52 protein-coding genes and 3 pseudogenes (1 of these 55 only partly in view) are annotated in these 56751 nt (G+C 60.4%); 33 read left to right on the forward strand and 22 right to left on the reverse strand.

Going from position 1 to position 56751, the window contains the following annotated elements; translation table 11 throughout:
* Window positions 1-281: 281 nt before the first annotated feature.
* Window positions 282-440 (forward strand): hypothetical protein, encoded by a 159-nt coding sequence (locus AC1Q80_RS14205; protein WP_492360806.1) that lies wholly within the window; start codon window positions 282-284, stop codon window positions 438-440.
* Window positions 441-810: 370 nt separating this feature from the next.
* Here AC1Q80_RS14205 and AC1Q80_RS14210 read toward each other — a convergent pair whose 3' ends face one another.
* Window positions 811-1737 carry a LysR family transcriptional regulator gene (locus AC1Q80_RS14210; protein WP_492360807.1) on the reverse strand — a complete coding sequence of 309 codons (927 nt, stop codon included), beginning with the start codon at window positions 1735-1737 and terminating at the stop codon, window positions 811-813.
* A gap of 161 nt (window positions 1738-1898) precedes the next feature.
* Between AC1Q80_RS14210 and AC1Q80_RS14215 the strand changes: the two genes are divergently transcribed.
* From AC1Q80_RS14215 to AC1Q80_RS14250, 8 genes are all read left to right on the forward strand, one after another.
* Window positions 1899-2594 carry an ABC transporter permease gene (locus tag AC1Q80_RS14215; protein WP_173422933.1) on the forward strand — a complete coding sequence of 232 codons (696 nt, stop codon included), beginning with the start codon at window positions 1899-1901 and terminating at the stop codon, window positions 2592-2594.
* Window positions 2591-3310 carry an ABC transporter permease gene (locus AC1Q80_RS14220; protein WP_492360808.1) on the forward strand — a complete coding sequence of 240 codons (720 nt, stop codon included), beginning with the start codon at window positions 2591-2593 and terminating at the stop codon, window positions 3308-3310. The genes AC1Q80_RS14215 and AC1Q80_RS14220 overlap by 4 nt, the downstream gene beginning before the upstream one ends.
* Window positions 3307-4089 (forward strand): ABC transporter ATP-binding protein, encoded by a 783-nt coding sequence (locus tag AC1Q80_RS14225; protein WP_492360809.1) that lies wholly within the window; start codon window positions 3307-3309, stop codon window positions 4087-4089. The genes AC1Q80_RS14220 and AC1Q80_RS14225 overlap by 4 nt, the downstream gene beginning before the upstream one ends.
* A 34-nt stretch (window positions 4090-4123) precedes the next feature.
* Window positions 4124-4951, forward strand: a complete 828-nt coding sequence (locus tag AC1Q80_RS14230) for a lysine/arginine/ornithine ABC transporter substrate-binding protein (RefSeq protein WP_492360810.1) — start codon at window positions 4124-4126, stop codon at window positions 4949-4951.
* Between the two features lie 64 nt (window positions 4952-5015).
* A complete protein-coding gene (locus AC1Q80_RS14235; RefSeq protein WP_492360811.1) occupies window positions 5016-6137 on the forward strand; it encodes an NAD(P)/FAD-dependent oxidoreductase in 1122 nt (373 codons plus the stop codon).
* A complete protein-coding gene (locus AC1Q80_RS14240) occupies window positions 6121-6420 on the forward strand; it encodes a (2Fe-2S)-binding protein (protein ID WP_492360812.1) in 300 nt (99 codons plus the stop codon). Before AC1Q80_RS14235 ends, AC1Q80_RS14240 begins: the two co-directional genes overlap by 17 nt.
* A gap of 2 nt (window positions 6421-6422) precedes the next feature.
* Window positions 6423-7901 (forward strand): FAD/NAD(P)-dependent oxidoreductase, encoded by a 1479-nt coding sequence (locus tag AC1Q80_RS14245; RefSeq protein ID WP_492360813.1) that lies wholly within the window; start codon window positions 6423-6425, stop codon window positions 7899-7901.
* 21 nt (window positions 7902-7922) lie between these two features.
* Complete coding sequence (locus AC1Q80_RS14250) at window positions 7923-8267, forward strand: RidA family protein (RefSeq protein ID WP_492360814.1); 345 nt, start codon at window positions 7923-7925, stop codon at window positions 8265-8267.
* A 57-nt stretch (window positions 8268-8324) separates the two neighbouring features.
* Here AC1Q80_RS14250 and AC1Q80_RS14255 read toward each other — a convergent pair whose 3' ends face one another.
* The gene (locus AC1Q80_RS14255; protein ID WP_492360815.1) at window positions 8325-9236 is read right to left on the reverse strand and encodes a LysR substrate-binding domain-containing protein; all 912 of its coding nucleotides are present in this window, start codon (window positions 9234-9236) and stop codon (window positions 8325-8327) included.
* 152 nt (window positions 9237-9388) lie between these two features.
* On the opposite strand from AC1Q80_RS14255, the gene AC1Q80_RS14260 reads away from it, so the two are divergent.
* The 4 genes from AC1Q80_RS14260 (at window position 9389) to AC1Q80_RS14275 (ending at window position 13835) form a co-directional block, all read left to right on the forward strand.
* On the forward strand, window positions 9389-10993 hold the full coding sequence (locus AC1Q80_RS14260; protein WP_492360816.1) for an ABC transporter substrate-binding protein: 1605 nt from the start codon (window positions 9389-9391) through the stop codon (window positions 10991-10993).
* A gap of 42 nt (window positions 10994-11035) precedes the next feature.
* Window positions 11036-12136: an NAD(P)/FAD-dependent oxidoreductase gene (locus AC1Q80_RS14265; protein WP_492360817.1), complete on the forward strand. Its 1101-nt coding sequence runs from the start codon at window positions 11036-11038 to the stop codon at window positions 12134-12136.
* A gap of 46 nt (window positions 12137-12182) precedes the next feature.
* Window positions 12183-12533: a RidA family protein gene (locus AC1Q80_RS14270; protein ID WP_492360818.1), complete on the forward strand. Its 351-nt coding sequence runs from the start codon at window positions 12183-12185 to the stop codon at window positions 12531-12533.
* A gap of 624 nt (window positions 12534-13157) precedes the next feature.
* Entirely contained in the window at window positions 13158-13835 is a 678-nt protein-coding gene (locus AC1Q80_RS14275; RefSeq protein ID WP_492360819.1) for an aquaporin, read from the forward strand.
* On the opposite strand, the gene AC1Q80_RS14280 is transcribed toward AC1Q80_RS14275, so the two are convergent.
* Window positions 13832-14392 carry a hypothetical protein gene (locus tag AC1Q80_RS14280; RefSeq protein ID WP_492360820.1) on the reverse strand — a complete coding sequence of 187 codons (561 nt, stop codon included), beginning with the start codon at window positions 14390-14392 and terminating at the stop codon, window positions 13832-13834. The two genes, AC1Q80_RS14275 and AC1Q80_RS14280, sit on opposite strands and share 4 nt — an antisense overlap.
* 250 nt (window positions 14393-14642) lie before the next feature.
* A complete protein-coding gene (locus tag AC1Q80_RS14285) occupies window positions 14643-15572 on the reverse strand; it encodes a LysR family transcriptional regulator (protein WP_492360821.1) in 930 nt (309 codons plus the stop codon).
* 167 nt (window positions 15573-15739) lie between these two features.
* On the opposite strand from AC1Q80_RS14285, the gene lysA reads away from it, so the two are divergent.
* The 11 genes and pseudogenes from lysA to AC1Q80_RS14340 all read left to right on the forward strand — a co-directional run bounded on the left by lysA (window position 15740) and on the right by AC1Q80_RS14340 (window position 26944).
* Complete coding sequence (lysA, locus tag AC1Q80_RS14290; RefSeq protein ID WP_492360822.1) at window positions 15740-17077, forward strand: diaminopimelate decarboxylase; 1338 nt, start codon at window positions 15740-15742, stop codon at window positions 17075-17077.
* 97 nt (window positions 17078-17174) lie between these two features.
* The gene (locus AC1Q80_RS14295) at window positions 17175-18761 is read left to right on the forward strand and encodes an ABC transporter substrate-binding protein (RefSeq protein ID WP_492360823.1); all 1587 of its coding nucleotides are present in this window, start codon (window positions 17175-17177) and stop codon (window positions 18759-18761) included.
* Between the two features lie 116 nt (window positions 18762-18877).
* Window positions 18878-19816 carry an ABC transporter permease gene (locus AC1Q80_RS14300; RefSeq protein WP_077500401.1) on the forward strand — a complete coding sequence of 313 codons (939 nt, stop codon included), beginning with the start codon at window positions 18878-18880 and terminating at the stop codon, window positions 19814-19816.
* Window positions 19813-20703, forward strand: coding sequence for an ABC transporter permease (locus tag AC1Q80_RS14305; protein WP_492360824.1), 891 nt, complete (start codon window positions 19813-19815; stop codon window positions 20701-20703). Before AC1Q80_RS14300 ends, AC1Q80_RS14305 begins: the two co-directional genes overlap by 4 nt.
* Window positions 20704-20712: 9 nt before the next feature.
* Window positions 20713-21711, forward strand: coding sequence for an ABC transporter ATP-binding protein (locus tag AC1Q80_RS14310; RefSeq protein ID WP_492360825.1), 999 nt, complete (start codon window positions 20713-20715; stop codon window positions 21709-21711).
* Window positions 21708-22682 carry an ABC transporter ATP-binding protein gene (locus tag AC1Q80_RS14315; protein WP_492360826.1) on the forward strand — a complete coding sequence of 325 codons (975 nt, stop codon included), beginning with the start codon at window positions 21708-21710 and terminating at the stop codon, window positions 22680-22682. The genes AC1Q80_RS14310 and AC1Q80_RS14315 overlap by 4 nt, the downstream gene beginning before the upstream one ends.
* Before the next feature lie 34 nt (window positions 22683-22716).
* On the forward strand, window positions 22717-23235 hold the full coding sequence (locus tag AC1Q80_RS14320; RefSeq protein ID WP_492360827.1) for a L,D-transpeptidase family protein: 519 nt from the start codon (window positions 22717-22719) through the stop codon (window positions 23233-23235).
* Window positions 23236-23341: 106 nt separating this feature from the next.
* Window positions 23342-24916 (forward strand): D-aminopeptidase, encoded by a 1575-nt coding sequence (locus tag AC1Q80_RS14325; RefSeq protein WP_492360828.1) that lies wholly within the window; start codon window positions 23342-23344, stop codon window positions 24914-24916.
* A 130-nt stretch (window positions 24917-25046) separates the two neighbouring features.
* Window positions 25047-25205, forward strand: a complete 159-nt coding sequence (locus AC1Q80_RS14330) for a hypothetical protein (RefSeq protein WP_245298385.1) — start codon at window positions 25047-25049, stop codon at window positions 25203-25205.
* A gap of 6 nt (window positions 25206-25211) precedes the next feature.
* Window positions 25212-25525 (forward strand): annotated as a pseudogene (locus tag AC1Q80_RS14335) (DUF808 family protein); the annotation flags it as partial.
* Window positions 25526-25915: 390 nt separating this feature from the next.
* Window positions 25916-26944 carry an Lnb N-terminal periplasmic domain-containing protein gene (locus tag AC1Q80_RS14340; RefSeq protein WP_492360829.1) on the forward strand — a complete coding sequence of 343 codons (1029 nt, stop codon included), beginning with the start codon at window positions 25916-25918 and terminating at the stop codon, window positions 26942-26944.
* Between the two features lie 334 nt (window positions 26945-27278).
* Here AC1Q80_RS14340 and kduD read toward each other — a convergent pair whose 3' ends face one another.
* The 7 genes from kduD to AC1Q80_RS14375 form a co-directional block, all read right to left on the reverse strand.
* Window positions 27279-28043, reverse strand: coding sequence for a 2-dehydro-3-deoxy-D-gluconate 5-dehydrogenase KduD (gene kduD / locus AC1Q80_RS14345; protein WP_492360830.1), 765 nt, complete (start codon window positions 28041-28043; stop codon window positions 27279-27281).
* Window positions 28040-28876 (reverse strand): 5-dehydro-4-deoxy-D-glucuronate isomerase, encoded by an 837-nt coding sequence (kduI, locus tag AC1Q80_RS14350; RefSeq protein WP_492360831.1) that lies wholly within the window; start codon window positions 28874-28876, stop codon window positions 28040-28042. The genes kduD and kduI overlap by 4 nt, the downstream gene beginning before the upstream one ends.
* Before the next feature lie 38 nt (window positions 28877-28914).
* Window positions 28915-30780, reverse strand: coding sequence for a DUF2264 domain-containing protein (locus AC1Q80_RS14355; protein WP_492360832.1), 1866 nt, complete (start codon window positions 30778-30780; stop codon window positions 28915-28917).
* 78 nt (window positions 30781-30858) lie between these two features.
* Window positions 30859-32142, reverse strand: coding sequence for an ABC transporter substrate-binding protein (locus tag AC1Q80_RS14360; protein ID WP_492360833.1), 1284 nt, complete (start codon window positions 32140-32142; stop codon window positions 30859-30861).
* A gap of 42 nt (window positions 32143-32184) precedes the next feature.
* Complete coding sequence (locus tag AC1Q80_RS14365) at window positions 32185-33267, reverse strand: ABC transporter ATP-binding protein (RefSeq protein WP_492360834.1); 1083 nt, start codon at window positions 33265-33267, stop codon at window positions 32185-32187.
* Between the two features lie 32 nt (window positions 33268-33299).
* The gene (locus AC1Q80_RS14370; protein ID WP_492360835.1) at window positions 33300-34193 is read right to left on the reverse strand and encodes a carbohydrate ABC transporter permease; all 894 of its coding nucleotides are present in this window, start codon (window positions 34191-34193) and stop codon (window positions 33300-33302) included.
* The gene (locus tag AC1Q80_RS14375; RefSeq protein WP_492360836.1) at window positions 34186-35112 is read right to left on the reverse strand and encodes a carbohydrate ABC transporter permease; all 927 of its coding nucleotides are present in this window, start codon (window positions 35110-35112) and stop codon (window positions 34186-34188) included. Before AC1Q80_RS14375 ends, AC1Q80_RS14370 begins: the two co-directional genes overlap by 8 nt.
* Window positions 35113-35255: 143 nt before the next feature.
* Here AC1Q80_RS14375 and AC1Q80_RS14380 point away from each other — a divergent pair, with 143 nt between their 5' ends.
* The 6 genes from AC1Q80_RS14380 to AC1Q80_RS14405 all read left to right on the forward strand — a co-directional run bounded on the left by AC1Q80_RS14380 (window position 35256) and on the right by AC1Q80_RS14405 (window position 41406).
* Window positions 35256-36446 carry a hypothetical protein gene (locus AC1Q80_RS14380; protein ID WP_492360837.1) on the forward strand — a complete coding sequence of 397 codons (1191 nt, stop codon included), beginning with the start codon at window positions 35256-35258 and terminating at the stop codon, window positions 36444-36446.
* Between the two features lie 67 nt (window positions 36447-36513).
* Window positions 36514-37578 (forward strand): LacI family DNA-binding transcriptional regulator, encoded by a 1065-nt coding sequence (locus AC1Q80_RS14385; protein WP_492360838.1) that lies wholly within the window; start codon window positions 36514-36516, stop codon window positions 37576-37578.
* Between the two features lie 379 nt (window positions 37579-37957).
* Entirely contained in the window at window positions 37958-39238 is a 1281-nt protein-coding gene (locus AC1Q80_RS14390; protein WP_492360839.1) for an adenylate/guanylate cyclase domain-containing protein, read from the forward strand.
* A gap of 368 nt (window positions 39239-39606) precedes the next feature.
* Window positions 39607-39849 (forward strand): type II toxin-antitoxin system Phd/YefM family antitoxin, encoded by a 243-nt coding sequence (locus tag AC1Q80_RS14395; RefSeq protein WP_090300147.1) that lies wholly within the window; start codon window positions 39607-39609, stop codon window positions 39847-39849.
* A complete protein-coding gene (locus tag AC1Q80_RS14400; protein WP_492360840.1) occupies window positions 39846-40265 on the forward strand; it encodes a type II toxin-antitoxin system VapC family toxin in 420 nt (139 codons plus the stop codon). The genes AC1Q80_RS14395 and AC1Q80_RS14400 overlap by 4 nt, the downstream gene beginning before the upstream one ends.
* Window positions 40255-41406: a site-specific integrase gene (locus AC1Q80_RS14405; RefSeq protein WP_492360841.1), complete on the forward strand. Its 1152-nt coding sequence runs from the start codon at window positions 40255-40257 to the stop codon at window positions 41404-41406. Before AC1Q80_RS14400 ends, AC1Q80_RS14405 begins: the two co-directional genes overlap by 11 nt.
* Before the next feature lie 162 nt (window positions 41407-41568).
* Here the strand turns inward: AC1Q80_RS14405 and serA are convergent, their stop codons facing one another.
* Both serA and repC read right to left on the reverse strand, forming a co-directional pair.
* On the reverse strand, window positions 41569-42807 hold the full coding sequence (gene serA / locus AC1Q80_RS14410) for a phosphoglycerate dehydrogenase (RefSeq protein WP_492360842.1): 1239 nt from the start codon (window positions 42805-42807) through the stop codon (window positions 41569-41571).
* Between the two features lie 151 nt (window positions 42808-42958).
* Window positions 42959-43246: pseudogene (repC, locus tag AC1Q80_RS14415) on the reverse strand (replication initiation protein RepC); the annotation flags it as partial.
* Between the two features lie 213 nt (window positions 43247-43459).
* Here repC and AC1Q80_RS14420 point away from each other — a divergent pair.
* On the forward strand, window positions 43460-43897 hold the full coding sequence (locus AC1Q80_RS14420; RefSeq protein WP_492360843.1) for a hypothetical protein: 438 nt from the start codon (window positions 43460-43462) through the stop codon (window positions 43895-43897).
* 551 nt (window positions 43898-44448) lie between these two features.
* Here the strand turns inward: AC1Q80_RS14420 and AC1Q80_RS14425 are convergent.
* Window positions 44449-44565, reverse strand: a pseudogene (locus AC1Q80_RS14425) (LysR family transcriptional regulator); the annotation flags it as partial.
* 631 nt (window positions 44566-45196) lie between these two features.
* Between AC1Q80_RS14425 and AC1Q80_RS14430 the strand changes: the two are divergent.
* Both AC1Q80_RS14430 and AC1Q80_RS14435 read left to right on the forward strand, forming a co-directional pair.
* Complete coding sequence (locus AC1Q80_RS14430; RefSeq protein WP_173422095.1) at window positions 45197-46351, forward strand: efflux RND transporter periplasmic adaptor subunit; 1155 nt, start codon at window positions 45197-45199, stop codon at window positions 46349-46351.
* Window positions 46348-49488, forward strand: coding sequence for an efflux RND transporter permease subunit (locus AC1Q80_RS14435; protein WP_492360844.1), 3141 nt, complete (start codon window positions 46348-46350; stop codon window positions 49486-49488). The genes AC1Q80_RS14430 and AC1Q80_RS14435 overlap by 4 nt, the downstream gene beginning before the upstream one ends.
* Before the next feature lie 119 nt (window positions 49489-49607).
* Here AC1Q80_RS14435 and AC1Q80_RS14440 read toward each other — a convergent pair whose 3' ends face one another.
* The 8 genes from AC1Q80_RS14440 to AC1Q80_RS14475 all read right to left on the reverse strand — a co-directional run.
* On the reverse strand, window positions 49608-50072 hold the full coding sequence (locus AC1Q80_RS14440; RefSeq protein WP_173422097.1) for a BA14K family protein: 465 nt from the start codon (window positions 50070-50072) through the stop codon (window positions 49608-49610).
* Window positions 50073-51003: 931 nt separating this feature from the next.
* Complete coding sequence (locus AC1Q80_RS14445) at window positions 51004-51747, reverse strand: amino acid ABC transporter ATP-binding protein (RefSeq protein ID WP_492360845.1); 744 nt, start codon at window positions 51745-51747, stop codon at window positions 51004-51006.
* Window positions 51744-52718 carry an amino acid ABC transporter permease gene (locus AC1Q80_RS14450; protein ID WP_492360846.1) on the reverse strand — a complete coding sequence of 325 codons (975 nt, stop codon included), beginning with the start codon at window positions 52716-52718 and terminating at the stop codon, window positions 51744-51746. Before AC1Q80_RS14450 ends, AC1Q80_RS14445 begins: the two co-directional genes overlap by 4 nt.
* 59 nt (window positions 52719-52777) lie before the next feature.
* A complete protein-coding gene (locus AC1Q80_RS14455) occupies window positions 52778-53611 on the reverse strand; it encodes a transporter substrate-binding domain-containing protein (RefSeq protein WP_492360847.1) in 834 nt (277 codons plus the stop codon).
* 142 nt (window positions 53612-53753) lie between these two features.
* The gene (locus tag AC1Q80_RS14460) at window positions 53754-54143 is read right to left on the reverse strand and encodes a carboxymuconolactone decarboxylase family protein (protein ID WP_492360848.1); all 390 of its coding nucleotides are present in this window, start codon (window positions 54141-54143) and stop codon (window positions 53754-53756) included.
* A complete protein-coding gene (locus AC1Q80_RS14465) occupies window positions 54136-54945 on the reverse strand; it encodes an alpha/beta fold hydrolase (protein WP_492361067.1) in 810 nt (269 codons plus the stop codon). The genes AC1Q80_RS14460 and AC1Q80_RS14465 overlap by 8 nt, the downstream gene beginning before the upstream one ends.
* Before the next feature lie 2 nt (window positions 54946-54947).
* Window positions 54948-56024, reverse strand: a complete 1077-nt coding sequence (locus AC1Q80_RS14470; RefSeq protein WP_492360849.1) for an LLM class flavin-dependent oxidoreductase — start codon at window positions 56022-56024, stop codon at window positions 54948-54950.
* 34 nt (window positions 56025-56058) lie between these two features.
* Window positions 56059-56751, reverse strand: the 3' end of a protein-coding gene (locus tag AC1Q80_RS14475) for an aldehyde dehydrogenase (protein ID WP_492360850.1). It continues 822 nt past the right edge of the window; 693 of the gene's 1515 nt are visible here — the last part of the coding sequence; its start codon lies beyond the right edge, outside the window; its stop codon occupies window positions 56059-56061.

Below are 56751 nucleotides of genomic sequence, written 5' to 3' on the forward strand. Positions count from 1 at the left end.
TAAGTGAGAGAGCATTGTTCCTCCGACGATCTCCTGGAGCTTCCGAAACACACCTCCGGCCCACCCGTGACAGGGCGACGCACGGTGCTGCCGTTAGCATTTAGGATTTCGGCGGCTTTGTTTCATCGAAAATCCTGAAAGCTCTCTTCGGCATTCAGTGCGTGATTTTTGCGCCTGATCCAGCATAGGATCGATCTTGGTTGAGTAGTTCGTCGCGGCCCTAGGAGAATGGGAGCCTCGCGTCCAACCTCATCTCATAAGCATTGGGAGGATGCCAGAACATGCCTACGACTGTACCGACGCGCAAAAGCGAATACCGGATGACGCTTCTCGAACAAGTGCTTGTTTTGCTCGGTCAAGGGAGCATCTGGTACACTTGCTACGCCTATCCCTACGACCCGCGGGAACTCAACGCATCTGTCGAAACCGGGCTTGCCTGAACGGAAGAGATGGCCCGTGGTCCGGCGGCAAAAGTCAGACCCTATAAGCGGGTCGATCGAGCGACCGACGCTCCGAGGCGGTGCCCAGAAGCGTCGGTTGTGACCACAGCCAGCGGGGCCGTCGTCGGCATCGAGGCGTTGTCCGCACCTAAGAAGTCGTTTCGTAGTAGAACGTGCTGCGACGTAACGTTTTCTACGCCAGTCTCAGACCTGAGCTACCCGCGGATCGTTCGGTCGAATAGCAATTCCAAGACCGCATCGTTGTCGCACTCCAGGTGTTGAAAGCGAAGGCCTTCAGCGACTTGTCCTGATGATCGGAGCAGTGGCATCACACCCGACCCAACCCGCATGGTCCGTTCCCGTCGACACGTTATGCGATCACAGTGGCCCCGATAGTCGTTGTCGAAGTCGAATCTCCCGCAAGCAGCGCTTCATGGTAGCTCCAGAACTCGCTCACAAACCGTTCGGCAAGCACGCTGTCGGAACCTTGGCTGCGCCGGATCGCGAGGAAGCCTGCATCGACGAAGATGGCGAAAGGCCTGACGACAACGCCGCGCCCACGGAATTCGGTCGCGGACGATGGGTCGATAATCGCAATGCCCGCCCCTTCGGAGACCAGCGTCAGCGCGGTATGGGAAAGGCGCGTTTCCAACGTCGATGACCGAGGAATGCCGGCCAGCGCCACTTCCACGCGCATGGCAAACAGCGTGCCAGGCTCCAGTGTGATCATGCGCTCATTGGCGAGATCGGCCGGCATGATGTCTTCCCGGTCGGCAAGCCTGTGACCAGTGGGAACCGCGACGACCGCAGGTATCGGACGGGTCTCGATCAGAAACCCGGGACGGTCGAGCGGACCATCGGCAAAACCAAGGTCCACCTGCCCCGATGCGACCGCCTCGATCACCAGAGACGACGGAATACCGTTCAGCGACGCATGAACGTTTGGACGGTCGCGCAGGAACCACGCAAGAAAACGCGGCATGATCCCGTTTGCCAGTGCTGGCATGGCGGCAATGCGGAGCATCCCGGCATTCTGCCTGCTGATCTCTTCGGCAAACGCCTTGATGCGCGATAGGCCGACATAGGCCCGCTCCACCTCCTGGAGCAACGTCAGGGCCTCCCGAGTGGGCGTTAGCTGGTTTCCCCTGCGGTCAAACAGCTTCAGCTTCGTATCGATTTCAAAGTCACGGATCAGCCGGCTCACCGCCGGTTGAGTGATGGACATCAGCTCCGCCGCCGCCGTCATTTTTCCGGTCAACATGACGGTACGGAACGCTTCCACCTGACGCAGGTTCATGGATCACCATAATATTTGGTTATGCTCGCGGCCAGATTACGAATTTGACGGTATTGAAGCAAGCTGTCAAACCCACTGGAAACAAACCGTGGCGTCTGGCTCGAACCGGCGCCGCACAAGGGAACAAACTGGTGGGTGCTTTGAGCGCGTATCTCGATCTGATGGGGTTCGCCGAGGGAGCCTGGGGCATGGATATGCTCAAGGCGACAGGCGTTACCCTTTGCGTTGCCCTCAGCGGCTTTGCCGCCGGGGCGGTTTTTGGCTGTCTCTCCGCGGCGGCGTCGTTCTCGTCGCTGCGTGCTCTGAGGGCGTTAGCCGATGGTTACACCACCATCCTGCGCGGTATTCCCGACCTGCTCGTCATCTATCTCTTCTATTTCGGCAGCAGCGCGGTTTTAAGCCGACTCGGTGCTCTGTTCGGCTCCGAGGGCTTCATCAGCGCGCCCGTCTTCCTGACCGGCGCTCTGGCGATCGGGGTGGTTTCAGGCGCCTATCAGGCTGAGGTCTATCGCGGTGCGGTGCTCGCGCTCTCCAAGGGCGAAATTGAAGCGGCAAGAGCCTATGGCATGCCGAACCACCTTCTGTTTCGCCGCATCATCCTGCCCCAAGCGACGCGGTTCGCAATCCCAGGTGTCGGCAATGTCTGGCAACTGGTGCTGAAGGAATCAGCGCTCATCTCGGTGGTAGGGCTGATCGAACTGATGCGACAGGCCCAGATCGGCGCGGGCTCGACCCGCAAACCCTTCACGTTCTTCCTGACGGCTGCGGTGCTTTACCTGCTGATCAGCTTCGTGTCGGGCGTCCTGTTCCGGATTGCAGAGAAGCGCGCCATGCGCGGGATCAGGCGGGCACTATGATCGATCTTCCCTTCATCTACGACGCCTTCGTGCAGCTTTGCAGCGGCATCCCGCTGACGCTGCAACTGATGGCGGTGTCCGTCGCATCCGGCGCCGTTCTGGCAATTGCTCTTGCAGCGATGAGACTGTCGTCCTGGCCACCGCTCGACCTCCTGGCGCGGATTTACATCTTCATCTTTCGCGGCACGCCGCTTCTGGTGCAGCTCTATCTCATCTACTACGGCCTCAGCCAGTTTCCCGAACTGCGCAAGACCTTCCTATGGCCGTTCCTGCGGGAGGCCTATTGGTGCGCAGCGCTCGCGCTCGCGCTCAACACAGCAGCCTACAGTGCCGAAATCATCCGCGGCGGCGTGCTCTCAGTGCCTGCCGGGCAGATCGAAGCCGCGCGTGCCTATGGGATGAGTGGCCTTACTCTCATTCGCCGCATCATCGCGCCACAGGCGCTGCGGCAGATGCTGCCTGGCTACTCCAACGAAGTGATCCTGATGGTGAAATCGACGGCGCTGGCCTCGACCATAACCATGATGGAAGTCACAGGGCTGGCGGCAAAACTCATCTCGGCGACCTACCGCCCCGTGGAGATCTTCATCGCCGCCGGCGCGATTTATCTGCTGCTCAATTTCATCGTCAGCCGGCTGTTCAAGCTGTTCGAGTACCGGCTCTCAGCCGCGCAGCGCCAACCCATCTACCGACGAGCCGCAGGAGAAAATGCATGATGAACGCAGCCCTCGCACCGGCCGTGAAGATCACCGGGCTCGAGAAGAGCTACGGTGCCTACAAGGTGCTGCACTCCATCTCGTTCAGTGCCAACAAGGGTGAAGTCGTCTCGATCCTCGGGGCCTCGGGATCCGGCAAGTCCACGCTGCTTCGCTGCATCAACATGCTGGAAGTGCCGGATGCGGGCGAAATCTCCATTCACGGTGAGAGCTACAGGCTTACGCAGCGTTCGGGCTTTGCCCCGCGCGCCGCCGATCCGAAGCAACTGCTGCGGCTTCGTTCCCAGGCGACGATGGTGTTCCAGTCCTTCAATCTCTGGTCACACCGGACGATCCTGGAAAATCTGATCGAAGCGCCGGTCCATGTGCAAAAGCGCAACCGCGCCGAATGTGTCGCGGAGGCTGAAGCCCTCCTCGAGCGGGTGGGCATTGCCGACAAGCGCAACTTCTATCCGGCGCATCTTTCCGGCGGCCAGCAGCAACGTGCCGCGATTGCCCGGGCACTCGCCATGCGGCCCAAGATCATGCTGTTCGATGAGCCGACTTCGGCGCTCGATCCGGAGCTGGTCGCCGAAGTGCTGAAGGTCATGCGCGATCTCGCAGCCGAGGGCCGCACCATGCTCGTCGTTACCCATGAGATGGACTTTGCCCGCGACGTCTCGAGCCGCGTTCTGTTCCTGCACAAGGGGCTGATCGAAGAGGACGGCCGCCCGGAACAGGTCTTCTCGAACCCGAAGAGCGAGCGCTTCCGCCAGTTTATTTCCAAGCACAACGCCTGAAACTAACTTTGAAAAAACGAAGAGAGGAGAACGCATGAAACTGAAGATTATCTTGTCTGCCATCGGCCTGCTGGCAACAGCCCATGTCGCGCAAGCGGAGGACGTGATCCGCATTGCCACGGAAGGCGCTTATGCGCCGTGGAACTTTTCCGGCCCCAACAACGTGCTGGAAGGCTTCGAAATCGACCTGGCAAACGACCTGTGCGAGCGCATGAAAGCCAAGTGCGAAATCGTCGCCCAGAACTGGGACGGCATCATCCCTTCACTGACCGCGGGCAAATACGACGCCATCATGGCGGCCATGAGCATCACGCCAAAGCGTGAGGAAGTAATGGCCTTCTCCGCCCCCTACGCCGCAGCGATCAATTCCTTTGCGGCAATGGAAGACAGCGATCTTGCCAACCTGCCGGAAACCGGCAAGCCGCTCTCGGTCGATTCTGAAGCCGCCAAACCGGTGCTGGAAGAGATCGCCAAGAAAATCCAGGGCAAGGCTGTCGGCGTACAGGGCTCCACCACGGCTTCCGCGTTCATGGAACAGTACTTTCAAGGTGGCGCCGACGTTCGCGAATACAAGACCACCGAAGAGCACAACTTCGATCTGGCGAGCGCCCGCCTCGACGCAGTCGTGGCCAATGCGACCGTTCTCGCAGCAGCACTCGAGAAGGACGACATGAAGGGTGCGAAACTCACCGGCCCGCTCTTCTCGGGCAAGGTGTTCGGCATGATCGGCGTCGGCCTCCGCAAGGAGGACACCGCACTGAAGGCGCGTTTCGATGACGTCATCAAGGCTGCCGTCGCCGACGGCACGGTGAAGAAGCTCTCCGAGAAGTGGTTCAAGGTGGACGTGAGCCCGCAGGAATAAACCTCGACAACCGGCCCGTCCGAGTTTCGGGCGGGCCACGCCACCGGCACACGGACCGAAAAGCATGCGCAGACTACCAGATCAAGACATCGTCATCATTGGAGCAGGCCTTGTGGGCGCCGCCCTCGCCTGGGGCCTTGCGCGCGCGGGTGAGCGGCCGCTGCTTCTGGACGGAGACGATCTGTCGCTGCGCGCATCTCGCGCCAACTTTGCGTTGATCTGGGTTCAGGGCAAGGGGCTCGGCGCTCCCCATTATGCACGCTGGACAATGCGCTCGGCCCGCCTTTGGCCGGAATTCGCGGCCGCATTAAAAGAGACTTCCGGCGTCGATGTTGCCCTGAAGCAAAATGGGGGCTTCACCTTTGCGCTGAGCGAAGCCGAGCTGGAACGCACGCATGAAGACGTCGTGACTGTTGCACGAGAACTTGGCGATGATGCCACCGAACATACCCTGCTCGACCACGCAGAGACGGCGAAACTGGTGCCGGCGATCGGTCGGGATGTCGTCGGCTCCGTCTATTCTCCAATGGATGGCGACGTGAACTCGCTCCGCCTGCTCCGGGCGCTTCATACCGGCATGATAAATCTAGGCGCTGCTTACGAGCCGCATTGTGAGATCGACGAAATCACCCCCCGAACGGGCGGGTTCCAATTGAAGGGCTCCTGGGGCGAGGTTTTCGCCAAACGCATCGTCCTGACGGCTGGCGTCGGCAACAGCCGGCTTGCCGCGATGGTTGGCATTCACGCGCCCTCCGTGCGCAGTAAGGGGCAGATCCTCGTCACCGAAAAATGCCGTCCATTTTTCCCCTACACCTCGGCCACGCTCAGGCAAGCCGACGAAGGCGGCGTGATGATCGGCGACAGCCAGGAAACCCACACGGACTCGATTGCGACCAACCAGGACATCAGCGCGGTTCTGGCCGATCGCGCCATCCGGACATTTCCCTGCCTGAGTGGCGTCAACGTCCTTCGCACCTGGACCGGCTTCCGCGTCAAGACGCCCGACGGTTTTCCCATTTACGAGCAGTCGACCGCCCATCCCGGCGCCTATGTGGCGATGTGCCATTCCGGCGTGACGCTTGCCGCAATCCATGCGCTCGTCGTCGCTGGTGAGATCGCCACCCAGCAGGCCGTACTTGCCGGCAACACATTCCCCGGCAGGAGATTTCATGTTTCGCAGAATTGATAAAGCAGCAGATACCGTCGCCATCACGTTCGACGGTATCCCGATGCGCGTCGACACCGAACAGACGGTGGCCGCAGCACTCCTTAGCCAAGGCATCAGCACGTTGCGCAGGAGCGTCGTCGGTGATCGCCCACGTGCGCCCTATTGCCTGATGGGTGTCTGCTTCGAATGCCTGGTCACCATCGACGGCATTCAAAACCGGCAGGCTTGCATGATCGTCGTGCGTGACGGGATGGCGATCTCATCGCAAAGCGGTGCCCGCTCTCTGGACGAAGGGTGCTGACGATGGCGCTCCGGAAAATCGACGATCTTCACCTTCTCGACCGCGAATACGATCTCGCGATCATCGGTGCAGGGCCGGCGGGGATGGCCGCAGCGGCGGAGGCGGCCGCCGCTGGCGCGCGAACGATCCTCCTTGATGAAAACCCTGCCCCCGGCGGCCAGATCTACCGGTCGATCGAAAGGAATTCGCCAGCAAGGCGCGCCTTCCTCGGCAACGACTACTGGAAGGGAAAGGGCGTCCTTAAGTCGTTTCTTCAGTGCGACGCCGCCTACCTATCCCAAGCACTTGTCTGGAGTGTCGAGCAAGGCGAGACCGATGGAAAGGCATCTGTCGAACTGCGCGTTTCGGCCGGTGGCAAAAGCAGCATCGTCCATGCGCGGCGGGTCGTCTTCGCCACCGGCGCGATGGAACGGCCGATGCCCGTAAGGGGGTGGACGCTTCCGGGCGTCATGACGATTGGTGCGGCCCAAATCGCACTCAAATCTTCAGGGCTGGTGCCCGACGGCCGCGTTGTTTTGGCAGGCAGCGGCCCCCTGCTTTATCTCTTTGCCGACCAATTGCTGCAGGCCGGTGGCAACCTTGTCGCGGTACTCGACACTACGCCGCGTTCGAACTGGACGAAGGCGCTGCCTTTCCTGCCCCCGTTTCTGGTTTCGCCCTATCTGCTGAAAGGCCTGGCGCTGTTGGCCAAGGTTCGGAGCTCGGCACCGGTTTTCACCGGCGTCGGGACGATCGAGATCATCGGTCAGGACCGGGCCACCTCAATCCGCTTCCAGGCCAAGGGCCGGGCGGAGGAAATCGACATCGACAGCGCCTTCCTGCATCAGGGCGTCGTCCCGAACAACAGCCTTGCCAACGCGACCGGGTGTCTTCTTGCCTGGAACGACCGTCAGAAGTGTTTTCAGCCAGAACTTGACACATGCGGTCGATCCTCGCTGCCGGCGATCTACGTCGCCGGTGACGGCGGCGGCATAGGCGGCGCGCTTGTTGCGGGGATAGACGGGCGGATAGCGGCGCTGGCCGCCTGTCTCGATCTCTTCCCGGAGAAGGCGCGCCGGATCGGACCGCTGCTTGCGAAGCACGAAAAGCGGCGCAGGGCCTTGTCGCGCGGGCGCACCTTCATCGACACGCTCTATCAGCCCGCCGTGGCGTTTCGCGCGCCGACCGATCTGGAGACGATCGCATGCCGCTGCGAAGAAGTGACGGTCGGTGCCATCCGTGATGCCGCCGCGCGCAACGTGGTCGGCCCCAACCAGCTCAAGACGATGCTGCGTTGTGGCATGGGGCCGTGCCAGGGGCGCATGTGCACGGCGACCATCACCGAAATTCTGGCTGACGTGCAACAGCGGTCCCCCGCCGATATCGGCACCTACAGGCTTCGCACACCGATAAAGCCCGTCCCCTTGCGCGAGTTCGCCTCGCTCCCCCTCACGCCGGATGCCGTTCAGGCCGTTACCGGTGACGACTCCGACAGAAGCTGACCCCTCAACAAAGGAAACAAAATGGCAGAACGTCATCTCCGCACACCCATCATGCACCGCGTCGTTGAACACAACGGCATCGTCTATGTCGGCGGCACGACCTGCGACGACGAAAGCCTCGACATGGCCGGCCAGACCCGGGAAATCCTGGCGAAGATCGATCGCTATCTGGCAGAAGTTGGCACCGACAAGACGAGGCTCCTGACGGCCACGATCTTCGTGACCGACCTCGCCAAGAAGCCGGACATGGATGCCGTTTGGAAGGCCTGGGTTGGCCCGGAAGAGCTGCCGACCCGCGCGACCGTGGGCGTTGCCGATCTCGGTGGTGACACGCTGATCGAAGTGGTCGTCTCGGCCTACATGTAGCCGTCGCTGACCGGATCATGCGAGACGACCCAGTCTCGCATGATCCGGCGCAGTCATTCAGGCGCTCGGTCGGGACTGAAGCTTGTCGAACGGGGCGACCGCCTGTCGCAGAAAATCTATGAGCTTGCTGGCTGCGAGCGATCGTGGATGGTTCCTCGGTGTAAGCAGCCACAGATCGATCGTCGTTTCCGGAACGATACTGCGCCGCACGAGAACGTCGCTGCCAAAATCGAGCCCGACGAACGAAGGCACGATGGAAACGCCGACGCCATTGGCAACGAAACAACAGGCCGTCTCCGAGAGCGGAACCTCGATCCGGTTTCTCTTCTGCACGCCCTTGATCTGGAAGGCGCGGTCAATCGTCATCAGCGAGCAATCGTCACGCGCCAGCGAAACGAAGGGATCGCCGCCGAGATCTTCGAGATCGATAACGGATTTTTCCGCCAGCGGATGGTGGGCGGGAAGAACGCAGACCATTTCGAAACGCATAAGACGCTCGGCATCGACGTTGGGATGCTCGAACGGCAGCACGCTGAGGCCGATATCCACCTGTTGTGCCGCGACGAGATCGATAATGCGCGGCGAAGGCAGGCTTCGCATCGTGAAGTGAATATCGGGCTGTTCGGCAAGCAGGGGCGAAAGCGCTTGGGCGAGAAAACGCGTGGTCAGCGCCGGCGGGGCGACAAGCGTGATCTCTCCCCATTCCTGATTGCGGACGGCGTCGGCGAGCCGTGCCACGCGCGCGGTCCCCGAGAACATCTTAGCGACCTCGACCGCAAGCATGCGACCTTCGAGTGTTGGCGTGAGCCGGCCGCCGGCGCGAACGAAAAGCCGGAAACCGCAGGCATCCGAAAAGCTGCGCAGGAGCTTGCTGACCGCCGGCTGAGAGATCCGCATGCGCTCAGCGGCAAGCGTGACGGATCCGGTCTCGACGGTATTGTGGAACGCCTCCAACTGGCGGATGTTCATGGGTATGCCTTTGCCTTGAATCGAGCAACATGAGTTTCGGTTATAATGAGCGGATAATTTGATATTTGACAATCATACCACCGTCTCGCTTCTCTCACACTAACCAAACACGACGGATCGGGCGTTCGATCTGCTTCAAAAAGGGAACGAGAATGAGAACAGCCTTGGGAACGGCCCTGCTGACTTTGGCGCTTTCAACATCGGCACATGCGGGCGTCTTGTCGGTATGTGTGGAGGGATCGCCGGAAATTTTCAATCCGCAGCTCAGCAGCAGCGGAACAACATCGAATGTGCTGGCCAACATCTACGATAACCTCGTGTCCGTGAAGGCGAACAGTTCCGACATCGAACCCGCACTGGCCGAAAGCTGGACGATATCGGATGACGGACGCACATATACTTTCAAGCTGCGCAAGGGCGTGAAGTGGCAGTCCAACGATCAGTTCGCGCCGACGCGGGACTTTAACGCCGATGACGTGGTGTTCACCTTCGACCGGATGCTGAAGTTGGACCACCCTTACGCGAAGATCAGCAACGGTACGTACATCACCTTCAATACCAAGCTCGCCGATAACCTTGAAGCTGTCGCCAAGATCGATGATTACACCGTTGCTTTTACGTTGAAGGAGCCGCTGGCACCCTTTATCGGCATCATGGCACACCAGTCCCTTGCGATTACATCGGCGGAGTATGCCGATGGCTTGATGAAAGCGGGGACGCCCGAGACGTTCGACCGGATCCCGATCGGAACTGGACCTTTCGCACTGCAGGCCTATCAGCAAGATGCGGTAGTTCGCCTCATACCGTTCAAAGAAACCTGGGGTGCTGCCATCGGCGACAAGAGCCGGACACCCATGGTCGACGCGGTGGTTATGGCCATCAGTGCGGATGCTCCAGTGCGGCTCCAGCGCGCACTCGCCGGCGAGTGCCAGATTGCGCTTTACCCCAACCTTGCCGACCGCGCCCAGATCGAGAACAGCGACACGCTCCAACTTGTGCAAACGCCGGTGGCGTCGACCGGGTTCATCGATTTCAACTTCCGCGACGAGAAGTTCCGGGACAAGCGGGTAAGAACCGCATTGGCCGAAGCCATCAACGTGCCGGCACTCGTCGATACGGTCTACAACGGCGTGGGCATCGCCACGGGCGCACTTATTCCTCCGGTCCTCTGGGGACATGACAGCGAACTCCAGCCGCACCCCTATGATCCCGAGAATGCAAAGGCGCTTCTCAAGGAAGCCGGGTATCCGGACGGCTTTTCGACGGAGATATGGGCGATTCCGGTCTATCGCCCATACATGCCGAACGGGCGTCGCGCTGCCGAGATGATCCAGGCCGACTGGGCGAAGATCGGGGTAAAAGCCGAGGTCGTTAGCTTCGAATGGGGCGAGTACATCCAACGCGCCCGAGCGGGAGAGGCTCCGGTCGCCATGTTCGGTGGCATCTATGATTTTCCGGACCCGAGCCAGATCCCGAACAACTACTTCATCTGCGACTCCGACGGCAAGCCAAGCCCCTCCAACGTAGGTGCCTGGTGCGACAGCGAGTTCATCAGCCTGATGAACGAAGCTGGGCGTATCGAGGACAACGAGAAACGTATCGAACTCTATAAGAAAGCGCAGGCCCGCTTTCATGAAGAGGCTCCCGCCGTCATTCTTGGCGGAGCTGACACGCTGACTGCCGTCAGCAAAACCGTGCACGGCTTCCAGCCCGCCATTTTCGGAACAAGCCGCTATTCGGGCGTGACCGTCGACTAGGCGGGTCGCGCGGGCCAGCCACCTATTTGCATTGGAGCAAACATGAAAGTGCTAATCATTGGCGCCGGCATTCTTGGCGCCAGCACCGCCTATCACCTCGCGAAAAAGGGAGTCGATGTGGAAGTCGTCGACGCCCAGCACGAGGGAAAAGCAACCCTTGCCGGCGCCGGCATCGTCTGCCCGTGGGCAACCAAGCTCGAAGACGGCGACTTCTATGACATGTACGCGGCCGGCGCGGCCTATTATGCCTCCTTGGTCGACGGCCTGAAGTCGTTCGGCGAGGTAGATCTCGGATATGGCAAGGTCGGCGCGCTGGTCGTGGCCGAGGACAGGCAGGAGTTCGAGGCGGCCGCCGAGCGCGTGGCGCGACGCGTTGCCAATGTTCCAGAAGCCGGCACGGTCGAACATCTGAGCCCGGCTGCGGCCCGCGAGAAATTCCCGCCGCTGCGCGAAGGGATGGAAGCGATCTTCATCCCCGGGGCCGCGCGGGTCGATGCGCGTTTGCTCGCGGCCGCAATGCTGCGCGCCGCAAGCTCCCTCGGAGCGAGGGTCAGACAGGATCGCGTTTCATTGGCCTTGGAGGATGGACGCCCCGTCTGCACGGCCAGCGATGGTACAGCGCTTCAAGCGGACGAAGTCGTCGTCACGGCCGGTGCATGGGCGTCGCAGATTCTCAACCCGCTGGGCATTCCGCATTCGGTCGCGCCCCAGAAGGGCCAGATCATCCATCTTCGTCTGCCAGGCCTGCAGACATCGAACTGGCCCGTGCTCCTGCCGATGGGCAGCCACTACCTGCTGGCCTTCGACGATTCCCGCGTCGTGATCGGCGCAACCCGCGAGGACAATTCCGGTTTCGACTATCGCGTGACCGCGGGTGGCGAAGCCGAAGTCCTGAACGCGGGACTGGCGATCGCCCCAGGGCTTGCGACCGCGACACACATAGAAACCCGCATCGGCTTTCGCCCGGCGTCAAGCAACATGAAGCCCATTCTGGGCAGAGTTTCCGGTATCTCGGGTTTGACGGTCGGCAACGGCCTCGGCGCAGCCGGCCTCACCATCGGTCCCTTCGCCGGAAAGCAACTCGCGGAACTGCTGACGGGCGCTCCGCTCGACGTGGATCTCACGCCCTACGCCCCGGCTTAAATCGCCGGCCGGCATTGAACTCAACACAAATGGAAAAGGAACAATCATGGTAACGCGTTACCGGAAACATCGGATCATGCATGCGGCTGTCGAACACAACGGCTTGATCTTCGTCGGAGGCCACGCAGCCACAGACATTTCCGTCGGCATGAAGGAACAGACGCAGCAGGTCTGCGCCAAGTTGGACGGCTTGCTGGCCGAATGCGGCTCCGACAAGACCCAGCTTGTATCCGCCCGGATCTACATCAGCGATATGTCGAAGAAGGAAGAGATGAACGAAGCCTGGCTCGAATGGCTCGACGATGACGACCTACCGTCGCGCGCAACCATCGGCGTCGCCGATCTTGGCGATCCGAAGAGGCTCATCGAAGTCGTGGTCGTCGCCGCCAAGAACTAGCTTAAGCAAGATGAGGCCCAGGCTCGACTGGGCTTCAACCAACTGATCATAAGTGTATCAGGAGGCGCCTACGTTCATTAGCGTTCGTTAACTTGTGCGATCTTGGTGGCGCGGCCTGACCGGTTAAAAGGTTCGCCGCAGGAGGTTCAGCATAGCGCCGGCCAAGGGGCAGGACCCGGGACCTACTACCCCGGCAAGCGCTCTGCTGATGGAGGCTTTGCAGCGAAGCTAATCCTGGCACGATGCCCCTCACCTTCCTGCCCTCACCAGTGAGCGTGCGATATCGATGATATCGTCGCGAGCGGCCGTCGGATCGACCTTGGACCAGGCGACACCGAGCCCGATGCGGAAGCCGACACCCCTCACCTTCCGAAGCTCGAAATTGCGATTGGGCAGGTCCAGCGTCCATTCCGGCGCAAATCTATCCTTCAGTTAAGCGCGCACCCAAGGGGAAAAAGCCAGAGCGACCTGAAAACTCGGGTGTCTTCGGGCGAATAGCGGTGGTTCTCAAGAAACTGTTGGGGAAATAGCCACCTTGTGTGCCCATCACTTTCACCGATAGCGATGGGCACACAGTCGCCATCTGTCTAACACCATCACAGACCAAATACAGAGATCACCGCCGTGAACCATTCGCTTTCAAGACGCCTTGTTGCCGAGGCCTTCGGGACGGGCCTGCTCGCGGTATCCGCTGTTGGAAGCGCGTCAATGGCCGGTGCGATGACGGATGTTCCGGTGTTGGTTGTGCTTTGTGTCGCTATATCCTGCAGCGCGACGCTATACGTCCTTCTCGAGCTTCTCGGGCCGATCTCCGGCGGCCACCTCAATCCGGCGGTGAGTCTGGCAATGCTCTTTCAGGGCCAGATACTGCGGAACGAGGCGGTCGCCTATGTGTCCATGCAGACGGTCGGCGGTGTGCTCGGCGTCGTCTTCGTCCATGTCACTTTCGGTTTACCGCTGCTCTCTGTCGGCGTTCACGTACGAACCGGATTTCCCGTCTGGATCGCCGAGGCAGCGTCTACGTTTGGCCTCATATTCACGATCTTCCTTGGGCTCAGGTTTCGCCCCAACTCTGTATCCGCCTTCGTCGGTGTCTACGTCCTGTCAGTTACGCTTTTTGCGTCGAGCTCCTTCGCGAACCCGGCGACCACGATAGCCAGGGCATTCACAGACAGCCTTGCGGGTATTCGCCCCGTAGACGTCCTGCCCTTCGTTGTTTCCCAATGTCTGGGCAGTTTGCTCGCTGTCGGATTTGCACGGTGGTTGACGGCTGCTTCCGTCGTTACGTCAGAGCGCCGCTAACGCCAGTGGGGCAGTCCACGGCCCCCAATGTCATCTCGTCTGACACTGGCGAAGGAGAGGAGCCTGAGGCTGCACGCCGACTGAAGATGCGACGACCAAGGGTCGGCATCCTGCAGTGGCTCCGCTTTGCGGAGAATATGCAGAGTCACGTTGGAATTCCGGCTTTCACTTTCACGTCCAAAGGCGACGTCCACGCTTATAAGTCTGTGAACGGCAGCATTGCGCCGCCAAACCGGCCATAGCGGGAAACTTTTCCTTCGCCCGGAAGCGGACATCCCCACTCGCGCGCTCGCGCTATACGGGCGGCAACGCGCCAAGAAGAAGCCATTTGGCTCGAATTTCGCTACCGCACCAGCGCAACCGTCCGGCAACTTACATTCCCGCTTCAGGATGGCTTTTCCAGAAGGATAGAGGCACATCATGAAGTTCCAGCCATCAGAGATGTCGACGCGGTGGGGCTTGTCACCGCACGCTTCGACCGAGTCAAGACCCGTGAATGTGCCATCGCCGTTGAGTTCGACGTCGCGGTCATCGACGACGGCCTTGTCGCTCTTCATGAACCCGTCCGAGCGACAAAGCATGATCGACCAGAAAGCGTCGCTTGGCGTCACAGTGTAGGTTACCGTGTAGCACCCCTTCACAGCGCTCTTCCGGAAAGAGGCCCCATGCTCCAGCCCCACGGCGATATGACGCGCCTTTTCGTTTCTCGTATTGGGCGCACAGAGCTAGAATGCTCTTTACGCCCTATTTCGGGCGGCCAAACGGAAGTGATGCCCCATCTGGAGGAAAGCCCTGCCGTATCAACAGCTAAGGCGAGGCTTCCTCCATTGCAGCTTGAAGCGTCGCACGCATCTCGACGGCCACTTCTTTCAAAACTGAAGTGAACTTTTCCGCGACCGTCGAGCCCGCCTTCCGGGTCGGCCACCACACGGCAAGCGCGTAGGGTACGCCGACGCTGAACCTTCTCAGAACAACGCCTTTGCCCACGTAATTCGCAGCGGTCAGCGGATTGATGATCGACACACCCACCCCCGCTGAAACCATCGAACACACGCTTGCCGCCGTCGTCGTCTCGACCGCATAGCTGCGCGACACGCCGGCGGCGAAGAAAATGTCGTCCAGCTTTCTCCGGTAAGGATCGTCCTGCGAGAAATAGACAAATGGCACATCTTCAAAGTCGGCCGGCTCGAGGACTTTCTTGACGGAAAGCGAGTGCCCGACTGGCAGGACGCAAACGAGATCGCCGACTTCAATGCGCTGGGAGATAACCCCCTGATTTTCGAACCGCCCCTCGGTGACCCCCACATCGAATACCGTTGTCGCTATTTCGTGTTGCAGCGACAATTCTTCCAAGGAATGCAAAGAAAGATGAATGGCTGGGCGCTGCTTCAACAGCCGTTGCGCCACGCGCGGGATGATAGCCTCGGCATAGGCGGGTATGGTTGCGACCCGACAGTTCGCGGCATTGTGCGTCCGGATTGCAGACGCCGCGCGGCTGATTTCCTCCATCCCCACGAAAGCGCGGCGCACGACCTCGTGCAGGAGTAGTGCCTGATTGGTCGGCGTCAGGCGTTTGCCGAAACGCAGGAAGAGCTCGAAACCGATCCGCTGCTCCATGTCGCGCAGCTCGCGGCTGATCGTCGGCTGCGACGTCCCCAACGCTGCCGCCGCCGCGGTCATGCTCTTGTTGATCATGATGGCGTTGAAAATTTCCAGTTGCCGTTGATTGAGGCGCATGGGTCAGCCTTATTTTTCCACCGACAGAAGTGTCTGAAACGAAAGCCTCAGCATATCAAATCTGCATAAGACCGACGAAGCAATTATTTCCCAATGACTGAGGCATCTGAAATTATACACCCGTTCAACAGCGCCGGGTCGCCATTGTGAGGGGCAAGTTAGAATCCATGGAGACGCAGGGAAAAAAGGGCCGAGGCTGGCTCTCGTATCGAGCAGGCGATCTCCATGTCGAGGATGTGTCCTTGAGCAAGGTAGCAGAGGCCATGCCCACTCCCTTTTACTGCTATTCAGCCAACGCGATCCGCGCTTCCTATATGGAGCTGTCTGCAGCGGTCGGTAAGATCGGTGTTTCCATCTGTTTCGCTGTAAAGGCGAATAGCAACATCTCCGTGCTCAGGCTACTCAGCGAGCTCGGTTGCGGCATGGACATCGTTTCGGGAGGGGAACTGGAGCGCGCGCTTGCTGCAGGTGTTCCAGCATCGAAAATCATCTTCTCCGGCGTCGGAAAGACCCGCGCCGAAATCGCTCGCGCCCTTAAGGCGGGCATCCACCAGATCAACGTCGAGTCAGCGGCGGAGATCGCCGCCGTGGCCGAGGTAGCCCGCGCCATTGGCAAGCGCGCGCCCATCGCAATCCGCGCCAATCCCGATGTCGATGCGAACACGCACGCGAAGATCACCACGGCGACGAAGGAAAGCAAGTTCGGGATCGCGATCGGCGACGTGGCCGACATCTACGCTGAGGCCGCTGCGCTGCCTGAACTGGAGGCGCTGGGCGTCGCCGTTCACATCGGATCGCAAATCCAGGACATGGCGCCGTTCCGCCGTGCGTTCACGGCGATGGCCGACCTGGTGACGTCCATGCGCGCCCGGGGCCTTGTCGTCCCGCGCCTCGATCTCGGTGGCGGCATCGGCATTGCTGACGACGGCAACGCTGGTCCAGACATCGACGCGTATGCCAACATCATCCATGAGACCGTCGGCCATCTTGGCTGTCAGGTAACTGTCGAGCCGGGTCGGTGGCTGGTCGGCAGGGCGGGATTGCTCGTCACTGAGCTGCTTTATCTGAAAGACATGACTAACGGCCCCATGGGAATTGTTGATGCCGGGATGAACGATCTTATGCGTCCGGCACTATATGACGCACACCACCCTGTTCTTCCCCTTCGCGAGCCGGCTTCGAGCGAGACGGCACCGACCTATAACCTAGTCGGCCCGATTTGCGAGAGCTCCGACAAGTTCGGATCCTACGAAGGGCTTGGCAAACTCAACGCGGGTGATCTGCTCGCCTTTGATTGCGGCGGGGCGTATGGTGCATCGATGGCATCGACATACAACTCCCGCGATCTCGTCGCGGAGGTGCTTGTGCAAGGTGACCGCTTCAGAACCGTCCGCCGTAGACAAGATATCGCCGAGATGCTGAAGCTGGAGCAGGCAGGGGAATGGCAGGTTCCTGCCCCGTCGGAGCGGGCACTGGAGCCTGTGATCGCACTCGGATCAAGTTGAACTGGACACCAGTCCGGCAAGAAAACAGCCGGGAAAGCGCGTCGCGATTGTCGCGCCCGCCGACCCGGATGGGGAACTAAAAAAGAAGGGAAGAAAAATGCTCAATAAGGTCAAATTCCTAATGGCGACGGGGCTTGTAACGATTGCCCTGGCCTCCAACAGCCTTGCGGCCGACCACGTGCTTCGGATCGCCTACCAGGAGGATCCAAAGACAGTCGACGTGCAGATGACGCAGGACTTCTATACGCTGCCGCTGAACGTCTATGATCGCCTCGTGGAAGCGGAAACAAGCGGTCCTGGTCAGACCCAGCTGGTGCCCGGCCTCGCCGAGCGCTGGGACGTTTCCGACGATGGCAAGTCTTACACCTTCCATCTGCGCCAGGGTGTTCTCTTCCACAATGGCGAGGAACTGACGGCAGACGACGTGGTCTACACATTCGACCGCATGCTTGATCCCAAGACCAAGGCGCTCAGCACCGACATCCTCAATTTCGTCGATGGAGCTACCGAACGTCTGGAAGGAACCACGACCTCGGTTCCCGGCTTGCAGGCCGTAGACAAATATACGGTCAAAGTCGTCCTTAAGGAGCCCTACGCTGCCTTTGTCGCGCTGCTCGCCAGCCCGGGTGCCTCGATCTACAATCGGAAATTTACCGAACCGCTCGGCGACCAGTACGGTCTGACGCCTGAGACGACCAATGGCACTGGCCCGTTTGTCCTGAAGGAATACAACCTCAACGACAACCAGATCCTCGCAGCCAATGAAAAGTATTTCAAGGGCCGCCCGAAGCTCGACGAGATCATCATCCGCGTGGTTGCGGACTCCGAAACGCTCAGGCTTCTCTTCGAATCTGGTGAGTTGGATGTTTTCGACATCGACTATGCACCTACCCAGCTCCCCTACTTCATCGGTAGCGATCAGTGGAAGGACCAGGTTCGGTCTGGCCCCCGCGTCGGCATGTACTACTACCATATCAACCAGGCACTGAAGCCCTTCGATGACGTTCGCGTCCGCAAGGCGTTCCAGATGGCGATCAATCGTGATGAAATTCTCCAGAAGAATTTCTATGGGAAGGGTGCGATCGAGAATGGCGTAATCCCGCGCGGCATCAGTTGCTACACCGCTGCCACGCCAATCGAATACAACCCGGCAAAGGCGAAAGCGCTTCTTGCAGAGGCGGGTTACCCCGACGGCGTGGACATCAACCTCACGCAGGTCAGCAGCTGGTCCTCGAAATGGTCCGACATGAACCAGATCATCCAGGCCCAGATCAAGGAAGCCGGTTTCAACGCCCAGATCAAGACCATGGATGAGTCGGCCTACTTCGCCAGCCGCAAGGCCGGCACTGTCGACAACTACACGCAAAACTGGTCCGCTGACTTCAACGATCCGGATAACTTCTTCTACACGTTCTTCAGCAAGAGCGGCACGGCGGTTCGCGGTTACAACAACAACGACGAGGAAGTCTTCGCAGCACTCGACAAGGCCCGCTCGATGACCAATGCCGAGGAGCGCTGCGCGCTCTATCAGAAGATGACGGATCGGATCGTGCAGGAAGACGCAGCCTGGGTACCGATGTTCAGCCTCGACCACGCCTATGTGGTGCAGCCGCGGGTCAAAAACTTCGTGGTGCCGTGGAACGGGTGGAGCGACATGAGCTACTACAAGATGGAAGTCGAATAGGACGTTTCTGTTTGGCGGGCGCTGGCTTCCCAGCGCCCGCACGCCCGTCCCTTCTCTTGTAGGATCAACCACCCCGCGCTTTCATTGCCGCGAGGCTGAGTGAAAGATTACTTTCGATGCTGACTTTCGTGATAAAGCGTATCGTGATTTCGATCCCTGTTTTGATCGGCATCACGGCGCTGCTTTTCATCATGCTCAACGTGATTCCCGGCGACCCTATCGCGCTGCTGATGAAGGAACATGCGAGCGCAGACGTTATCGAACGCGTCCGTTCCCAGATGCACCTCGATGATCCGCTCATCACACGGTATTTCAGGTTTCTCTTTGCCGCCCTTCAGGGTGATCTCGGTGTTTCGATCAAGCTCAATCGAGACGTGACGACGCTGATCCTCAACGCCTTCCCCAACACACTTATCCTCACCATCTGCGCGGCGCTCGTTTCCTGGGTAATTGGCATCCCCGTCGGCGTGCTGTCGGCGGTGCGACGCGACTCGCTAGTCGACCATCTCTTCATGGGCTTTTCGCTGGTGGGCGTGTCCATGCCGATATTCTGGTCGGCCCTGCTGATGCAGTACGTCTTCGCCCTGAAGCTGAAGTGGCTGCCCGTGTCAGGGTTCTACGGCTACCAGTACGTGATCATGCCAGCTATTGTTCTCGGCTGGAGCTCCGCCGGTGTCATCGCCCGTCTGACACGTTCCAGCCTTTTGGAAGTGATGCGCCATGACTACATCCGCACCGCCCGCGCCAAGGGCCTTCGCGAGCTTTTGGTCATTCGGAGGCATGCGCTTAAAAACGCGCTCATCCCTGTCGTCACCATCATGGCGATCCAGGTCGCCGGATTGCTTTCTGGTGCAGTCATCACCGAGGCGATTTTCGGTATCCCAGGTGTAGGCCGCATCTCAGTCAATGCCATACAGGCGCGCGACATGCCGCTTCTGCAGGGCTCGGTACTCTTTGCAACAGTACTTGTCATTCTGGGCAATCTCGTTGCCGATATTCTTTATTCCGTCCTCGACCCCCGCATTCGCAATGAGATGAAGGGAGGCTCGAAATGACGCAGCTCAGCGGAGCCACCGAAGACTTCATCGACGAATCCGGCAATGAAGGTTTTCTACGCGACGGCATCAGGATTTTCGCGAAGAACCGTATGGCAATGGTTGGGCTGGTCGTGGTCAGCCTTTTGGTCTTCGTAGCGCTTTTCATTCCATTCCTAAGCCCTCACGATCCTTATCGCGTGGCAATGGATGAACAATTCCTGCCGCCCTCCGCCACCTTTTGGCTGGGAACAGACAACTTTGGTCGCGACCTTCTGACCCGCATCCTCTACGGGGCGCGGATCTCGTTGATCGTCGGCATCGTCCCGAGCTTCATCTCATTGATGATCGGAGCCGTGATGGGCATCATCAGCGGGTATTTCGGCGGTAGAATCGACTTCATCATCATGCGGCTCGCCGATATGATGATTGCCTTCCCGTCGTTGCTGCTGGCGATGGTGGTGATGTATACGTTGGGTGCGAACCTCTTCAACATTTTCATCGCCCTGAGCCTTGTCGGCTGGGCCGGAGTAGCACGCGTCGTGCGTGCTCAGACACTTGCCGTTAAGGAGAAGGAGTTCATCGAGGCCGCCCGCGCCAATGGCACGAAGAAGACCGCTATCATGATCGGCCACATCTTCCCCAATGTCGTCCCGACGTTGATCGTGCTGTTTTCACTCAGCATTCCCGAGGCGATCATGTGGGAATCGAGCCTCAGTTTTCTCGGGGTGGGCGTCCAACCGCCGGAAGCAAGCTGGGGGCTGCTGGTGGCGAAGGGCAAGGAGTACATCTTCTCGGCGCCGCTGGTTGCCATCATGCCGGGGGTGGCGATCCTGATAACCGTGCTGGCATTCAATTTCGTCGGCGACGGTCTGCGCGACGCACTCGATCCCTATATGAAGGACTGAGGAGCGACGATGACAGATCAGACCACATTGCTGAGCGTGCGCAACCTTCGCACGGAATTCAAAACACAGAACGGGCCTGTGCGGGTCGTCGACGGCGTTTCGTTTGACGTTGGCCGCGGCAGGATCGTCGGCCTGGTCGGCGAGTCCGGCTCGGGCAAAAGCATGACGGCGCTGTCGCTGATGGGGCTCGTGCCCTCTCCGCCGGGAAGGGTGAACGCGGACAGCATCCAGCTCAACGGAACCGACCTGGCACGGCTGAACAGCGACGAGATGCGGTGCCGGCGCGGCCGAGAGGTCGCGATGGTGTTTCAGGAGCCCATGACGTCGCTGAACCCGGTCAAAACCATGGTCCAGCAGGTTGGCGAGCCGCTTGCCATCCACACCAATCTGGGCAAACGCGCCATCCGTGAAAAGGTTCTACGCATGTTCGAAACCGTCGGCATTCCTGAGCCGGCGGCACGCCTCGACGTCTATCCGCACCAGCTGTCGGGCGGTCTCAGACAGCGAGCGATGATCGCCATGGGGCTGATCTGCGAACCGCAACTCCTGATCGCCGACGAACCGACGACGGCGCTCGACGTGACGACCCAGGCGCAGATCCTGCGGCTGATGATGGCACTGCGTGACAAGGTCGGCACCGCGATCGTCATGATCACCCACGACCTCGGCATCATCGCGGAGATGTGCGACGAGGTGAACGTCATGTATGCCGGCCAGATCGTCGAACAGGCCAATGTCTTCGACCTATTCGATCGGCCTTCCCATCCCTACACCAGGGGGCTTCTCGCATCGATCCCGAAGGCGACAGAAATGCGCACAACCGCGCGCCTGAATAGCATTCCGGGAGTGGTGCCCAACCTTGCGAACCTTCCTAACGGCTGTCGTTTCCATCCGCGCTGTGCCGACGCGATGCCGATCTGCAAGCTGAAACAGCCTGAACTGACCGATCTCAGCAATGGGCACAAGGCCCGTTGTTGGCTGCACGACAAACAGGGAGGAAAAGCGTGAGCGAAGTCCTCATTTCCACCGAGGGGCTGAGCAAGCACTACCCCATCAGCTCAGGGTTCTTCCGCTCGCAGCGTCGGGTGGTTCGCGCCGTGGACGGCATCGATCTCGAAATTCGCGAGCGGGAGACCTTCGCGCTGGTCGGCGAGTCGGGTTGCGGCAAGACCACGCTCGGCCGGGTGATGCTGCGTCTCATCGAGCGGACCAACGGCACCGTGCGGTATCGCGGCCAGGATCTTCACGCGCTCGACGATTCCGCGATGCGGGCGATGCGCAAGAAGCTGCAGATCGTCTTCCAGGATCCTTACGCCTCGCTCAATCCGCGCATGCGGGTCAAGGACATCCTGGCGGAACCGCTGCGCGCCCACGGCTTCGGAACCGAGGCTGAGATCGAGGAACGCTGCGGCGAACTGCTCGACATGGTCGGCCTGCGCCGCCAACTGTTGCGCCGCTATCCCCACCAGTTCAGCGGCGGACAGCGGCAGCGCATCGGCATTGCCCGCGCACTTGCCAACAGCCCTGAGTTCGTCGTTTGCGACGAGGCCGTCTCCGCACTCGACGTCTCGATCCAGGCGCAAGTGCTCAACCTCTTACGAGACCTTCAGGAGCAGCTGAAGCTGACCTATCTGTTCATCACTCACGATTTGAGCGTTGTGCGCCAGTTCGCCGATCGCGTCGGGGTGATGTTCCTTGGACGGATGGTGGAAGTCGGAACCACAGAGGAGATTTTCTCCAACCCCCGCCATCCATACACGATGTTTCTGATCTCGGCGGTCCCACGGCCGGATCCGCATCAGAGAAACCGCGAAAGGCCGATGCTGGTCGGCGACATCCCCAGTCCGATGAATCTGCCGTCCGGGTGTCGCTTTCACACGCGCTGCCCTTACGCTCAAGCAATTTGCCGGAGCGAGGAGCCGTCGCTGTCTGACCACGACGACCGCGCTGTCGCATGCCATTTCCCCCTGGATCGGTGATCGGGGTAATTGACGACAAGGAAGGATTTTAGTCTTGGATCTGATCGTATCTCGAATGGGCGACGCTTGGCAGGCAGCCTACGGAGACAAGCGCTGGCGCTGTGCCATTGGCCGCGGCGAACTGCGTCCTGCAAGCGAAAAGGTCGAGGGAGATGGCGCCAGTCCCATCGGGCGTTGGCCAATCCGCCAGGTCTTCTACCGTGCCGATCGGATGGCTAAGCCGGAATCGCCATTTCGCACACGTGCCATCGACCGCTTGGATGGCTGGTGCGACGCCCCTTCGCATCCGGACTACAATCGCCAGGTAAAGCTGCCCTTCGCCGCAAGCCACGAAGAGCTCTGGATGGACGACGACATCTACGACATCGTCGTAGTTTTGGGGCACAATGATGACCCACCGGTCGCCAGCGCGGGCAGTGCCGTTTTCCTGCATATAGCCCGGCCAAACTACACACCCACAGCGGGATGCGCCGCACTTTCGCGGGAGGATCTGCTGGCCTTCCTAGCGCTGGCCGAACGCTCGACCCACCTCGTGTTTTCCGGCGCAACCTGACGCAAGCCGCGTGCGTCGTCACCGTCGAAGGCGCGTCGCCACATTTTCCCCTCTCCGTCGTTCCCGCCTGAACTGCACGCCGGGCGACAATTCAGGCATCCCAATCATGACCGCTATCGACACCGTCGCGCTCGAGCGTGTGCTCGACCTCTTGCCCAGCCGGTACAAGGGGCCCGGTGGCGTGGCCGGAGTTGTGAAGGACGGGCAGGTCATAGCTCGCCGCGCATGGGGCTATGCCGACATGTACCAGCGCCTACCGATGACGGCGGCCGCCCGCTTGCCAATCTGCTCGCTCTCTAAGCAGTTTACATGTGCCCTGTTGCTGGACCAGTTCGACGATCTGAGCAAGCTGGACGCATTAGTGAGGGATTTCATTCCCGACTACCGCGATAGCCAGCCAACGGTGGAACAGCTCTGCCACAACCAGTCGGGCTTGCGCGACTACTGGGCGCTGACGGTCCTTCAGGGCGCAGAGCCGGAAGCCACGTTTGCACGCGAGGTGGCGCTGCCACTCATTGCGCGATCGAAGACTGGCCATTTCCCGGCGGGTACACTCTATTCCTACAACAATGCCAACTTTCGAATTCTCGGGGAACTCATCGAGCGGGGAACGGAACGTGCCCTCGGTGATCTTCTGGCTAAGCGGATTTTTTCGCCAGCCGGCATGAAGACCGCCGAACTCGCTGCTGACACTCGCTTTCCGCTCGATGGCGTGGTCGGCTATGAAGGTAACGACGACGTCGGTTTTCTGCCAGCTCAAAACGGCGTCTATTGGTTCGGAGACGCCGGTATTGCCGCGTCTCTTGACGATTTGCTGGCTTGGGAAATGTATATCGACGCGACCCGCAATGACCCCGGGAGCCTCTACAACCGCATCTCTGCGCCGGTCACTTATGCCGATGGATCGCCAGCAAGCTATGGCTATGGACTGCGTCGGGATATCATCAGCGGCATCAAGGTCACCGGGCATGGCGGGGGTTTGCGGGGCTTCAGCTCGTTTCGGCTCCACGCGGCGGAAGAACGACTTTCCGTAGTGGTCATGTTCAATCACGACACCAGCACCTTCACAGCTGCCACCACAGTTCTGAACGCCGCGCTTGGCCTCCAAGTCGATACAGCCTGCATTCGCCCCGAAAATTGGGACGGCCTTTGGCTCGATGAGGAACAGGGCCTCGTCGTCAGGACCGTTCAGGACATCTCTGGCATAAAGCTATACTACGCTCCATCGCCGGCCAGGCTTGCCGTTTCTGCCGACGGCGTCGCCCGCGGTCACGCGCTCACCTTGAAAAAGGATGGCGCGACGCTCGTGATGCTGCGTGAAAGCGAGAACCTCCAGGTGATAGGCCGTCCGCTTACTCCGATCGAATGGGCCGATGGTGCCGCTATCGCCGGTCGCTACTGGTCGGAAGAGCTGGAGGCGCATCTTGATATCGAGGTCCGCGACGGGGCCACATACGCGTTGTTCAAGGGGATGCTCGGCACTGGGCCCATGGAACGCATGTATGCCCTGGCGGAGGACATCTGGATTGTCACGACGAGACGCTCAATGGACGCCGCTCCTCCTGGCGATTGGACCGTCCAGGTGCAACGTGATGCCGCCGGTTTAGTTTGCGGCCTCACGATAGGTTGCTGGTTGGCGCGGAACATACACTACCAACGCGACTGTGCCAGAGAGCTATAAACGGTCGCTCGCTTCGTAGTCCGAGAAGAGCACGATGTCGAAGAGCAGGCCCCGGCAGCGGACGTCCCAATCGCGAAATGGCGGTAGCATGAGGTGCCATCCGTCGGCAAAGTTGCCTCGCGGCGGCCGCATGGGCATCATCGTGAATACCCTGCAATCCGGCCCGACTGACACGGTCATGAATCCGAATGCCGGCCCCGTCTCGAAGATTGTCAGTCCCGGCATGGCGATCGGCCACTACGGCAATGACGACGAAGTGGCCAGCGTCGTGGTCTCGGCGAATGGATAGAATCCTATGGCAACTGGACTTCTCGCGCTCTCGACGACGTCGCCGCAATTGCGAAACTTGCGACCGCCTCCCTGGATGATGTCGCCGCTCAGACAGCGAAAGCCGGTGCGAAAGCCGCGGGCGTCGTAACCGATGATGCTGCCGTGACACAGAGAGACGTGGTCGGCCTGTCGCCAGCGCGGGAACTGCCAATCATCGCCAAGATCGCGCTCGGTTCTTTGAAGAACAAGCTTCTCCTTCTTCTGCCGGCCTGTATTTTTCTAGGCTATTTCGCGCCATGGGCGATCACCCCTCTCCTGATGGTCGGAGCGAGCGTTCTCCACTGGACTACGACATCCGCAGGCCAGACTATGTTGGCCATATTGATCGGCGGCTTCACCATCATCTTGGTGCATATCTCGGTCCCTTTGATGAAACGGCTCCGACCTCAAAATCCGTGACATAAAGATAGCATCTCGGTGTTTGCAGCTTTGCGCCAATAGCGACCATCGCCGTGAACAATTGCACCGAAGTGGACGACCTCGCTGCCGAGCGATGCAACGTCTCGCGCGGTGTCGCTGCAGTTTCAGGTGAAGACTCGGTCACCCGTATCATTCTGCAAGATCTGAACTGGCGGCGAAAAAGCGCTCTTTGTGGCTTTTATTAATTTCGGCGGCTAGCGTGACGCAGGGGCCTCCAGATTTCCTGCTCAAACGTACTGACACAGACAGATGGAGACTAGATTGCATCGCTTAGCTTCGGCTGTTTTGGTAGTTCAACTCGCAATCCTCGTAGCCTTGGCCGTTGCATGGGCCTCACTTGCTTTGTGGTATCGCCTTCCCGCTTCGGAATTCGCCAGAGGCTTTGCCGCCGGGCTATTCGCCCTTTTCGGGATATTTACGATCGCCGCACTGTTTGGCCCCTGGCGTTACAAAGCCATCCTCACGTTCACAGCGGGGTTCGCATTTATCCTGGTCTGGTGGATCACGATCAAGCCCGTCGAGGACGCATCGTGGGCACCAGATGTCGCACGACAGGTCACAGGCGAGTTCAACGGCGACCTGCTGACACTAACCAATGTAAGGGACTTCGACTGGCATAGCAGCACCGACTTCATCGAACGATGGACGACGCGCACTTACGATATGAGTAAGCTCCGGACGGTCGACCTGTTCATGTCCTATTGGGCGGGGCCGGAGATTGCCCACGTGATTTTCAGCTTCGGTTTTGAAGGCGGAGAGCAGCTTCCGTGGTCGGTGGAAGTCCGTCGCCGCGTCGGAGGTGCGTTCTCGCCGCTCGCCGATCTATTCAAGAGCAATCCTCTTGTCATCATTGCAGCAGACGAACGGGATGTGGTGGGCGTCCGTTCGAACTTCCGTGGCGAAGATGTCCAGATCTACCGCCTGAACGTATCCCCGGAACAGGCCGGTGCGCTCCTGCGCGAGTATGTTGCGGACGCCAATGCACTGGCCACGACGCCGCTGTTCTACAACTCGCTCACAAGCAACTGCACGACGACGGTCGTCAAGATGATGCGCGTTGTTGGAGGCAAGGTTCCTTTCGACTGGCGTCTCATCGTCAACGGCTATCTCCCAGAGTATGCCTACGATCATGGCGCATTGGATACGTCAGTGCCGCTCGCTGAACTCAGAACTGTCGCTCACATCGACCAGCGCGCTCGGGCCGACGGATTATCGCCGAACTTCTCAATGGCGATACGCGTCGGCGTATCTTCGCCAGCGCCGCAGGACCCGCGATAATTGGATGGCAGCCCCTACTTTGACCGTACCTGGAAGCTGCCGGATTTCGATTTGGAAAAGTAACTCCTCTTCGGCCGCGGTGGCGGTGTTGGTCAAATAAGCGAATATCCGGTTTGGGCCCAATTCCAGACGGCTGGCAAGAACTCCGATGTCCGCTTTCGGTGGTAGGTTTACTGGCAGCTGACCGTCGGCCATCGGCCCAAAGACGTTCGCCCCTATCCTTCGCCTTGAAAGGACTCGAACCCGCGATCCAAGCGCCGCTTCATCAACAAAGCGAGGACGCTATGAGCTTATGCTCGCTCAATGAGCGTGTGTCTGTATTTCACGCCTCAGCTCAACGCGCCAACCAACCCCCATCAACCGGGATAACCGCACCATGCATGTAGCGTGATGCCGGCGCCAGCAGGAACACCGCAGCGTCGCCGATATCCTCGGGCGTGCCCCAACGCCCGGCAGGGATGCGGTCGACGATCGCTGCACTGCGATCGATGTCCGCGCGCAAGGCCTCAGTATTGTTCGAGACGATGTATCCGGGCGCGATGGCGTTGACGTTGATACCCTGACTTGCCCATTCGTTGGCAAGGATGCGGGTGATGCCGAGCACTCCATGCTTTGACGCCGTATAGGAGGCAACACGAATGCCGCCCTGGAAGGACAGCAGCGAGGCGATATTGACGATCCGTCCGGCGCGCTTTTCGGGGAGGAGCCTGCGGCCATAGGCCTGGCTCAGAAGAAAGGTCGCCTTCAGATTGAGGTCGATCACATCGTCCCAGTCCACCTCCGAAAGTTCGACAGAGGCGGCCCGGCGAATGATCCCGGCATTGTTGACCAATCCGTCGAGTGGGCCGCATTCCTCTGAGACGCGGTCGATCAAGTGCTTGACCGAGTCACCATCTGAGAGATCGCAGGCGAACGGCAAGGCCCTGCCGCCCGCGACCTCGACCTTTTCAACCGTCTCCGTCATCGAAGAGCGCCCGACAGCGACCACTTCGCCGCCCGCCCGGCCGATCGAGACCGCTATGCCCTGACCGATCCCGGTGTTGGCACCGGTGACGAGCACGCGCTTCCCTTTGAGGCTGAAGGCAGAAAGATCGCTCATCGCAACGTCTCCATCGGGACCGGGTCGGCGTCAGTGTAGTCGACATTGTCGCCCGCCATCGCCCAGATGAAGGCGTAGTTGGAGGTGCCGCAACCGGAATGGATCGACCACACCGGCGACAGCACAGCCTCCTCATTGGCCATCACGATATGGCGCGTCTCGGAGGGCTCGCCGAGGAAATGGAAGACGCGCGCCGGCTCCGGAAGATCGAAATAGAGATACACTTCCATGCGCCGGTCATGGATATGGGCGGGCATGGTGTTCCACACCGAGCCTTTCTTCAGTTCCGTCATGCCGACGACCAACTGGCAGGTCTCGATCCCGTTGGTGAACTGAAAGATCGATCGTTCGTTCGACGTCTCCAGACTGCCGAGGTCCAGGCGCTTCGCGCCAGCGATCGTCAGGAGCGCCGTCGGCAAGGCGCGGTGCGCCGGCGCCGACAGCAAATAGAACTTTGCCGGGTTCGCGCGGTCGTCGGAGACGAGAACCACATCCTGACCCATACCGACATAGATCATGTCACGTTTGCCGAGAGAATGGCTCTTGCCGGAGACGACGATACGCCCTGGTCCACCGATGTTGACGGCAATCAGCTCGCGACGTTCGAGAAACGTCTTCGTCCCCATCGGCTTGATGGCTTCAAGCGTCAATTCTGCCTCAACCGGCATGGCACCGCCGACCACCATGCGGTCGTAATGGGTGTAGGTGAAGTTGACGCGATCGCTCTCGAAGAGGCCGGCGATATGAAAGTTGTGGCGCAGTTCCTCCGTCCCCATCGCGGCTGCGGCGAGTGGATCGATGGCGTGGCGGGACGAGAAATTGGAGAGCGTCATGTCAGGTCTTTCGGTCGTTGCGGGAGAATCGGTTGATGTCAGAGCGGTACGCCACGCATCAGCGTTACGGTGGTTCCCCGCTCCGAGAGGAGCCTTCGAAGCGCCTCGACATCCGGCGCTGCGGGCAAGCGGGACAGTTTCCTCTCTCCATCTGCCGCGTCGCCCTGCGCGAGGACGGCGACGGCGAGCGTGCTGATGCCGGCAGGAACAGTGCCGAGCAATTGAGGAATGACCGTCTTTGCCGAAACCAGATTGGTATTCGGCGCCGCGATGTGGCAGCGCCCCTTTCGCGCAATCGACGAGCCGATATCGATCACACCCGAAAGGTCCGTCCCGGTGGTGACGACGGCGCGACCGGCATCCTGTTCAAGGACCTCGGCAGGGTCCCGCCCTAGGGCAAAGCCGCCTTCGATGGTAGCGAGCGATCGCGGCGTCTCAACGCGATGGAGCCGGACCTGAAAATCACCGTCCCAGTAGAGCCAGGTTTCAACCGAGACGTCGGCATAGGGCCGCCAGCGCGCGTAAAGAACGTTGTCGGCGATCAGCGCTTGCTCGTTGGTCTCGCGCACGCGGAAATGCACGCCATCGTCGCTGAAGCCGATCATCGATTCGAGCACGGAATTGTCGAACCGCCAGAGATCGTTCTCGACGCTGAAACCGTAGCGCGCCGAATAGGCGAACTTGGCATATTTCTCCGGCGCGAAGCGGATGAAGGTGTTCTCGGCGCTGGTGTGCTGACCACAGGAGAGCGCAATCGCATCCCCCGGCGGATTGGCAATCAGGAAACCGATATGGCACTGGGCGGAGACCGCCGGTCGCGCTGGGCAGACGGTCTCGTCGCTCGCCCAGAACGGATGGTCCTCCGGCAGCATCAGCGGAAGGAAGGCCTTCAGCGCCCAGTAGGGCGATTGCGCAGAATTGTAGGGTTCCGACATGATCAGGTTGGGATAGGCGTAGCCGACGGGCATCACGCCGTCGCGCGCGGCAAAGGGTTGCTTTGCCCACCACCGCAGATGCCGCAGGAAGTATCCCTTCTGCTCGCCGAAAGGGATCGTCTCATCGCCGACGAGCGCCATGGCGCCGAAGAGGCCTGCGATGGCAAAGCGATAGGTCATCGAGCGGCCGAAGCAGAGAGCTGGCCCGTCATCGGCGAACCACCTCGCCAAATCGCCGGCAATCAACGTGGCCCGCTCACGATATCTGTTCGTCCAATCGGCACCATTGAGGGCGGCCAGGATCAGGCCGTAGAAGTGGAAGGCAAAGGGAATGTAGTGGTCGGCGCGCCGCACATCGCCATCGTGATACCAGCCGTCGCCGAGATAGAAGCCGTCAAGTTCGCGCCGGTATTTTTCGTCAAGCCGCCGGTCGTAGTCGACACCGACATGGCTGAGCCCCATGCCGACGAGCAGCCGGAAGAACTTCCAGTTGTTGTCGCTGTATTCGCAGGCATGGCCTTTCAGCAGGTAGGCAGCGACATTGCGGCGTTCGACTTCAGACAGGGGTGCCCAGAGCTTGTCCGGCACCAGCCTTAGCGCGAAGCCGATCGCCGCCAGCTCCACCAGACGCTGGCTGCGATCGAAGCAGTCGCCCCAATATTCCGGATGCGCCGGATCGCAGCCGTTGGCGAGGCCGCGGGCGATCGGCGCCCAGTCGATCCACGTCGCACCGCCGACCTCAGCCGGCGCCAGCCCCCAGAGCAGGCGGGAGTAGCCCTCCATGTCGGCGGATTCCTGGTCGAAATGCGCGGCGTGCGCATCCAGCCGTATCCGAGCGCCGCCAGGAGAGCGATATTTCTCCACCGGCTCGACCAGCACCTTGAGCGCGGTTTCGACGTCGGCGCGGCTTTTCAGCGGATTGCCTGCCCAGGGCTTGAACAGGCTCTCGGGAAAGATCGTGTCGGTCATGCGAAAAGGCTTCCGTTCGGAGGTTGCCGCGCGGGAACGGTGACTTTCCCACGCAGCTCTGCAAAGTGGAGCGAATGCTCAGGCCTTGAGAATTCGGTCGGCCGACGAAACGAGTTCGCTACCGGCTTCTGCCGGCGTCAGCTGGCCAAAGGCGACCTTGTCGGCGAGCGGGCGGAAAACGCGCTCGTCGAGCTCGCCAGCACCAAGCGGCACGGCCGGCGGATAGGCCCCGACACGGTCAGCGATGCTGTTGACATAGTCGACCGTCTTCTTCGCGGTCGCATCGATCGAGGGGAGAACGGCAGCCTGCACGTCGGTGTTGACGGGCACGCCTCGCTCGACCTGAAGGATCTTGCCGGCCTCCAGATCATTGACGAAGAAGTCGATGAACTGCGCTGCAAGCTCCGGGTTCTTCGCCGTGCTGGCGATCGACCAGTGCAGGCCGGGACGGTAGAAGAGACCGGAAGGCCCGCCGGCAGAACTGACAGGCAGCGACGTGATGTCGAGCGTGCTCTTGGAGATCTTCTGGAAGGCCGGCAACTGGTTGGAGAAGGCAATGGCGATGACGGCGTTGCCGGTTGCCAACGGATTGCTGTCGACCAGGACCTTGTCGAGCGCCTGGATCTCGGCGGACACGCAGCCGCCATTCTTCGTGAGGCTCTCCCAATAGCCGAACCAATCGGCCGCATCAGTGGCCTCGTAGCCAAGCTTTCCGGCCTCGGTGTAGAGCTTCTTGCCGCGCTGATGCAGAAACGCCTCGAAAGCATAGGTGTAGCGCGACGCGTTTCCGACCGCCCAGACATTTTTCTTGCCCATCGCCTTGGTTAGGTCGATCGCAAGCTTGGCGAAGTCGTCCCAGGTGGTCTTTGCAGAAGGCGGCGCAAGCCCGGCCTTCGCCATGGCGTCCGCGTCATAGATCATCGCGAAGGCGTTCAGTGACAGCGGCATGCCGGTGACCTTGCCGTCGACCGTCCCGAGATCAAGCACGCCCGGCACTAGCTTTTCGGTGCGGATCACCTTTCCGAGATAATCGTTGAGCGGCAGGTTGGTGGACCGGCGGCTATAGTCGGCAAAGCGGCTCGGCTCGAGCTGGAATATATCCGGCGCATTGCCGCCGGCGATCATCGTCGTGAGCTTCGCCCAGTAGTCGCTGCCCCCCACCTCGCCGACGATCTTCACGCCGGAGTGCGCGGCTTCAAAAAGCTTGGCCGCACCCAGCGTGCGTTCGGCACGGCTGGGTGTGCCCCACCAGTAGAGGCGCATGGAATCGTCCGCGAAGGCGCGGAAGGCTGGCATCGTCGCAATCGTGGCGCCGGCACCGAACAGCGCGGCGTTGCGCAAGAAATGGCGTCTGTTGATCATGTTCTCCTCCTCCATGATGTGTTTTGAGATCCCGTTTCGAGATCAGTGGCCGATGCGATCGCCGGCCTCGTCGAACAGGTGGCAGTTTTCCGTCGCAATCCTGACTTCCAGCGTCGAGCCGGCTTTGATCGGGCGTTGGCCATCGAGAGCGACCGTCAGCGACTGCCCGTCGGAAAGCCGTCCATAGACGATGGTCTGGCCGCCGAGATGCTCGACATGGACGACCGTCAGCGCGCCGAGTTCGAGCCCACCGGTTCCATCAGTTGCGAGATGTTCCGGACGCAGGCCCAGGCTAAGCTTTGCGCCATCAGCGATACGCCCCTCGACCGGAAGCCGCACTTGTTGGCCAGCGATGTCGATCGAAACGCCGCCGTCACGGACATCGCTGGCGACGACATCGAGAAAATTCATCTTGGGCGAGCCGATGAAGCCGGCAACGAAGCGGTTGGCGGGCCGGTTGTAGATCTCGAGCGGCGTGCCGTGCTGCTCGATGACACCGGCGCGCAGGACGACGATGCGGTCGGCGAGCGTCATCGCCTCCACCTGGTCATGGGTGACGTAGATCATCGTCGCCCCGATGTCCCTGTGCAGCTTGGCAATCTCGACGCGCGTCTGGACCCTGAGTTCCGCATCAAGGTTGGAGAGCGGCTCGTCGAACAGGAAGATCTTTGGGTCACGCACGATCGCCCGGCCGATCGCCACGCGCTGCCGCTGACCACCGGAGAGCTGCTTCGGCTTGCGCTCGAGCAGATGGGTGATCTGCAGGATGTCGGCTGCCTTGCGCACGCGCTTGTCGATCTCGGGCTTCGGCATCTTTGCCGTTTCGAGGCCGAAGGACATGTTCTTGTAGACGCTCATATGCGGGTAGAGCGCGTAAGACTGAAAGACCATGGCGATGCCCCGCTCGCTCGCCGCCCTTTCGTTCATGCGTTCACCACCGATCGCAAGTTCGCCGCCGCTGATCGGCTCAAGCCCTGCGATCATGCGCAAGAGGGTCGACTTGCCGCAGCCGGAAGGGCCGACGAACACCACGAATTCTCCGGAACCGATCGCCAGGTCGACGCCACGGATGATGTCGAGATTGCCAAAGCTCTTCTTGATCTTGTTCAAAGCCAGCGTCGTCATCGTTTTCGTCCCTATCTCTCAATTTCCGTGTGTCAGCGCTTCATGCCGGTTGTCGCGATGCCTTCGATCAGCAGTCGCTGGAACAGGATGAAGAGAATGAAGATTGGCAGCACCGTCAGTGTCGACATCGCGAAGAGCGAGCCCCAATCCGACGTGCCGGTGGAGTCCACGAAGGTGCGAAGGCCGAGCTGGGCGGTGTATTTCTCGATGTCGTTCAGATAGATCAGCGGCGCGAAGAAATCGTCCCAGGTCCAGATGAACGAAAAGACTGCCGCCGTCGCGAGCACCGGCGTGGAGAGCGGCAGGATCACCTTCAGGAAGATGCGCAGCGGCCCGCATCCGTCCATGATCGCCGCCTCGTCGAGTTCCCGCGGAATGCCGCGGAAGAACTGCACCATCAGGAAGATGAAGAAGGCGTCGATCGCCAGGAACTTCGGCACCACCAGCGGCAGGATGGAGTTCACCCAGCCGAGCTTGAGGAACAGGACATATTGCGGGATCAGCACCGCATGCTGCGGCATCATCAACGTCCCGAGCATGAGCGTGAACCAGAACGAGCGTCCCTTGAAGCGCAGGCGGGTGAAGGCATAGGCCGCCATCGAGCAGGAAAAGAGATTGCCGACGACCACCAGCAGCGAGATCACCAGCGAATTGAAGAACATCCAGCCAAAACTGACGCTGAGGCCGCTCCAGCCGCGATGATAGGCATCAACAGTGGGCTCGATCGGAATCAGCCCTGTCGAGGTGAAGATCTCGCTGTCCGGCTTGAAGGAACTCGCGACCATCCAGAGCAGCGGATAGAGCATGAGGAAGCTGACTGCGACCAGCAGCGCGTAGAGCAAAGCCCGCTTCCACGGCGATACGCTGGGCTCGGCGGCGTCGGCGCGTGCTGCGATGTTGGTCGTCGAAAGGGCGGCATCAGTCATCGTAGTGTACCCAGTACCTGGCCGTCAGGAATGACATGGCGGTGAAGAATGCGATGATGAGCACCAGGACCCAGGCCAGCGCCGAGGCATAGCCGAAGCGGAAGTTGGTGAAGGCCTCCTGGTAGAGGTAGAGCGTGTAGAACAGCGTGGAGTCGATCGGCCCGCCGGTTCCGTCGCTGATGACGAAGGCCGATGTGAAGGCCTTGAAGGCGTCGATCGTCAGGATCACGGCATTGAAGAAGATCACCGGCGTCAGCAGCGGCAGGGTGATCTTGAAGAACTGCCGGGTTTTACCCGCGCCATCGATGCTCGCCGCCTCGTACATGTCCTGCGGGATCTGACGCAGGCCGGCGAGGAAGATGATCATCGACGAGCCGAACTGCCAGACCGCCAGAAGAACGAGCGTGTAGAGCGATGTCGAAGGGTTCGAAATCCAGCTCGGCCCCTCGAAACCGAAAAGCATGTTGAGCGCCTGATTGAGCAGGCCGTCGCCGGCAAAGACCTGCCGCCAGAGTACCGCCACGGCAACGCTGCCGCCGACCAGGGACGGCAGGTAAAAGATAGCACGGAAGAACGACAGGCCCCCAAGCCCCCTGTTCAGGGCCACCGCTACAGCGAGCGCAAAGATGAGCTTCAGAGGCACCGACAGAAGCACGAACGTGAAGGTCACGTTCATCGCGGTCCAGAAGCGCGGATCGTCTGTGGCGATGCGCACATAGTTTTCCGCGCCGACCCAGTTGGCGGCGCCAAGGCCGCTGTAGTCGGTGAGAGACAAATAGAACGAGGCGACCGCGGGGCCGAGCGTCAGCAGAAAAAAGCCAACAAGCCACGGCGCCAAAAAGCCGTAACCCGCTAGACTGTCTCCGAATGTGAATCGGCCGGCCGCAGCCGTCCTCTCCGTTGTCCCCAGTGTGGACATTGCACTTACTCCAACCATGCCCGGCTCCTCCCGAGCATCCAACACCTATCGCCAGAAACTTTTCTCGTCAACAAAAAGTTTCGTGGTTGACGAAATTATCGTAATCATGCGAAAACTTCACGAAACCAACGTGAGGCTTATCAATGCGCATAGAACGAAACAGCTACTTCAGCGCGGTCGAGATGGTCGGCCAACGCCCCAATCGCGAGCGCCATCAGCAGGCTCTCGAGCGCTGCGCTGCCAAACTGCTCCAGACCATGCCTATCATTGGGCTGCGCAATCCGAAGATCGGGCTGGCGGATCAGACTTGGAGCTTCTGCGGGCCCTATGACTGGGTCGTGAGCTTTCAAGCCGGCCAGCTCTGGCTTGCACTGCAGCTGACCGGCGACGCTCGATTCCTGAACGCCGCCCGCGCTCGCCGTTCCGTGTTTCGCGACATCTTGCACCTTCGCGATGCCCAAGACCACGATCTCGGCTTCCAGTTTTCGCTGAGCTGCGTCGCCGAATGGCTGATGACGGGCGACCAGGAAGCACGCGATCTCGCTCTTGAGGCAGCAGGCAGGCTGCTTGAGCGTTATCGGCCGGATGGACAATACATCCAGGCCTGGAATGCCCGCTCGATCCACGGCGGCATTCGCTCCGAATTCGTCAACGGGCGCGTCATCGTCGATACGATGCAAAACCTCGCACTGCTGCACTGGGCGCATCGCGAGACCGGTCGCTACGATTTTGCCGAGGCCGCCAACGGCCACGCCGCAACAACCTTGAAGCACCTGGTTCGTGCTGACGATACGAGCTTCCATACGTTCCTGTTCGACCCGGCGAGCGGCAAGCCGCTGCGCGGCGAGACCCACCAGGGCTATGCGGACGATTCCTGCTGGTCGCGTGGCCAGGCCTGGCTGATTCATGGCTACGCGCAATGTGCAGCGACGACAGGGGACCCAGCTTTCCTCGACGCGGCCAGGCGACTGGCGGCAAAGGCAGAAGTTCTGATGGGCAATGACGACGTTCCTGTCTGGGACTATTCCGTCCCCAACGCCAAGACGGCGCCGCGCGACAGTTCTGCGGGCGCGATCATGGCCGCGGGTGTCTTCATTCTCGCCGGGCTCTGCGAACCGAAAGAGGCCTCGCGCTGGTACGCTTTCGGCGATCGCCTGATCGGCGGCCTACTCGACAGCTGCGACCTGACCGACGACCCCAAGGCCGAGGGCCTGCTCGCCCATGGAGCGGCCCATGCGAGCGCCGGATACTCCGACGCCATGCTGCCCTATGGCGACTATTATTTCATGGAGGCATTGATGCGCTCGCTTGGGCACACGCGCTTCTTCTGGTAGTGGACGATCATGACCATGCAGCCGCAATCAATCTCGCCCACTCCGGCCAGATAGGACCTTCGTCGATATGGATGACGAATCGAACGCCCCGACACTCAAGGACATCGCCGACGCCGCGGGCGTTTCGGTCGCGTCCGTATCGAAGGTGCTCAACAATCGCGGCGGCGTCGGCGACGAAAGCCGGCGCAAGATTCTCGATCATGCGGAGCGGCTGGGCTACCAGGTTCGGGCCGCCCGCTCGCTGATCCGCGCCGGCGTCGAGAGCACGGTGCTGGTGATGCCGGCGCAGTTCTATGCGAGTTCGGCCTTCTACGAGGACGTCATTCAGGGCGTTCTCTCCGAGGCAGGTACAAGCTCGCTCAGGATCGATGTCAGGCTCGTCTCCCTCGATGCGGAGATCGCAATCGGGGAAATCACCGATATTCTGCGTGACATCCGCCCGGGCGCCCTCGTTCTGCTCGGCATGGATCATCCCGCAATGATCGACAGGATCGTCGTCAGCGGCATCCCGGCGGTCATCATCAACGGCATGGACCGGACCATGCGGCTCTCCTGCGTGCTGCCCGACAACTGGTCTGCCGGCTGGCTCGCCGCACAAAGGCTGCTTGCAGCCGGCCACCGCGAAATCGTCCACGTGACGATCCCGCACCGGCTGTCGCTGCGCCGGCGTCTCGAAGGCTTCCGCGTTGCGCTGGAAGAAGCCGGAATCAGGTTTGACGAAAACCGGCACCTTTTCGACCTTGCCGGCTTTGGCCTGCAGGAACCGGACACGACGCCGGCGATACGCCAGGCGTTGCAACAGGGGCGTTTTGCGGACACGACGGCATTTTTCTGCAGCACGGATCTGATCGCGATCAATGTGATGCAGGCGCTCGAAGGGCATGGCCACTCGGTTCCGGACGACTTCTCGATCATCGGTGTCGATGACATCGCCATCGCCCAGCATAGCCGCCCACCTTTGACGACCATGCGGATCGACCGCGCCGAACTCGGCCGCGCCGGTATCCAGCTGCTCTTGGAGCGGATCAACGATCCGGAAATCAATGTGCGCCGGGTTAACCTCGGCGTCCGCCTGGTGGAACGCGCCACTCTCGCAGCTCCAAGGAGCGGCGCGTTCGCGAAAAGAACGTGAGTCTCAGCAGTGATCCGAGAGCGGCGGCCTTGCCACTGTCCGCAATGATGTGACGAAAGGCTAACGTATCGGCCCCCGCCGCAAAAGCGGCCAGTCTACGCGCATGGGACAGTCTGATGAGGCTTTTCAGTCCTCGCGCTCGCGCTAGCGACCGGTTTCAGTGGATACCTTATGCGATTATTTTGGCTCGAAAAGTGAACATCACAGCAACAAAGCTTGCAGGGCTCTAGGAAGCACAGTTCTGTCCGGCTCGTAAACGCGTCGACGCTTAGGTCTGCAAACGACAACTTTGCGCCCCATCTCGGTAGAGATAATTTGGCCTCGGCCCAGCAGCGCAATTCGGCTTCTTACCTGCGGGCGATGCAGCTATGATCGGGTCATGGATACCCGTGATTGCAACAAGATCGCCGCGTGGTTGGCTGAGGCCGGCCTGCTGGGGATTCGAGACGAGGCCTCGTTGACGCAGGCATTCTGCGAACGATGCGTCGAGGCTGGACTGCCGCTCGGCAAAGTCTTCGTGATGATCGACACGCTACATCCGATGTATGAGGCGCGCGCTTATTTTTGGGACGAGGGGCCCGAAAACCCTTTCCGCGAAGAAGAGTATGTCGGCAGTCGCGATCCGGAAGGTACGGCGCAGTGGTCGCGTAGCCCCTTCCTGCAGATGCTGCGCCGACGCGAGACCTCGCTGCGCTGCCGGCTGGAGCGCGGCGAAACCCACGGCTATTCAGCGATCCAGGAATTGTGCGACGCTGGTCAAACTGACTATCTGGCTTTCGTCTACCGTACGCGGCAGGCAGTCCGCGTCGAAGATGTCGATGCATTCTATGCGCGTTTCACCACGGCTCGGCCGGGGGGATTCAGCGACGTTGATGTGGCTTGCCTGGCGCAACTTACGCCGCACCTCGGCCTCGCCATCAGGTCCGCTGCGCAAACCCGGCTGACGAAGACGCTCGCCGAAGCCTATCTCGGCCGCGATGCCGGTCGGCGTGTGCTCAGCGGCGCGATTCGACATGATGCTGTGAGGCGTATCCGGGCCGTGCTCTGGTATTCGGACATCACCGGCTACACCCATCTCTCCGAGTCCGTGCAGGCCGATCAGTTGATCCCTCTGATCAACGACTATGCAGAGGCGGTGATTGGGGCGGTCAAGTCGGCCGGCGGTGATGTCCTGAAGCTGATCGGAGACGGCGTGCTGGCGATGTTTACGAGTTCCCGGCCGGAATATGCGTGCCGAGCGGCCATTGACGCAGAGCACGATCTACGGCTGCGGCTCGGCCAGCTTGCACGCCGCCGCAAAACAGAGGGCCTGCCTGTCGCCGACATCCATCTCGGTCTACATGCGGGCGATGTGTTCTACGGCAACATCGGCACACCCGACCGGCTCGATTTCACTGTGGTTGGCCAGGCAGTCAACGAAGTAAGCCGCATCAGCGATATGTGCCATTCCACAGGGCGAAACATGCTCTGCTCCTCGGAATTCGCCGACCTCCTGCTGGGGGAGGAACGAGACAAGCTCGTTTCCGTCGGGCGATTTGCGTTGAAAGGCGTTGGAAAAGCCAAAGAATTGTTCACGCTCGATCCAAGCCTTGCAGCCGCGGGTACGACACCGAAAAAAATGACGACCTCTCGCCGGCGGGCATCTGTGGCGAGGCCTTGATGGGACAAGACCTGTTACTGCGTTTTGCAGCCCGCGACTCGCGGCGAGCCTTGAACGTCCGCTTGATAAGCGCCGAGACCAAAAGCTGACTGTCCGGTGACGGCCCCAATTAAGACGCTCGCCCCTATCCATCGCCTTGAGTGGCATCGAACCCGCAGCCAGGAGACGAATGTGTTGCTTTCGAGAATACGGGAACCCGGCACACGCCAATTTTCAACGGCATTCACTATCGTTAGGTTTCAAGTATCGATAGTGATGTGGTCCACTAGTTGACCAACTCATAAACGCGTCCTATTTTGGCGTAGAACGTCCAATTCGCGATCGTCCGCAATCTGCGCGACGAGAGACATTGTTCAACGGAGTTTCCCATGAGCGTCACTGTCAAAGTCGCGGAGGCCAAAGCCCATCTTTCAGAACTGCTGGCCCGCGTCGAAGCCGGCGAGGAGGTTATCATTTCCCGCGGCAACGATCCGGTCGCCCGGCTCTCGCGCGTGAAGAAGGACAACGAGCTCTCAGCGCTGATCGCCGAGGTGCGGGCGGCGAGAATGCGGGCAAAACCGGTGTCCAACGACGAGATCCTCGACTGGAAACGTGAGGGTCAGCGGTTTTGAGCAAATTTATCCTTGATGCGTCGATCGCCGCTGCCTGGCTATTGCCAGAAGAATACAGTGAAGCAGCCGAGCAGCTTATCGCCAGGATCTCAGGCCCCTGCCCGGTGCCCGACCTGTTCTGGCACGAGACGCGCAGCATTTTGATCAGCGCCGAGCGGCGGCAACGGATTGCCGCCGGCCAGGCCCATAACGCGATGGCCCGGCTGCGCCGATTGCCCCTTGAGGACATGGGTGCCGGTCAGGACGGCTCGGTGCTCGAGCTCGCGAGTGTGCACGGGCTAAGCGCCTACGATGCCGCCTACCTCGACCTTGCGGTCCGCCAGTCCCTGCCGCTCGCCACCCTCGACCGCAAACTCGCCGGGGCGGCACGCACTGAGAGGATTCAGGTGTTGGGACCATTCGAGAATGAGCATTGATCATGATACAGAGCGGCGCGCGGTGGCACTCGACGCGCTCGATTCCATCCTGCCCTTTGACCGGCGTGACCAACTCGCTGCGCTCCTCACCGACGACGACGTCGCGACGCTCAAGCATCTGGCCAGCGAAGGCATGGGCGACAACACGCTTCGGGCGCTTGCCTCCGATCTCGGCTACCTCGAGGCCTGGTGCCAGCTTGCAACTGAAGATCCCCTCCCCTGGCCGGCGCCCGAAAGCCTGCTGCTAAAGTTCCTTGCGCACCACCTGTGGGACCCGGTCAAGCGCTCCGAGGATCCGAGCTATGGCATGCCGGCAGAGGTGGAAATCGGCCTTCGTTCCCTTCGCGCCCTGCGCGTCGACGGGCCCCACGCCCCGGGGACGGTTCGGCGCCGGCTGACGAGCTGGTCGATCCTCACCCGCTGGCGCGGCCTCACCGGCTCGTTCGACGGCCCTTCCCTCAAATCGGCACTGCGACTTGCTGTCCGCGCCAGTGCCCGCCCACGCCAACGCAAGAGCAGGCAAGCGGTGACCGGCGATGTCCTGGCGAAGCTGTTGCACGCCTGTGCCGGCGAACGGCTGGTCGATCTGCGCGACCGGGCGCTGCTTCTCGTGGCGTTCGCCTCCGGCGGGCGACGCCGATCGGAGATAGCAGGGTTACGAGTCGAAGATCTCCTCGAGGAAGACCCGGTCCGGACGGACCCGGTGAACCCGGACTCCCCTCCCCTCCCCTGCCTCTCGATCCGCCTTGGTCGCACGAAGACGACGGCGAGTGACGACGACGAACATGTGCTGCTTGTCGGCCGGCCGGTTATGGCGTTGAAGGGCTGGCTTAATGAGGCAGGTATCGGCGAAGGACCAATATTCCGGCGCATTGACCAGTGGGGGAATGTCGATCGGCGCGCGATGACACCGCAGTCGGTCAATCTAATCCTAAAAACCCGCTGCAAACAGGCTGGGCTGGATCCGACATTGTTCTCGGCGCATGGATTGCGGTCCGGCTACCTGACCGAGGCAGCCAATCGCGGCATCCCCTTACCCGAGGCGATGCAGCAGTCGTTGCACAAATCGGTGACCCAGGCGGCGAGCTATTACAACAACGCGGAACGCAAGAATGGACGAGCGGCGCGACTGATCGTCTAGGAGGAACTCGGGGCGAGCGCTGCAACATTGCTAGCGATCGCGCCCGATAAAATCCACGGCAGGCCTGCAGCACCATACCCAAAGGAAGCGTCTCTATCGGCTCCCGCATCGGCCTGATTCAAGGCTCGGCTTCGCCCCCTGCTCTATTCGAGAGCTAGGTTCTCAGTAGACTAATCGCGTTCGTATCGTTCCAGGAATTTCGCGTAGGGCCTGAAGAATCTCGTCGGCATCTGCGGAAATTCCTTCGGCCTCGACCACCACATAGCCCGTGTCGCCATGCGTCTGAAGGAACTCAGCGACGATGTTCAGCCCGCGCGACGAGAAGATCTCGTTGAGCTGGATGAGCATTCCGGGGCGGTTTTCATGCACGTGAATGAAACGCGTGCCGTTCGGGCGCTCGGGCAGTTGTACTTGCGGAAAGTTGACGGCGCCCATCGTTGAGCCGATGTCGGAATACTCGACCAGCTTCCTTGAAACCTCCCCGCCGATGCGCTCTTGGGCTTCCTCAGTGGAGCCGCCGATATGCGGCGTCAGAATGACATTGCTCAAGCCTTGCAACGGCGTCTCAAAACGCTCGTTGTTCGATGCCGGCTCCTTGGGGAACACGTCTACGGCAGCACCCGCCAGATGCCCGTCGTTCAGGACTTTCGCAAGCGCATCGAGATCGACCACCGTGCCGCGAGAATTGTTGATGAAGATGGCGCCCTTCTTCATGCGGCGCAATTCTGTTTCGGTGATCATGTTATGCGTCGAGGGTGTTTCGGGAACGTGCATTGTCACATAGTCAGAGATTTCGAGAAGGTCACCGAGCGAAGCCATCGACTCCGAATTGCCCCGGCGCAGCCGATCGGAAAGATCGAAGTAGCGCACGACCATGCCCATGCTTTCGGCGAGCGCGCTGAGCTGCGATCCGATATTGCCGTAGCCGACAATACCGAGCGTTTTGCCGCGGACCTCCCGGCTGCCGACAGCGGACTTCTCCCACCCACCTCGATGCGCGGAAGCCGAGCGCGGAAAGATCTGCCGTGTCAGCATGATAATCTCGCCGATCACAAGCTCGGCCACCGATCGCGTGTTTGAATAAGGTGCATTGAACACCGGAATGCCGCGCCGCCGCGCTGCATCCAGATCGACTTGGTTCGTACCGACGGAGAAACAGCCAACGGCGATCAATTTCTTTGCGGATTTGAGAATCTCGTCCGTCAGCTGCGTGCGGGAACGAATGCCGATGATATGAGCGTCGGCGATGTGGCTCCTAAGATCCCTGTCGTCGAGCGCCTTCGGTAAATGAATGAGGTTGGTGTAGCCGGACGAAGAAAAGTAGTCCACGGCGGTCTGGCTAATGCCTTCCAGCAGAAGCACGGAAATTCGGTCGCGTGGGAGAGAAAGTTGGCGGGTCATAAATATCGCTCCGATTTCCGGAAGGCCGATGTGGCTTCGGCGTCTATGAAGATTTAAGCGGCTGGTCAGGCTAATATCAACACACTGATACCGCGAACAAATCTCGAGGTACCGCGGTTTTCAATGCTTCGTACCCAAAGGTTGGCAAGAGCCCGCGCTCGGCCTTTCGCGTAAAATCGCTCAGATAGCCTCCGGCAGAATTGATGTGCCCTGCCCTTTCGAGGATACACGCCATGACGGCGGCCGCATTCTCGGCCCCAAGGATTCCGCAGGCCTCCTCATAGGCGCTCGGACTGACCCCGAGCATCGATCGAACCACGACGGCGGCAGACAAAAGATCGTGCCAGCTCTCGACCGCACCGTTCGGGCCGTAATCGCGGAACTCCGGGCAGGCCTGCAGCACATACCCAAAGGAAACGTCTTTATCGGCTACCGCATCGGCCTGATTTCAGGGCTCGGCTTCGCGCCCTGCGCTCCGGACTACGGAACCGAGGGACTTTCTGGAAGTGTTGTCGTAGCGCGCAGCCACCGAGCAAGCGATTAGACCTCAGATCTGCAACTCCGCTCGCCAGCATCGTGATTGGACAGAGCGCGGGACGAGGAACAGGCTGATTGAGCTGGCATTCGCAGCACCATTTGATTGGAGGCGACAATGAAGCACCATACATTAGAGCAGATGCAGAACATCGCGCAAATAGAGCCCTTCTTCCACCTGCATGGGATGTCGCGTCGTCAGCGACTTGAGCGCTGGGCCGAGCTCCTTGAGGAAATACGGCATAGGCACCTCGACACGCTTCACGAGACAGAGTTCCAATCCAGCGAGGAGCGAAATGCACTGCGCTGCGACTATTCTCCGATAACTGTCGCACTCCACGATCCCGTTCTCCATTCGGCCGGTATGAAGAACGATACCTATGGCGAAGCGATACGGTTTTTCGAGATCTCTGACGAAGAGTTACATGACGTTGTCTGCTATTGTCGCTTCGGAACCACCGTGAGTGCGGCAGCAGCGGCTCGCCAAGTCCGAGTCCTGCTGTCCGACAAGCCCATGGGCTTTTGGTCTTCACTGCGGGCATTGTTCATTGGTTAGATCGGCGACGTGCCACCCAACTCGACTGCAATCATGGGGCGCCTAGATAGCGCTCAGCGCGGAAGGGCTATTTGCATCCCTCGCGTAAATCGGCGTTCCCAATAACCTGTCGTCTAGCAGGCGCCCCATCTGCTTCTGCTGAGGGAGACTATCACGTACGAGCCGTTTTCAACCTCTTGATGGGGTAACGGAACCCTGACAGCTGTCAGGTTTTTCGTGAGGCGAATACGATATAAAGCCGGGCTTGCGGCATACATGACCGATCCGGGCCTTTCACCGCCGCCCGCCGGCCGAGCCGCCGCGATTGAGACGATCTTGCGTGACTGGCTTGTTGCGCATCGGCGCATGGCCGACGTCCCGGAGCTCACTCCGGTTCGGTTGGATTCCAAGGGCGTGAATCGAGAAGAGGTGCAGTACCCGGGTTTTATCGGATAGCATCCGTGACGCATGTCGGCTCCTGTCGGCCAAAAGTCAGGAATCGAGCCGAGTCCCCGGCAAGCCGCTCCGCTCCTTCGAGGGTCCAGGTCGCTATGAAGGGTGGTCTCATCACCTCACCTTCCCGGCGGTAGCGACCGGGCAATGTCGATGATGTCGTCCCGTGATGCGGTTGGGTCCTCCATATTCCAGGCTACCCCAAGCCCGATCTTCAGATCGACACCGCGCACGGGTCTGAAGGGCCGCAGCCGATCCTACATACGTGGCCTCGCGGTCGTACCGCGGCATGCGCTCACGCGGCTGTCACTGACCTTAGCAATCGGTCGCGAAACTGCGGCTGCACAGTCCGCGGAGGTCGTTGCCACATAAATTGCACCTGCGACAGAGCATCTCGACATGCCGGTACACTTTTCTAGCAAGGCATCCGGCACGCGCCACGATATCTCGTCGAGCACGAATAAAACTATTTCAAGGGCGACAGCCAACAGGGATGGACTAGAGCGTACGCAATGTTACGTTGCGAAAGCAGATCACACGGGATTAGGGCAGCACCATGAAACATGCTCCCATTCTTATCTGCTTGATGCAACGGTCCTGCCGGGATGCAGCCCCACGGAACGAGGTGCGGTCATCGGAAACGTCGCTGGACAGCGTGGACGGGGCAAAATAGGCACCTGCCCCCGCTGACAACTTGGTGAACACGACCCGTTTGCTGGAACGCGCGATCATTGTCGAGCACCCCAATTTTTTGTCGTGCATGTTCAGGTTGACGGCCGATCCGCAGAGCGCATTCCTCAGTATTTACTTCGGCAGGCCGGGTCCGGTCAGCCGTGCCGGCGTACCCACTTTTTGCTGGAGTTCCCCATGAACCGTACAGCTTGTATCACCCGCGTCTGCTGCGCAATCCTTCTCGGTGTCTCCAGCCTCGTGCCTGCTGAACTGGCGGCGCAAACGGTGGCCACTGTCGGTGCAGCGAAGGTTCGCGTAGACGACGTCTCTCCGAGGTACGAGTTCGTCGGTCGGGTCGAAGCCATGGAGGCTGTTGATGTTCGCTCCCGCATCGATGGGTTTATCGACAAACGGTTGTTCGACGAAGGTACCGTCGTTGAGGCTGGCCAACCCCTCTTCCTCATAGACCCACGCGATCTGGAAATCGCGTTGACCGTCACGCAGGCCCAACTGGCCAGCGCGAAAGCCACCCAGACAGATGCCGCACGTCGCTTCCAACGCAACCGCGCCTTGAACCAAACGGTGTCACGCGCGACGCTGGAGGAAAGCGAGACGGCCCTCGATACGGCTGACGCGGCCGTTCTGTCCGCCGAGGCCAGGGTGAGCCAGGCGAAACTCAATCTCAGCTACAGCAAGATATCTTCCCCCATGAAGGGCCGCATCAGTGCGGCATCGCTATCCGCAGGCAGCTTCGTAAACGCCAGTTCCCCGGCGCTGGCCAGGATCGTCCAGATGGACCCGGTGCGGGTTGTTTTTTCCGTTAGCGATCGGACGGTGTTGGACTTGCGCGTAGCGGCAGGAAAGATCAGCAAGGAGGAACTTGCCCAACGCTTCCAGCTTTCGCTGCGCCTTTCGAACGGGCAGCAATACAAGCAAGGGGGGAAGATTGAGTTCTTCGGCAATGAAGTCGACGAGCGGACTGGTACGCTTGCCGTGCGTGCACAGTTCGCCAACCCCGACCTTCTGCTCGTACCGGGTCAGTTCGTGACGGTGGTGATCGCCGGGGACGAGAGGAAGATGCGCCCGGTCGTTCCCCTCGGCGCGGTGCATCAGGACCGTGAAGGCAAATATGTCCTCCTTGTCGGCGACGACGGGAAGGCTGTCCTGCGTCGCATCATGGTCTCCGAACAGGCGGGCGGCAACTGGATCGTCGACAGCGGTCTTGAAGGCGAGGAGATGCTGATCGTTGAAGGGCTGGCAAACATTGCCGACGGATCGGCCATCAAAGTACTTCCCGTGTCTGACGATAGCGCCGATAGGTCCGCTTCCCAATCGGGTGCCTCACAATGAATATTTCCGCCCCGTTTATCGGCCGGCCGCGGCTTGCAATGGTCATTGCGGTGATCATGCTAATCGCCGGTGCTGTCGCCCTCCTGCAGATACCTGTCGCACAGTTTCCGCAGATCACTCCGCCCGAAGTGCAGGTGACGGCGAGCTATCCGGGCGCAAATGCCAGCGTCATGACGGATAGCGTGGGTGCGCCGATCGAGGATCAGGTGAACGGCGTCGAAGATATGCTCTACATGTCTTCCTCCAGCACCAACAATGGTACCTACAGTCTGACGGTGACGTTCGCGCCAGGAACCGACCCGGCGATCGCGCAGGTCAACGTGCAGAACCGGGTCGCGATAGCGACGCCGCGGCTGCCTGCCGCTGTCACCCAGACGGGCGTTTCCGTGAGAAGCCGTTCGTCCAGTATGCTTATGGGGCTAGCGATCTATTCGCCGAAGGGCACGCGTGACAACGTCTTCATCAGCAATTACGCGACAGTCAATATCCGCGATGCCATCGCCCGCGTGCCAGGTGTCGGGGAGGCAGGCGTGTTCGGCCCAACCTACAGCATGCGGGTCTGGATGAATCCTGACCGCATGCAGGCTCTGGGCATCACGGCGTCGGATCTCGCCACTGCGATACGGGCGCAGAATGCACAGGCCTCCGCCGGCCAGATAGGCTCACCTCCCACGGCGTCGGGCCAGCAGCTGGAGCTGACAGTAACGGCGCTGGGGCGTCTTGCCGACGCGAATGCGTTTGGCAACGTGATCGTGCGCACGAACCGCGACGGCGCGATCGTGCGCCTCCGCGATGTCGCGCGCGTCGAACTCGGCGCACAATCCTATGACACCACGTCGACGCTCAACGGCCTTCCCAGCGCCACGCTCGTCGTCTACCAGTCCGCCGACGCCAACGCACTTTCTGTCTCCGAGGCGGTCGTGAGCGAGCTTGAAGCTTTGTCGCGGCAGTTTCCAGACGACATCGCCTATACGGTCGTTTTCGATACGACTGCCTTCGTCAAGGAAACCATCCGCGAGATCTTCATAACGCTCGCGATTACCTTTGCCCTCGTCGTCGCCGTGGTATTTGCCTTCCTTCAGGACTGGCGCGCAACGGTCATCCCTACCCTGACCATACCCGTTTCACTCATTGGGGGCTTCGCCGTCCTCTATGTTCTCGGTTACTCGGCCAACACGATCACCCTTTTCGCGGTCATCCTCGCCATCAGCCTTGTGGTCGATGACGCCATCATCGTCGTTGAAAATGTCCAGCGTATCATGGACCAGACCGGGGCCAACGTACGGGATGCCACCCTACGCACCATGGAACAGGTAACGGGACCGATCGTCGCGACGACGCTGGTACTTGCCGCACTCTTCGTGCCGGTGGCCTTCCTGGCCGGCATCACCGGCGAGCTTTACCGCCAGTTCGCCGTCACGATCCTGATCACCATCGTCTTCTCGACGGTCAATGCGCTGACCCTCAGCCCGGCCTTGTGCGTGCTCATGCTTCGTCCAACGCCGAGACGGCGACTTGGACTGTTCGAGAAGCTGAACGCAGGCCTCGACGCTTCCCGGCGTTTTTACCTGAACCTGCTGCTCGCTTTCGCCCGACGGCTCGCCCTGGCGACGCTGGTCCTGGTCGCGGTCGCAGGGGGAATCTACGGCCTCTACCGCATCATTCCGAATGGTTTCGTGCCCGCCGAGGACCAAGGCTACCTGTTCATGAACGTGCAGTTACCAAACGCAGCTTCCCTGGAGCGCACGGAACGGACAATGGCCGAGGTCAGCGCGCTCCTGCAGCGCACGCCCGGTATCGCCAATACGATTGGCATCGCGGGTGCGAGCATGATCGGCGGTGGTGGTTCGAACTCTGGCATGATCATCTCGGCGCTAAAGCCGTGGAGCGAGCGGGGGCCGGAGCAAAGCGTCTTCGCACTGATGGGCCGTTTACGGGCCGAACTTGCAACGATCTCGACCGCATCCGTCGTGCCCTTCAATCCACCGGCTATTCCGGGGCTTGGCACAACGGGCGGCTTCGACTTCCGCCTTCAGGCGCGCGCCGGGCAGAGCCAGGAAGAGCTTGCCGAGGTCATGCGCAGTCTGATCATGCGCGCGAACCAGACGCCCGGCCTTGCCTCAGTGTTCAGCACATTCTCAGCCGACGTACCGCAGGTCTACCTCGACATCGACCGGGAGCGGGCGGAGCTATACAGCGTGTCCCCCGCCACGATCTTCAGTACGCTGCAGTCCCATCTCGGGTCGTCGTACGTGGACGATTTCAACATCCTTTCCCGGGTCTTCCAGATCCGCATTCAGAACGAGCCGGCCTTCCGCAGCCGGATAGAGGATATCCAGCGACTGAGGGTGCGCAGCGATACGGGCGACCTCGTTCCGCTGCAGGGCTTGCTTTCGATCTCCACCCACTACGGTCCGAATTCGGTGAACCGCTACAACCTCTTCCCCTCCGCCTCGATCAACGGCCAGGCCGGACCGGGCACCAGCACCGGTGAGGCGCTGAGCACCATGGAGGCGCTTGCGGCAAGCACACTGCCAACCGGCTTTGGATTTGAGTGGACCGGGCTGGCACTGCAGGAAAAACAATCGGGCAACCAGACGGTAATGATCCTTATTATGGGCATCGTCTTCACCTATCTCTTTCTCGTTGGCCAGTATGAGAGCTGGAGCATTCCGATAGCCGTGATGATGTCTGTCACAGTGGCCGTTCTTGGGGCCTTGGGAGCACTCTTGGTAGGCGGTATCGATCTCAACATCTACGCTCAAATCGGCCTTCTCTTGCTCATAGGCCTTGCGGCCAAGAATGCCATCCTGATCGTGGAGTTCGCCAAGGATCGCCGGGAGGAGGGAATGAGCATTATCGATGCGGCTACCGAGGGAACGTCGCAGCGTTTTCGGCCGGTGCTGATGACCGCGATGGCGTCCGTTCTGGGCGTTGTACCGCTCGTCCTCGCCACGGGGGCGGGCGCGGGCAGTCGACAGGCGATCGGCGCAACCGTGCTCGGCGGTCTGCTCGTGGGCACTGTCCTCGGATTGGTGATCATCCCGCTGCTTTATATTCTCGCACAGACGCTGCGCGAGGCAGTCAAACGCCGTCTGTTCGGTCCAGCCGGTGCCCAGGACGAGAGTAATGCCTGAAACCTAAACACTCGACCTGACACCGGAGAAACTGGAGGATCGTGGTGTCGTTCTTACGCGCACTTCGGTCCTGGTCGATGACGCCGGCGCCGGACGCCCTCGCGCCTCTCACCCCGCTGTCAATAGTACGGCGAGATGCATGCTTGTCGGGGGCCGTGATAGGGCTGGAACGTGTTGTCGAAGGCCCTGTAGGAGCGATATCGTGCGTAGCACCAGCGCGTGTGTGTGCCGCCGCCATAATAGACTTGACGGGAATAGCGTGGCGCATAATAGCGCGGCCGATAATAGGTCCGCCCGTAGTAGTCGGGTTCGTAGTAGCTCGGGCCGTAATACCGGGGTTGCGCCAACAGGCCGCCGATAACGGCGCCAGCGGCAAGCCCCCCTAACGCCCAGGCCCAGTCGTCGCCACCGTGATGATGACCATTGTAGTAGCCACCGTGATAACCGCCATATCGGCGGTATTGAACCGGTTGAGCTTGCGGCGCTTCAATCTTCGGCGCAGAAAGAACGGGAAATGCCCTGGCTGGCGCAGCGCATGTCAGCCCAGTGACAAGCGACAGAGCAACGATTGCAAACCTTTGCATTGTCTTCACCTTTCCTCTGTAGCGCTGCAAGTCGAACTCGGCACGCTAGAAACACTGCAGCCCTTTCGATACCCTCATAATTGTACTCCAAAACCGATTGGAGTTGAGAATTTATGCATCGGCGAAAACCACCCATCGCGCTTGCCTGACGACGGCTGCGCGCACGCTTTTGCGCGCGCCGTGCCCAGCCCACGGTGTTCGTCATCGCCGTAGCCGGCGGGCGCTACAAGCTGCGGCGCAGGTTTCCATCCGATGCATTTGAGCGGGAGATGCTCAGGTCGCGCATCGCCGGGATTGGCGTCGATCCAAGAGACTAGAGAGGCAACAGCATAAATACAAATGAGTGCGTTTGGGTGCTTCAGCGATCCGCTGAACGCATAGTTTGCGGGGGGATAGCCACCTCCCATTAAACGAAGTTCGTCTAGGCTCCCTTTGGGCAGCAGCCCCACCCCGCCCCCCGCTTAACACCGCTGAGGGCTAATCGTGTCGCGGGATGAAGCGGGTGACCACCTCCAACATTGTACGTCTTGAAACACCTCAGCGAGGCGATGCCGGTCTTGCTCTCATCTGCGACCTGCGAACACACATGGGGCACTTTTTGCGGAGGGCCTGATCCGGACGTCAGACCTATGGGAAGGTCACAATCGTCCCAGTCGACCCGTTATGTGAACTCGTAGCAGCCGGGCTCAAGGTTGGTGCACGGCATCGCGCGGACCTTCAACCCCGGCTCCATCGGAGTTTGGCTTGGCCGTTGGCTCACCGAGCCGAACGATGCGACCAGCCCGCATAAAGACTTTCTTGCCTGTCATCGCTCACGTTCTCCCTCGATCGCCCAGTATTTGCCGGCGCCCTTCTGCTCGGTCTTCTCGAGGATCATGTCGATGATCGTCCCACACACCCCAAGCCTACAATCTCGCGCCGGCTGGGGTCTTCAGTGCTTCAAGATTTGACCGAGGAAAAGCTTCGTCCGCTCGTGCCTGGGATTGGAGAAAAACTCGTCCGGCTTTGCTTCTTCAACAATCTGCCCGGCGTTCATGAATATCACACGATCAGCGACCGCCCGTGCGAACCCCATCTCGTGGGTGACGCAGACCATGGTCATCCCGTCCTTGGCGAGACCGGTCATGGTTTCGAGCACTTCCGACACCATTTCAGGGTCAAGGGCCGAGGTGGGCTCGTCGAACAACATCACTGCCGGCTGCATGCAGAGTGAGCGAGCAATCGCCACGCGTTGCTGCTGACCGCCCGAGAGCTGGACCGGGAACTTGTTTGCCTGTTCAGGAATACGAACCCGGTCAAGGTACTTCAGTGCCCGTGCCCGCGCCTCTGCCTCCGGCACGCCACTGATCCACATCGGCCCAACCATGCAGTTCATCAGCACTGTCATGTGCGGAAACAGATTGAAATGCTGGAACACCATGCCGACATTGCGCCGCACGTGCGAGATATTGCGCATCTTGGCATGCAGGTGGATACCGTCGACGACGATATCGCCTTGCTGATGCGCCTCCAGCCTATTGAAGCAGCGGATCAACGTCGATTTTCCGGATCCGGACGGGCCGCAAATCACGATGCGCTCGCCCTTGCGGACCGTCAGGTTGATATCGGTCAGCACTTGAAAGGCACCGTACCATTTGGAAACGTTCCTGACTTCGATGATGGTTTCAACACTCATCTGACCTTGCTCCTGGCATAGTGGCGTTCGATGCGGGACTGAATGAGCTCAAGGCAGATGGACATGATCCAGTAGAGCATGGCGGCTGAGATCAGCATTTCCATGTGCTGGAAGGTTTTCTGGCCAAGCGTGCGGGCAAGAAACATCAGTTCCCAGACGCCAATCACCGAGACGAGCGAGCTGTCTTTCAGCATCGAGATGAACTGGTTTCCGGTTGGGGGAATAATGACCGGCAACGCCTGCGGAAGGATGATCTTGCGCATGGTCAGCCCGAAGCCGAAGCCGATCGACCTTGAGGCCTCCCACTGGCCGCGGTCGATGCTCTGTATGCCTGAGCGGAAGATCTCTGTCATGTAAGCGCCGTAGCAGAGCGAAAGCGCCAGGATACCGGCCGGAACGGCATCGATGATGATGCCGAGCTGAGGCAGACCCAGATAGATCAGATAGACCTGCATCAGGAGCGGCAGTCCTCGAAAGAACGATGTGTAGAAGCTTGCGATCGCATAGGCAAAACCGTTGGTCGACAACTTGGCCACCGCGCCAAGGATTGCGATGAGCGAGGCGATAGCGATCGAGATCGCCGACACATAGACGGTCGTCACGAGACCCTGGGCGATCAGAAAAGGCAGCTTCTGTTCGATGAACGGCAGGCTGAGGTGAAAGGTCTGGAAGAAGGCGAGGAACAGCGCGAGAAGCTCGAGCCATACAATGGCGATCTGGACCCTGAGGCTGACAAAGCCGATCAGAACGATGTTGAGGCAGAAGAGCGCTGCGATCACGAGGGCGATGGCGAAACGGCCGTAGAAACCGCTCTGCAAAGGTTCGCCTATCACCGGGCGCATGAGTTCTCCCATTGTCGTCCCGGTCAGATTGAAGGCGGTGAAGACGATCAGGGCGGCGGCGAACACCGTCGCTACGAACCGCGGGTTGTGGACGAGTACTTCGGACTCGACTGTATCCGGATAAAGCATCTTAGTCCCTCTGGACAAAAAGGCGCTCCGGACGACCGGTGCGCCAGATGTGGGAAGGGTTACTTCGCGACGGTGTAGTCTACGCCGTACCACTTCTCGGACAATTTGCTCAGCGTGCCGTCGCTCTGCATCGCCTTGATCGCTTCGGCGATCTTGTCGTTCAGTTCCTTGTCGCCGTGCTCGATGGCAACGGCGAGCGGCTCATAGAAGACGGGATCGCCGATCTGCTTGATCGGATAGCCTGCCTTGATGGCGTCGCGGATGCTCGGCAGAGACGACACCACCGCGTCGAGGCGAACGCCGTCACCAAGGCGCAGGTCGTCGAAGGCTGTTGACGAGTTGGCGTAGGATTTCACTTCCGTCGGCTTGAACACGTATTCGAAAGCCGGCGCACCGGCGGCATCGAGCGTCAGCTCTTGCTTGGCGTAGGCCTCGAAGGTGGACGTCGCTGTCGTTCCGACGACCTTGCCGTCCAGATCGATCAGCGTCACTGCAACGCTATCCTTGTGAACCGCGACCGCAGCCGGCGTGTAATAGTAGACGGCGGGGAAGTCGAAGATCTTGGCCCGTTCCTTGGTTGGCGTCATCGAGCCAATGTGCATGTCCCAACGGCCCTGCCAGTTGCCGGCTGTGATGATGTCCCAGCCCGGGGTGACGAACTCGACGCCGACACCCAGTCGCTTTGCGACTTCCTTGGCGACATCGACGTCGAAGCCGTCCATCTCGTTCTTGTCGTTCATGAAGGACTGCGGCGCCCAGCTGGCGTCGGTCGCAACCTTCAGGTTTTTTGCGTCGAGCACGCGGTCGAGTACGGCACCTGCATGGGCCGGAAGAGCCGCGAGCGAAATGGCAAGCGAGGCCGCCGCCGCAGTCAGTTTAGTGAAAGTGTTCATGCTGTCGTTCCCTCTTTTGTCGTTCTGGGTTTCCGGCAGGGTCCTCTTCCTGCCATCGGGTTGATCTTGAGTTCTCAAGGCCCCTCCGTCTTCCGGCGATATGAGGCAGCGCGGAGCCGCCCCTTCCTAGAAACAGTGGAAGTCAGCACTCGCCTTTCTGGTCCATCTCGTCACGGACACTGCGTGCGACCCTGAAGGCCTCGACGCCCGCGGGAATGCCGCAATAGATCGCGATCTGGACGAGCGCCGCGCGAAGCTCTTCGTCGGTCAGGCCGTTGCGGATCGCCCCGCGGAAATGGATGCCGAATTCATGCATGCGGTTGAGCGCGGCGAGCATTCCAAGGTTGAGCAGGCTTCGGCTCTTCAGATCGAGCCTCTCGTCCGTCCAAGCGGTGCCCCAGCAATACTCGTTCAGCAGATCTTGGAAGGGGCGCGAGAAAACATCGCTGTTTTTGATCGCCCGATCGACGTAGTCGTCACCGAGCACCTTGCGCCGGATGGTTTCTCCCCTTCTCTGCAGCGCCTCATCCATTGACCGTCACTCCCTGGCTCAGAAATTCACCCATCAGATCCGCTATGACGTGGGGCGCTTCGATCAGGATCGAATGGCGCAAGCCTGGCAGGATCCGAAGCTCGGACCTGGGAATGCGCTCGTGCATGTAACGGGCCATGCGCGGATTGGAGCCGGCATCGTCCTCGCCGGTGGCGATCAGCGTCGGGCACCGGATCTGGTCGAGAAATCCGCCGAAATCCGTCTCTGCCAGCACCCGGTAAGCAGAGGCATAGCAATCCGGATCGTTTTGGGCGTCGCGCGACCTGAGCCTAGCGATGACCTCGGGGTTTCGCTCCTGGAAGCCCTCCGTCAGCCAGCGCGACAGCGATGCATTGTGGTGATCCGCAGGGGTCCCGGCTCTGAGCGCTGCAAGGCGCTCAAGAACGCGCTCGCGCTCGAACGGCGTGCGACCGGCGACGGTCGACAGAAGAACCAGGCGGCGCAGTCGCTGAAGGTGGGTCAGAGCCAGGCGCTGGGCAATCAGGCCACCCAGCGAGAAGCCGGCGAGATTGAAGGTGGGAAAGCCCGCCCGGTCGGCAAGCGTCAACGTCTCGTTGACGAAGTCGTCGATCTCGTATCGCCCGGTCACCCGGCTTGATTGGCCGTGGCCGCGCAGATCGAAGGTCAGGATCGTGAACCGATCCTTCAGCCGCTCGACCACGCCCGACCACGCCTCCAGATAGGATCCGACGCCGTGAATGCAGACAAGCGGCTCGCCGTCCCCGTCGATGCGGTAGTTGAGCGTTACCTCGCCGATCGTGTGACGCTGCATCCCTGCCATCATCAGCGTCCCACCGCGACGCGCTTCTGCTCATTTTCGCGGGCTGCGAAGAAGGGCATGATTTCGGTGATGAACAGCTCAAGCGTGCGCTTCTGCAATTCGAAGGGCAGGTTGAAGGTCAGGCCAAGGCAATATTGATCGACGCCGGCGGCCTCGTAGGCGAGCAGCTTCTCGATCGCCTCGTCCGGAGTCCCGAACATCAGGTTCTTGCGGATATTTTCCGGATTGTAGTTATCCTTGCCCTTGACCGCTTCGTAAGGCACGGCTTCGGGGAACCCGTCGTGTACCGCGCCAATGTTCTGCATCAGGTTTTCGAAGGCGCGGCCGTAGTCCATGCTGTGCTTGACGGCGAGTTCCCAACCATCCGGCCTGTCGTAGACGCAGGTCCGGCGCTGCATCATGAAGCGCGGCCGCGGCACTTCCGGGTGGTCAGCGACCGCCTTGCGGAACTTGTCGGACAGTACCTGAATTTCTGCGGCTGGCGCAGAGAGCGGCGTTGACAGGATGCTGGCGCCGTTGGCGACCGCCCAGTCGAAGGTTCCAGGATCGCGCGCCGCCACCCAGATTGGCGGATGGGGTTGCTGCAGGGGCTTTGGCACCGCCGCAGTGACCGGAAAATTCCAGTATTGCCCCTCATGCGCATAGTCGCCGGACCAGAGCTTTTTAACCGCCGGCACGATCTCCTTCATGTAGGCGACGCCTTCCTGCTGCGGCATGCCTCCTGCCATGCGGTCGAACTCGTATTGGTAGGAACCGCGCGCGATACCGAACTCCAGGCGACCATTGGTCAGGTGGTCGCAAAGCGCCGACTCGCCTGCGAGCCGGATCGGGTTCCAGTAGGGTGCCACCAGCGTGGATGTGCCCAACCGGATGCGATCGGTGTGCTGGGCAAGCCAGACCAGCGTCTGGAACGGGTTCGGCGAGATCGTGCATTCAAGCGTATGGTGTTCAGCCGTCCAGAGGGCCTCGAAACCACCTTCGTCGGCAATTCGCGCGAGCTGAAGCAGGTTGCTTTTCACCCGCTCCATCGGCACGTCCGGTGAGAAGCGTTCCATCGTGAGGGAGACTGCGAACTTCATGGTTTCTGCCTTTCCTGTGCCCGTGCTTCTGCTGTTATTTCAGGCGAATGATGAAGGGGTCCTGCATGGCGCCGGAGTAGTCGACGATGACGTTCTTCAGCCGCGAGAACTCGTGCATGACCTCGAAGCCGCCGCGCCGGCCGTAGCCACTTTCCTTGAAGCCGCCGTTGGCGGACATGAACGAGGCGGAGCGATAGGTGTTGATCCAGACCGTGCCGGCGTCGATCCGGTTGGCGAAACGCAGCGCCCGATCGATGTCCTTGGTCCAGATGCCGGAGGCCAGGCCATAACGCGTGTCGTTGGCAAGCTCGATCATCTCCTCCTCGTCACGGAACGGCATGACACCGACCACCGGGCCGAACAGTTCGTCACGCATGAAGGTCATGTCGTTTTGCGCATCGATCATGACGGTCGGCTCGAAGTACCAGCCTCCCTCGGCAAGCCCTTCCCTCTCAGGGCGACGGCCGCCGGTTGCGATCTTCGCCCCTTCCTTGACGCCGGACACGACGTATCCCTCCACCTTCGAGAGCTGGTCGGCGAGCGCCAGCGGACCGATATCCGTGTCGTCGACCGTCGGCAGGCCGACGCGGATGCGTTCGGTCCTGGCAACGAGCGCATCGATGAACTTGCCGTAGACGCGCGCCTCGACGAAGCATCGTGAACCGGCCACGCAGGTCTGACCGGCCGCGGCAAAGACACCAGAGACGACGCCGTTCACAGCGTGCTC

It is taken from the genome of Ensifer sp. GW823-FHT05D09 (genome assembly GCF_058795755.1).

Excerpts from the sequence above, each read along its gene's own strand:
- AC1Q80_RS14230 (WP_492360810.1), top strand. The coding sequence starts at position 4,124 with ATGAAACTGAAGATTATCTTGTCTGCCATCGGCCTGCTGGCAACAGCC.
- AC1Q80_RS14260 (WP_492360816.1), top strand. The coding sequence starts at position 9,389 with ATGAGAACAGCCTTGGGAACGGCCCTGCTGACTTTGGCGCTTTCAACA.
- AC1Q80_RS14265 (WP_492360817.1), top strand. The coding sequence starts at position 11,036 with ATGAAAGTGCTAATCATTGGCGCCGGCATTCTTGGCGCCAGCACCGCC.
- AC1Q80_RS14455 (WP_492360847.1), bottom strand. The coding sequence starts at position 53,611 with ATGAACACTTTCACTAAACTGACTGCGGCGGCGGCCTCGCTTGCCATT.
- AC1Q80_RS14405 (WP_492360841.1), top strand. The coding sequence starts at position 40,255 with ATGAGCATTGATCATGATACAGAGCGGCGCGCGGTGGCACTCGACGCG.
- AC1Q80_RS14390 (WP_492360839.1), top strand. The coding sequence starts at position 37,958 with ATGGATACCCGTGATTGCAACAAGATCGCCGCGTGGTTGGCTGAGGCC.
- kduD (WP_492360830.1), bottom strand. The coding sequence starts at position 28,043 with ATGAGCGATCTTTCTGCCTTCAGCCTCAAAGGGAAGCGCGTGCTCGTC.
- AC1Q80_RS14465 (WP_492361067.1), bottom strand. The coding sequence starts at position 54,945 with ATGGCAGGGATGCAGCGTCACACGATCGGCGAGGTAACGCTCAACTAC.
- AC1Q80_RS14375 (WP_492360836.1), bottom strand. The coding sequence starts at position 35,112 with ATGTCCACACTGGGGACAACGGAGAGGACGGCTGCGGCCGGCCGATTC.
- AC1Q80_RS14395 (WP_090300147.1), top strand. The coding sequence starts at position 39,607 with ATGAGCGTCACTGTCAAAGTCGCGGAGGCCAAAGCCCATCTTTCAGAA.
- AC1Q80_RS14220 (WP_492360808.1), top strand. The coding sequence starts at position 2,591 with ATGATCGATCTTCCCTTCATCTACGACGCCTTCGTGCAGCTTTGCAGC.
- AC1Q80_RS14330 (WP_245298385.1), top strand. The coding sequence starts at position 25,047 with ATGGGCATCATCGTGAATACCCTGCAATCCGGCCCGACTGACACGGTC.
- AC1Q80_RS14310 (WP_492360825.1), top strand. The coding sequence starts at position 20,713 with ATGACAGATCAGACCACATTGCTGAGCGTGCGCAACCTTCGCACGGAA.
- AC1Q80_RS14380 (WP_492360837.1), top strand. The coding sequence starts at position 35,256 with ATGCGCATAGAACGAAACAGCTACTTCAGCGCGGTCGAGATGGTCGGC.
- AC1Q80_RS14215 (WP_173422933.1), top strand. The coding sequence starts at position 1,899 with ATGGGGTTCGCCGAGGGAGCCTGGGGCATGGATATGCTCAAGGCGACA.
- AC1Q80_RS14325 (WP_492360828.1), top strand. The coding sequence starts at position 23,342 with ATGACCGCTATCGACACCGTCGCGCTCGAGCGTGTGCTCGACCTCTTG.
- AC1Q80_RS14445 (WP_492360845.1), bottom strand. The coding sequence starts at position 51,747 with ATGAGTGTTGAAACCATCATCGAAGTCAGGAACGTTTCCAAATGGTAC.
- AC1Q80_RS14300 (WP_077500401.1), top strand. The coding sequence starts at position 18,878 with ATGCTGACTTTCGTGATAAAGCGTATCGTGATTTCGATCCCTGTTTTG.
- AC1Q80_RS14450 (WP_492360846.1), bottom strand. The coding sequence starts at position 52,718 with ATGCTTTATCCGGATACAGTCGAGTCCGAAGTACTCGTCCACAACCCG.
- AC1Q80_RS14270 (WP_492360818.1), top strand. The coding sequence starts at position 12,183 with ATGGTAACGCGTTACCGGAAACATCGGATCATGCATGCGGCTGTCGAA.
- lysA (WP_492360822.1), top strand. The coding sequence starts at position 15,740 with ATGGAGACGCAGGGAAAAAAGGGCCGAGGCTGGCTCTCGTATCGAGCA.
- serA (WP_492360842.1), bottom strand. The coding sequence starts at position 42,807 with ATGACCCGCCAACTTTCTCTCCCACGCGACCGAATTTCCGTGCTTCTG.
- AC1Q80_RS14225 (WP_492360809.1), top strand. The coding sequence starts at position 3,307 with ATGATGAACGCAGCCCTCGCACCGGCCGTGAAGATCACCGGGCTCGAG.
- AC1Q80_RS14370 (WP_492360835.1), bottom strand. The coding sequence starts at position 34,193 with ATGACTGATGCCGCCCTTTCGACGACCAACATCGCAGCACGCGCCGAC.
- AC1Q80_RS14440 (WP_173422097.1), bottom strand. The coding sequence starts at position 50,072 with ATGCAAAGGTTTGCAATCGTTGCTCTGTCGCTTGTCACTGGGCTGACA.
- AC1Q80_RS14365 (WP_492360834.1), bottom strand. The coding sequence starts at position 33,267 with ATGACGACGCTGGCTTTGAACAAGATCAAGAAGAGCTTTGGCAATCTC.
- AC1Q80_RS14355 (WP_492360832.1), bottom strand. The coding sequence starts at position 30,780 with ATGACCGACACGATCTTTCCCGAGAGCCTGTTCAAGCCCTGGGCAGGC.
- AC1Q80_RS14285 (WP_492360821.1), bottom strand. The coding sequence starts at position 15,572 with ATGCGCCTCAATCAACGGCAACTGGAAATTTTCAACGCCATCATGATC.
- AC1Q80_RS14305 (WP_492360824.1), top strand. The coding sequence starts at position 19,813 with ATGACGCAGCTCAGCGGAGCCACCGAAGACTTCATCGACGAATCCGGC.
- AC1Q80_RS14420 (WP_492360843.1), top strand. The coding sequence starts at position 43,460 with ATGAAGCACCATACATTAGAGCAGATGCAGAACATCGCGCAAATAGAG.
- AC1Q80_RS14245 (WP_492360813.1), top strand. The coding sequence starts at position 6,423 with ATGGCGCTCCGGAAAATCGACGATCTTCACCTTCTCGACCGCGAATAC.
- AC1Q80_RS14435 (WP_492360844.1), top strand. The coding sequence starts at position 46,348 with ATGAATATTTCCGCCCCGTTTATCGGCCGGCCGCGGCTTGCAATGGTC.
- AC1Q80_RS14340 (WP_492360829.1), top strand. The coding sequence starts at position 25,916 with ATGGAGACTAGATTGCATCGCTTAGCTTCGGCTGTTTTGGTAGTTCAA.
- AC1Q80_RS14210 (WP_492360807.1), bottom strand. The coding sequence starts at position 1,737 with ATGAACCTGCGTCAGGTGGAAGCGTTCCGTACCGTCATGTTGACCGGA.
- AC1Q80_RS14255 (WP_492360815.1), bottom strand. The coding sequence starts at position 9,236 with ATGAACATCCGCCAGTTGGAGGCGTTCCACAATACCGTCGAGACCGGA.
- AC1Q80_RS14280 (WP_492360820.1), bottom strand. The coding sequence starts at position 14,392 with ATGAAGAGCGACAAGGCCGTCGTCGATGACCGCGACGTCGAACTCAAC.
- AC1Q80_RS14205 (WP_492360806.1), top strand. The coding sequence starts at position 282 with ATGCCTACGACTGTACCGACGCGCAAAAGCGAATACCGGATGACGCTT.
- kduI (WP_492360831.1), bottom strand. The coding sequence starts at position 28,876 with ATGACGCTCTCCAATTTCTCGTCCCGCCACGCCATCGATCCACTCGCC.
- AC1Q80_RS14250 (WP_492360814.1), top strand. The coding sequence starts at position 7,923 with ATGGCAGAACGTCATCTCCGCACACCCATCATGCACCGCGTCGTTGAA.
- AC1Q80_RS14360 (WP_492360833.1), bottom strand. The coding sequence starts at position 32,142 with ATGATCAACAGACGCCATTTCTTGCGCAACGCCGCGCTGTTCGGTGCC.
- AC1Q80_RS14470 (WP_492360849.1), bottom strand. The coding sequence starts at position 56,024 with ATGAAGTTCGCAGTCTCCCTCACGATGGAACGCTTCTCACCGGACGTG.
- AC1Q80_RS14385 (WP_492360838.1), top strand. The coding sequence starts at position 36,514 with ATGGATGACGAATCGAACGCCCCGACACTCAAGGACATCGCCGACGCC.
- AC1Q80_RS14240 (WP_492360812.1), top strand. The coding sequence starts at position 6,121 with ATGTTTCGCAGAATTGATAAAGCAGCAGATACCGTCGCCATCACGTTC.
- AC1Q80_RS14235 (WP_492360811.1), top strand. The coding sequence starts at position 5,016 with ATGCGCAGACTACCAGATCAAGACATCGTCATCATTGGAGCAGGCCTT.
- AC1Q80_RS14430 (WP_173422095.1), top strand. The coding sequence starts at position 45,197 with ATGAACCGTACAGCTTGTATCACCCGCGTCTGCTGCGCAATCCTTCTC.
- AC1Q80_RS14295 (WP_492360823.1), top strand. The coding sequence starts at position 17,175 with ATGCTCAATAAGGTCAAATTCCTAATGGCGACGGGGCTTGTAACGATT.
- AC1Q80_RS14460 (WP_492360848.1), bottom strand. The coding sequence starts at position 54,143 with ATGGATGAGGCGCTGCAGAGAAGGGGAGAAACCATCCGGCGCAAGGTG.